Source organism: Oceanobacter mangrovi, from assembly GCF_019740315.1.
Lineage (GTDB): Bacteria > Pseudomonadota > Gammaproteobacteria > Pseudomonadales > Oceanobacteraceae > Oceanobacter > Oceanobacter mangrovi.
Genome location: NZ_JAHXZR010000002.1, coordinates 57,672 through 115,342, shown reverse-complemented (window position 1 = coordinate 115,342; position 57,671 = coordinate 57,672). Strand labels below are relative to the sequence as shown.

The window sequence follows — 57,671 nt, the reverse complement described above, 5'->3', positions numbered from 1 at the left end:
TGCTGTTGTAGCCCAGCGGACATTCACCGTTAACCACAGCGACGGCGTCGAAGATGTCGGCAAATTGCAGCGCGTCGTCTCCTTCGATCAGAGCGGCGATTTCAGCGTCTGTGGCATGACCCAGGTTGATCCATTCGATGTCAGCCGCGCCAATATTGGCGTTGGCATCGGAGCCGGCGTCGGTCTGGTTCCACTTCATCGCATACAGGGTACCGGCGGACAAGTCTTCAGCAGTGTCAGCCACGTACATGTACAAGCCGCCGCCAGTTGACTGGTCGTCGGTCAGGTACATGGTTTTGCGGTCTGGCATCACGTAAGGCACTTCGATAGACACACGGGCCACCGAGTAGTGTTTGACGATGTCGGTGGTCACGTCAGAACCATCCACATTCACAGTCACTTCAACCGGGTAGCCGTACCAGTACGGGTTCACCTGGCTGAGGCTGAGATCAGCGAAGTAGTCTTCAATCGGATCGTAGTAGCTGTCGATAGCACCGGTCGCTGCGGAGCGAAGACGCGCATTTGGCTCATATTCTTCCGCCGCCAGGTGGGTGTTCCATGGCGTGACCACAGCAGCACAGTGGTTGTAGCCACCATGAACGGCAGCGAAGTCCAGAGCCTGGGTTGAGATTGGGCTCAGTTCACCGGTAGTGCTGTCTTGCTGCAGTTCCAGCAGGTGCATACCGCCTGGAATGTTTTCAAACTGGCTGACAGCAAAGATGCGGTCGCCAATCGGCAGGATCGACATGAACTCGTTGTAGTTGGAAACAAACAGGTCGGTGCCCTGGTTGTCCTTGACCTGGGCGTAGGTGTTACCGTCGATCAGGTCGCCCGACTTCAGCAGCGTCTTGTAGCCAGAGTTTTCGATGGCCACACCATCAATGCTCAGGCCAGAGGAACCGATGGCCATAAAGGCTTCGGCTGAGGTTGACTCAGGTACTGCCACTGCTTCAAACGCCAGCGTGCCTTCGGTACGCAGGTTGACGTTGTTCAGTGTCGTGGTGGCTGGAGCGCTGTCGGCCAGTTCCGTGGTGCCAGTGCCCAGGCTTGGTTCTTCAACCGCCGTCACTTTTTCCTGAACCAGGAAGTTGGCGATTTCCCAGGTGCCAGAGTTGGCAGGGTCACTGGTGTATCGGAACGCCACAGAGATCACGCTTCCCTTGTAGCCAGACAGATCAATCTCACCGGAAGCCACCGCATCGGTGTAACCGGAAGAAGGCTGAGCAGCCCAGTTGGCCAGATCACTCAGGTCATCCCAGCTGGCGGCATCAACATCACCGCTGAAGTTGCTGGAAACCAGCAGCGACATTTCTGATGAATCTGACGGGCCATAGGCGTTACGCAGGCTGTCAAAAGTCAGCACCGGGTTGACCGCACTGCTCAGATCGACAGTCTTCACCAGCCAGTCATCACAGCTCTCAACGCCGTTATAACAAGAGATCTTGGCATACTGCAGATCGCCATAAGCGCTGGCGTACCAGTCCTTGCTGCTTTCGCCTGAGCTGACGACGGTGAAGCCGCTCAAATCGGAGAAGTCTTCTTCAGCGTATGGCGCAACCTGGCCGCTAACCAGCAGGTTGGCAATTTCCCAGGTACCAGAGTTGGCCGGGTCGCTGTTGTAGACGATGGCGATATAAACGCTTTCACCTTCAAAGGAGGACAGATCAATGTTGCCGGAAGCAATCGCATCGGTATAACCGGAAGACGGTTGTGGTGCCCAGTTGACCTGATCAGACAAGTCGGTCCAGGTTGCAGCGTTAACGTCGGAACCGTTGAAATCCGTGGAAACCAGCAGCGACATTTCAGAAGAATCCGCTGGGCCATAGGCGTTACGCAGGCTGTCGAACGACAGCACGGGGGCAACCGCATTGGTCAGATCAACGGCCTTGATCAGCCAGTCGGAGCAGTTTTCAGTACCGTTGTAGCAAGAGATCTTGGCGTACTTCAAATCACCATAAGAGCTGGCGTACCAGTCTTTGCTGCTTTCACCGTCGCTGATAACGATAAAGCCGTCCAGCGTGCTGAAGTCGTCCGCCGCCAGCTCAACAGCGGAGGCATCCGCCGTCTCGCCATCCGTGACTGTGGTGGTGGTTAGCGCCAGGTCCATCCACACCATGCGGTGGTCAGAGCTTTCGATATCGTCGCTGTCGACCGCTTCGATGAGATAGTGCAGGTCGTCAGAATGACGTGGCCAGAAAATACCGCTCTGGGCGATTTCCAGACCATAGGCAGATGGCAGTACGTAGTCAGCACGCATTGCCCAGCCAGCGGTGTGAGTAGACGCATAAATGCTGTCGTCGGTGTTTTCAGTACCAGCAGCAGACGTTGGCACCTGGAAGGTACTGCTGTCTTCGTGCAGGTTCGGGTTCACCAGCGGGTTCAGGGTCAGCTGCTCAATGGCGCGAACACCATCCACTTCGTAGGCATCACCTTCTTTGGCGGAGGCATTTTCGTCACCCAGAATTACGAAGCGGGTATTGGCTGCCAGTGAAACGTCGGCGTTGCCCTGGTCGTCGTAAAGGTAGTTGCTGTCCGGGTCGATGTAGTCTGCCCACAGGCGGATTTCATCGTAGTTACGAATACCGTTGCGATCCTCATCACCATCGAAGCTTGGTGGTGTTGGGTGCGAGGCCAATACGTGAACGGTGGTGCCATTCACGTTAACCGGCAGGTCGATGTGGGTTTTGGAAGACAGACGGAATACCGACATTTCTTCATCGGTGTACCAGTTTTCACCATCCAGTGTTGGCACCAGATAGTCTGGCATGTCTTCCCACTTGAACTTGGCGAAGGTGCGGGTCACGGCACTGTCGTCAATCGGGTATTTGGAGAAGATCACCATGCAGTACTGACCGTTGTAGTTACCAAAACCGTAACGGTCTTCCGGGTCATCGCTGTCGCCATCCTTGTTGAAGTCGACAGCAACACTTTCTTCAATTGGCGCGCCGGTGTTGCAGTAGTTGTCGTCGCCGTTGTCGCCGTAATAAACGTAGTCGTAGCTGACGGCTTCAACGTCGTCGGCCTGAGCGACTTCCAGGTAATCCTGTTTGAAGGTGGCTACAGTGGCGCCAGCATCGTTGCCGTCGATTTCGTTCAGCAGCAGGATATCCGGGTTGGCACGCTGAATCACTTCAGCGACTTTCTGGGCTTTACGATATTCACCACCGGCGAAGGCAGCTTGTTGCTCACCGACGGCGCTCTGCAGGTCGAAACCCGCGTTGAAGGTCGCAATACGGAAGTTGCCATCGGCCTTGGCCGGAATCGTAAAGGTGGTTTGCGGGTCGACGTTGACCGTGGTGCTGGCACTGGCCTCGTTGGACTCGGAGTCAGTCACTGTCAGGCTGACTGCGTAGGCGCCAGATGCGGTATAGGTATGGGAAGGCTTGGCTTCAGTAGAGGTACTGCCATCACCAAAGTCCCACGCATAGCTGTACGGCGCACCGGCACCGTTATTGGCAGCACCGTTAAAGGTGATGGCGCGATTGGCATAGAAGGTTTCGTCGCCGATGTTGATTTCCGCTGCCAGCGGGAAATCACCCGTGCCGTAACCGTCGATCAGAATGTCGTCCACTTCCCACTTGGTGGCATCGGTCACCGGGTAAGCGTAGTGGAAAGCCACATAGATCGGCTGACCAGCAAAGTCGGACAGATCAACGTCGCCGGAATCGGTAAACGCGAATGAACCCGCTGACCAGGTCGCGCGGTCGGAAATATCGGTCCAGGTTGCAGTCGCCGGGTCACCGGCATAATCGGTAGACACCTTCAGGGCGATCTGGTCAGTACCAGTACCGTAGTTCCAGGCGGTGTTGAACTCCATGCGAACGCTTTCAAAGTTGGTCACATCCAGCGCTGGAGTGATCATCCAGGTATCGCACGCACCAGAGCTGCCGTAACAGTTGGCCACCGCAAACTGATCGCCACTGTAGGTTTCCACGTGCCAGTCGTTGCTGCCTGCCACCTGATTGAACACGGTCCATTTGGCCATCGCACCCGATTCAAAGTCGTCTTCAAACAGCTTGATCAGGCGTGCTTCTTCAACCGGCGTATCGTCGATACGGCTAACGGTGATGGTCAGGCTTTGTGAATCGGTCGCCTGGGTATCCGTCGCCACCAGAGTCACGGTCAGTGACGTCAGGTTCAAGGCATCGTCGTTAACAGCAGTGACACCCGCCGCTGTCAGCACAACATTGCTGCCGCTGATGTCGAAATAATTGTTGTCGTTGTTTTCCAGGCGATAGGACAGCTCGTCGCCATCCGCATCAGTAGCGCTGAAAGTCGCGACCACAGTGCCTTCAACAACATCGTCTTCGCTCACGCCATTGGCAGTGGCAGTCAGTACCGGTGCTGTGTTATCCAGAGCTGAGTCATCAATACGGGTAATGGTCACAGCCACACTGTCACTGACAGACTCGCTACCATCACTGACGCTGACCGTCACAGTCAGACTGGTGAGGTTCAAGCTGTCATCATTGACCGCCGCGACACCCTGGCTGGACAACACAACGTTGTTATTGCTGATGTTGAAGTAGGTAGCGTTGGTGCCGCCCAGGCTGTAGCTGAGGCTGTCGCCATCAGCATCAGTGGCCGCAATCGTAGCGACCTGCGAGCTGGTCGAGACACTGTCTTCGGTCAGCGCAGTGCCTGCAGTCAGGGTCAGTTCTGGTGCGGTGTTGGTAGTGTCGGTATCTTTGTTGCCATTACCGTTGCTACTCGAACCACAGCCTGCCATGGTCAGCGATGCTGCAATTACCGAAACAGTCAGCAACTGTTTGGCAGCAGGCATCACTGACACAGGCAATCCGGTCAGGGTTGCTTTCGTCATGAGGTAGTCCTCGATCCTTTTGAGTGTATTGGAATTCCACGGCCCACATGCCATACGCAGCATGCGGGTTTGCGACTTACGCCCGGCGAGCGCACCTCGCCACAGCCATCAGTACCCACAGGGCCAACAACCCAAGGGCACCTCCTGATGAGGTGTTGTTCTCTGCTTCGGCGCTGGCCGATACCGACTGGCTATTCTGTTGTGGGTCTGCTGCTGTCACTGACGAGCCCGCGTTGCCGGTATCGACCTGCCGCACAGCGGTTGGCCACTGCAATCTGAGGTCGTAATGGAACTGGCGACTGGCAGGTAACAGCGGTACGGCATCCTGATCAACGTGTTGATAAACGTTGACGGCTTCGCCCAGTACCGCATCGCGGCCCAAATAAAAGGATTGTTCGCGAACGATCAGCTGATAGGCCTTGTTAAGCGCTAACGCGCGTTCGCGGGAGGGAGTAATCAGCTGATAGACATCAGCCTGGGCGACCGCAGCCTTGTTGAGGCTGCCATCGCGGTTAAACCATTTTTCGATCATTTCGCGGTTCTGGCGGAATTCGTCCCCACCGCCCACGCGTTCCAGATATTGCTGGTATTCGCCGGTTGACTGCGTAACGTCTGTGGAATAGTTCGGCACGTCCGCCATGCCTCTGAGGTTGATATAACCCCAGCCGGCAGCACCGGTAACCTTGCGCGGGAATGCAAAACTGTTGTCAATGGTGGTGCCGGTGGTGGTATGGCAGCCCATGCAAAAGAAGTTTTCTTCGTAATTCTGCAACCGCAGCTGGCCGTTCTGGTCTTCGATCCAGCCCTGGATGACCCAGCCGAGCTTGTTGTTCATACCCGCTTGTGGCGCTGGTTGCTGCCAGGAATAGGTTGGCAGTTTGCCCGCCAGTTTTTCGCGGTGTTCCTGGTTATACGCATAACGTAGCGCAACATCGGACAACGGCTTGTATTTTCGGCTGTAGCGTAGTTCCTTCATCCGCCTGGCAGGCTGGATCGAACCGTCTGCGTCGACATCCAGATAACGCAGCGAGTGCAGGAATTCCGTGCCGATTGGATATTGCTGAGGCTGTACCGCAACGTTGGCCGCCTGCCCCAGATACTGATCACGCGCCCACATTTGGCTGACCGTTTGCAGCACGCCGTCGCCGTCCAGATCGACACCGATAGCCGCTTCGTCCGTGGCGGGAATGGAGATGCTGTCGAGTTGCTTGATGGCCATTTCCACCAGCGACAGGTTCAGCAGATACAGGCGGTTATCCGTCTCACCAGTGTTGTTGAGCCGAAAGGCTTCCGGCAGCCGGATAATCACATCATCGAAGTTGCCGTTGGTGGGCCAGAAAGTACTTGGCAAAGGCTTGTAGTTAAACGCTACCCAGCCGCTGCCATCCCGGGCGAACCCCATGTCATCAAAAGCCTCGGCCAGATTGCCGTAATCGAGCAGATCTGCAACGTAACCGCCGCTGTCTGCTTGCAACAAGGCGCTGTAATTGTCTTCGCGTACATAGCTGAGAATCTGATCGTGGCTGATGCTATCGATTTCGGCCTGGCGGGAATGAAACAGGTTGGCCCAGTGGTTGGTTTCACCAACCTCGGAAAAGGAATACTCCCCCTGCAGCTCACCATCGTTCATTACATTACGACGGCTGCCCTTGGGGTGTGTCTGATGGCAGATATAGCAAGGGTTAAACTTGCCTTCCGTTTTGGTGTAGCACTGAGGTGGAATCACGGCTTCAGCATTGTGCATATCGGCAACGCCGGAGTCGGCTGCCGAAAACAGCAAAATACCCAACGACCAGGCCAGCAGGTCGTTCTTTTCCGTGCCTTTTTTTGATTCCATCAAGTCAACAACGCCAGAGTACTGTCAGCCGACAAGCTGCTTCAGCCTGACTTAAAGGCTGATATTTGCTGACCTATCGGTTGAGTTTGTGTTCAAAAGTGGTGCAACTCTGGACACTTGATGTGAAAAACCCGTGTTATTTACATTTCACTACAGTTAAGGATATTTGACACAGGCACAAGTATCGCCATTCATTGATCAATTATTGAAATTCAGGAATTTATAAGAATATAGGAGACTTACATCGGATCGTCGTCACGACAGGTCGTGACCCTATGAAGAATGGTGGGATTGCGCCGGAGTAAGACTCGGTTTTTATCCGCAAGAGTTCTGGAGAGAAACGGTGGGTTTGCGTCGGGGCAAGGCATGCCTTGCCAGCAGAAACAGCGGTCAGTGAGGCAGTTCGGTAGTAGCGTCGACGGATGCAGGCCCAGGAATGTCTTCTTCCGCGAACTGGTATTTGATCTCCAGAATCGTCTCCAGTGCATCACAGAATGCGGTTACCAGCGTGGGATCAAAATGGCTGCCAGATTCACTCTGGATCAGTTCAATCGCCCGTTCGACCGACCAGGCTTTTTTGTACGGCCGTTCGGTTGTCAGCGCATCAAAGACATCAGCAATGGCAACGATGCGCCCTTCCAATGGAATATTACGGCCTTTCAAACCAGCGGGATAACCACTGCCGTTCCACTTTTCATGATGAGTGGCGGCAATTATCCGCGCCATTTGCAGTAGCTCGGAACCGTCTTCACCAATAATGTCGGCACCAAACTGGGCATGCTTTTTCATCAGTTCCCACTCTTCCGCATCCAGTTTACCCGGCTTCAACAAGATACGGTCGGGGATGCCGATTTTACCGACGTCGTGCATCGGCGCCGCTTCGAACAGCAGCCGGGTCCAGTTTTCCGGCATGCCAATGCCTTCGGCAATGATTCTGGAATAGTGACTCATACGAATCACGTGCATGCCGGTTTCGTTGTCCTTGAATTCGGCTGCCCGACCGAGCCGGCGAATGATCTGCAAGCGGGTGGCGTTCAGCTCCTCGGTACGCTGGATCACCTTTTGTTCCAGCACCCGATTCTGGTCATGCAGGGCCAGGTGCGTGCGCACCCGCGCCAACACAATCGGTGGACTGAGAGGCTTGGTAATGTAGTCAACAGCGCCCAGTGCAAAGCCCCGTTCCTCATCACCGACTTCACTTTTGGCAGTCACAAAAATAACCGGAATATGGCTGGTTCTGGGGTCGCTTTTCAGCAGTTCGATGGTTTCGTAGCCATCCAGGCCCGGCATCATGATGTCCAGCAGGATCAGATCAGGATGTGGTGAGATGGCGGCAATCTTGAGTGCCTGTTCGCCACTGAGCGCGGCTTTGACCCGGAACTCCGGTCGCAGAATGCCAACCAACATGTCAATATTTTCTGGTCGATCATCGACAACCAGCAGGGTTGGTGCGTTATTCAATGGCTGTATCATCAATGTTCCGTTGGCTCCTGCACTACTCACAGCAAAACCGGCGCCGCCGGTAAATTACTGCCGATGACGGCATGTATCGATCAACCAGTTAACGGCCGGAGCAACCACCATAAAAGGATTGTTTCGGGAAAATAGCTGCATCAGCTATTTTCCCTGATTCAATCAGTATATCCAAACCGTTCGAAGTTGCTGCGGACAGTCTGCAATTGGCATATCTGTACACACTGTATAACAGAGTGTATTCAGTCACCGCGTTATAAATAAACCCATCAGCATCCTGTTTTAACCGTATGCCAGCGGTGATTGATGGCTTATTCCATTAACGATTGCGGCTGTGTCAACTGCAGCTGTGTCAACTGTTCACTGGCAGTTTCAAATTGATAGTTTTCCAGACTGTGGGCAATGGCCTCAAGCTGTGGCTGATAAATGGCCATTGCAGGCGACGCCTGTACCCGTTTCAACAGCTCGGCAGCCTGGGTATCGTACTCTTGCAGCAGCTGCTGCAGGTTTTGCAGTAACTCATTGAGGTCCTCGTCTGGCTGTTCGAGTGGCTCAGGCGGCAATTTCTCTGGGGCGCTGTCCAGCTGTTGCAGGCCCGCCAACGCTGGCTGCAGCTGCTCGCAGGTCAGGCTCAGTTGCTGACGGGCATCCGCCATCAGCTGCTGCCGACAGGCCATATCCAGTTCGGTTGCGGCCAGTTGTACAGCACGAGCACCAAGGCTGCCAGCCAGCCCTTTGAGGGTGTGAGCCAGCCGGTGGGCCAGTTCCCAGTCAGCGCTGTCGAGAGCCGCTGTCACCTGTTCGGCAAAATTCTCATACTCATGGGCAAACCGTTGCAGCAGGCGTCGATATAGCTGCAGATCGCCCTGGGTACTGTGCAGGCCAATGGCCGTATCAAAGCCCGGCAGTTGTGGCAACTCGGGGGCACTGCTGTGGCGAGTATCGGAACCAGCCACAGGCTGTTCCGCCAGGTTTGTACCTTCGACCGGCGCAATCCATTTGGCCATGATTTCAAACATGTTCCTGACATTGATCGGCTTGCTGATATGGTCGTTCATACCCACCGCCAGTACCTTGTCGCGGTCGCCGACCATGGCATTGGCGGTCATTGCCAGTATCGGCAAATCGGCCCACTGCGGCTGATTGCGAATCTGGCGAGTAGCTTCATAGCCGTCCATCACCGGCATCTGGCAATCCATCAAGACGCCATCAAAGTTCTGTTGTTGCAGCCGCTCCAGCGCCTGTTGGCCGTTGTTGGCGACTTCCACCAGCAAGCCATGCCGCAGCAACAATTCCAGCGCCAACTCCTGATTAATCGGGTTGTCTTCTACCAGCAAGATTCTGGCTCCTGCGAGGCTGGCAGTAATGGTTTTGAGGTCATCGGTTTCATGGCGGCTCTGCAGAGACAAACGTTGTTTGCCCATGCACACCAGAATGCTGTCGAGCAGCCCGGAGGGTGTCACCGGTTTATTGAGGAAGCCATTAATCGCCACATCTTCGGCGGCCTGGCGGGCTTCATCCTTGCCGTAGGCCGTCACCATAATCAGCGTTGGCAGCGGCCCACTGCCCCGCCGCGAGAACAGTTGCCGAGCGGTTTCAACACCATCCAGACCGGGCATTTTCCAGTCCAGCAACACCAGCTGATACGGCGATGCTTGCTGTTGCTGTTCGACCATCGCCAACGCATCTTCGCCATTGGCAACCTGATCGACCCGCATACCGAATGAATTCAACATGGCACAGAGAATCATCCGCGAGGACGCGTTATCGTCCGCCACCAGGACCCGCATGCCAGACAGCAAGGATTTGTCTTCGTCCTTGTCGGGGCGCCGTGCTTCCGGCTGTTTGCCCAGCGCCACGGTGAAGTGGAACTGGCTGCCGACACCCGGCGTACTATCCACCCAGATGCGGCCGTCCATTTTTTCGACCAGGCTTTTACTGATCGCCAGCCCCAATCCGGTACCACCGTATTTACGGGTCGTTGAGGAATCCGCCTGCGAGAACGAATGGAACAGCGTCGCCAGTTGTTCGGCGTTAAGCCCCACACCGGAGTCTTCGACGTCGAACTGCAGCTGGACGGTTTGCGGATCTTCTGACAGCACCCTGGCCCGGAAAATAATTTCACCTTCTTCGGTAAACTTGGCGGCGTTGCCGCCCAGATTCACCAGTACCTGCCCCAGCCGCAGCGGATCGCCGATCAGTGCCGAGGGCAGGTTGTCAGCGAGATCAAACAATAATTCCAGACCTTTTTCTTCGGCCTTCAGGCCAATCAGGCTGGCCAGTGTATCGAACACCTGTTCGAGCTGAAACTGGGTGCTTTCCAGCTGCAATTTACCAGCTTCGATTTTGGAGAAGTCGAGAATGTCGTTGATGATGCCCAATAACAACTCGGCCGAACTGTGTATTTTCTGTAAATAGTTACGCTGCTGCAGTGTCAGCTCGGTATCCAGCGCCAGATACGACATGCCAATAATGGCGTTCATTGGCGTACGGATTTCGTGGGACATATTGGCGAGAAATTCGGACTTGGCCCGAGTACCTTCTTCCGCTGCTTCCTTGGCCTTGGCCAGTTCCAGCTCGGCCTGTTTGCGATCAGTAATGTCGCGTGACAATCCCAGCACACCAATGCCCTGCCCGACACCGATCATGTTGACCACAAACGGCGCCTTGATGGTATCCAGCAAGACCCGGGTGCCATCAGGGTAAACCACCCACTCCTCATTGCGCCGCAATTCGCCAGCAGCCATCATCGCGGCATCGTGGTGGCGGAACTCGGTAGCAGTATCTTCCGGAAACAGCTGATAATCATTTTTGCCGAGAATATCGCCCCGCTCACGACCAAGAAAAGCTTCCATCGCCCTGTTGACTTCGATATAGACGCCGTCGCCGTCCTTGGCAAAGATCAGGTCGGGAATATTGTCGAATACCATCCGCATCATGTTGCGGCTTTTGCTGAGTTCTTCGGTGCGCTCAGCAACCTTGTCTTCCAGCTCGTTGCGTGATCGCACCAGTGCCCGGTTAGCCCGATCGCCGAGCCAGAAGCTGAACCCCAATAACAACAGAGTGAGCAGCAAAGTGATGCCTAGCACCAGGTAGAGCGTATTGCGCGAGACGTAGTAGCCAGCCAGAGCTTCGGATACATCCATTTCACTGACAACACCCAGCCCCAGTGTCGGCTCCCATACCCAGGCACTGATCACCGGCTCGCCACGATAGTTATTCTGGCCGAGCAAGCTGATACCGGATTTACCTTGTTGAATGGATTTGGCGAGATCTGTTAACGGCCAGTCTGCCTGACTCTGGCTCGTTGCAGCACCTGCGGCCAGGTCGCCGCCCGGATCGGTCAAACGCACGTTGAGAATGTTGCTCTGGCCCGGCTGCAAGCGGCCAATCTGTACCAGCTGGTCGATGAAACGGCTGTTGGAGACCATATAGCCATCGCGGTTAATCGCGTAGGATTCGCCCGTTTCACCAATCTGGCCATTGAGAATCGTCGATAGTGTGCCCAGCGGATCAACCGCAGCAATCACCACCCCAATGACCTTGCCACGATAGTCTTGCACCGGCGCAGCAAAATACATACGGATATCCTCGCTGCCCGGTACCCGTTGCGGTGGGATAAATATTGCTTCACCGTCAAATGCTGGCTGCAATTCGTCGAACAGCAAATGATCGACCGGAAAGGCCTTGTCAAAAACCGGCGTGCCATCAGCCAGAATCATGCTGAATTGCCAGTCTTCAATTTCCCCCGCCTGATGACCTTTTCCCGATAGCGATAATGGCATGACATTCGCCAGTTGCTGCTGTGACAAGCCAGCGGTGGCGTTAAACAGGGTCGCCAGATCCGACTCACGGGCAATCAGCGATACCATTCGCAATTGTCCCTGCACCCAATACAGCAGGGTTTCATGGGCCGATTGCAACACGGTTTGCAGGGCATCACCGGTACGCTTGCGGGTGATCTGTTCTTCCCGAGCCAGTGAATACCAGGCCACCGCCCAGACCAGCACCAGTACCGAACAAATCGAAAGCACGGTGATAGTGCGCAATTTGCCAGACTGGTATAGCTCAATAGCATCCGCTGAACGGCGGCTAACCATCCAGGCCAGCAACATAACGACACTTGCCAGCCCCAACGTCATCAGTACCAATAGTAACAGTGGCAGACTGTCGGTTGGCTGCGGCGGCACAATCCTTGGAGTGTTGCTGGCAACCGCCATTTGTTGCAGGTCTACATCGATCCAGCGATTGCGAATCCTGTCACGTTCGGCTGGTGTAATCGACGCCAGTGCCTGGTTCAAAATCGGTATCAATTCTGGCCAGTCTGTGCGGATACCAAAAGCCAGTCGGTATTCAATATCCGTTACGAAGTTAACCTTGAGGTTGTCCAGACCAAGGGTTTTAACCTGATCCAGTGCGACAATCTGATTGGCCAGGATGCCATCCAGGAAGCCTGCTGATACCTGCTGCATGCCTTCCGATACCGTTTTTACATAGACTACCGCCAAATCTGGATATTTTTCCTGCAACCACAGACCCGCCGCATACCCCTCGACCACCCCGATTTTCAGATCAGCCATTTCCTGTATTTCAAGTGAAGGCGTTGAGCGGCGACTAATAACAACCGTCGGGACGTCAAGATATGAATTGGTGAATAAATACTGCCCGACCCGTTCAGGTGCCACAGCGATATCTGGAATAAGGTCAATCAGACCATTTTTATATCCAGCCAGAACCTCATTCCAGGAATTTACCGGCTGATAGACAAGTTCAACATCCAGCAGCTCGGCAACCAGATCAACATAGTCCGGCACTATGCCCTGGTATTCACCATATTTGTCGGCATATTCAAACGGCTTCCAGTCAGGGTCCCCCCCAAGCCGGATATAGGGATGCTCTTTCAGCCACTGCCGCTGCTCGGCAGTCAGGCTTGCCCGAAACACAGTGCCGCGGTCGAACCTTCGTACCTGCGAATTTGTCGTGTTATTTACCGTGTTGTCCGCTGCGGCCACCAGCATCGGGCCCGAATAATCCGAGCCAACCGTCGCATCGATTGCAGCAGCCTTGCAGGCCAGCAGCAACCCCCACAATAGCAGTACCAATACCCCTGCAGGCCTTGCTAACAAGTATGATGAAGGTCGTTTCATAGATGCCCGTCAGCCTCCGTCAGCCAGACCAGAATCAACCGAAAAACCGTAGCGCTGGAGAATCTCCTGATAGCCAGCTTCCTGGCGGAACTGCTGAATCGCGGCTTCCAGTGCGTTACGCAATTGTTCCGCGCGCGGATAACGCCGCGATACCGCCATGGTCACCGGCAATTCAAACACCGCCGGTTCTATCACCCGGATGGATTTTGAAATGCCCAGCTGATGCGCCAGATACAACATGAACTGGGGGTTGTTGACTGCCAGATCAAAGCGTCCGGCAATCAGGCTTTTCAACTGCTCCACCGAACTGCTGGCATAGGACTTGTCGAGATAAGCGGCATTGTCGAGCGCTGCGCCATAAGTCCAGCCCAAAATCAGCCCAAGGCGGTAACGGCTCAAACTGCCAATCTGACCGTCAAATTCCAGCCGGTTATCAGCCCGGGCAATCAAATGATGCGACTCGATAAGATGCGGCGTCTGGGTAAACAGCGCCAGCTGCTGACGCTCTGGTGTAGCCGTCAGGTTGACCGCCAGATCCTGGCGGCCAGATTCCAGTTCGGCCAACATCAACCGCATAGTGGCAAACTGGCTGACCCGCATGTCATAGCCCAGCCGCCCGGCCAGTTCGAGTGCAATTTCATAGGAAGCTCCGCGCAAGCTGCCGTCTTCATCGCGATAATAAAACGGTGGAAAATCATCACAGATCGCAACATTCAACACCGGCCGCGCCTGCACCGGCAGCGCCACCATCACAACCATTACCAGGGCGACAAGCAGTTGCCAGGCTCTTCCACGTTCAGCCACACAGGCTCCAGATCCCTTAGCGGGAGATTAAATAATTCAGGATCAAAAAAGTCGGGAAAATAATAGAGCTGTAGTAATGCTAGCACGCCCTCAGACAAATTCAGCGCCCTGCCAAGGCCGTCAGACGAACGGCCACATGCAAATTCATACAAGCGTTTGACAACGGCTGACATCCACAGGAAGATCGACTCAGCCAATAATAAAAAAGACCGCCATGAATCATTCCCAGCCTTCGAAGCATGTCAGAAGCCGGGCGCTGATGGGCTTTTCGCCACTCTGCCACAAACTCGGCATTAACCCGTTGCAGTTGCTGGCCAGCCAGGGCATTCCGGCCGCCGTATTAAGATCCGTCGATCTGCCGCTGCCACACGACAGTCTGCCACGATTGCTCAATCATGCCGCGACGCTCAGTCACCATCCGCTGTTTGGCTTTGAGCTCGCCAGCCACCAGGGACTGATCACTTTTGGTCCATTAGGCCTGTTGGCCGCCCAACAAGGTACGGTTGGCGACAGTGTCGGCGTGATCCAGAAATATTTGCACCTGCATTCTGATGGCGCCCAGCTACGGCTTGAATCCCAGGGCCAGAGCAGTTTGCTGTATTTTGATCTGACCCCAAACCCAACGCTCGAGCTGGTGCAGCTAACCGAGCTGAGCCTGATGCTGGGATACCGGGTATTGAGCGAATTGGCACCAGCCTGGGCCGATCAAATCGAGCTGCTGTTCCAGCACGACCTCCGCGCCCCCATCGCCAGCTATCGCGAGTTCAGTCGCGCCAGTCTGCATTTCAAACAGCCCGGCAATGCCTTGCGTCTGCCAACGGCAATGCTGACGAGTCCGCCGTACCCTGCCCAGCCGACTTTGAAACAGTATCTGGAAGAATTTCTCAGTCAGGCCAGCCGCGGCCATCAGCAGCCACTAAGCGCCCGGGTATCGCGACTGATTCATGAATTGATTCCACTTGGAGAAGCGACGCTGCCAACCATTGCGCCAATGCTGGGAATGAACGTGCGCGGCCTGCAACGGGCGTTGAAGCAGTCGGGCACGGAATTCCGCAGCCTGATGGACGAAGCCCGTTTTGGCATTGCCCGCAGCGAACTGGAACAGAATCGTTCGATCACGGATGTCGCGCTGAATCTTGGTTACTCTGAGCTGAGCGCCTTTTCGCGTGCCTTCAAGCGCTGGTCCGGAGTTGCGCCGCAACACTGGCGGCAAGTGAGCCAAGTCAGCGAATATTCCCGATGAGGGAACGGAGATACGCCAGCGATGTCAAATTAAAGTGTCATAAAATGTCAAATTTCATGCATCTAATGTCAAGCAGCAACGACCGCCAGTTAGCAGTATCAATGACGAAATAAAACCCGCCGGGTGATTGACCAGGCGAGCAGATGCATCGATAGATGCAGGTTTTATCTGTACCACCAATAATAAAAGAGATATCCAGATGAAAACCCGACTGATTCAGACCACAGATTCCGCCTATCAGTACCCGCTGTTGATCAAGCAATTGCTGCTGTCGAACCAGCGTTATGAAACCAACAACGAAATTATTTCCGGCAAACATCGCTTCAGCTACAGCGAGTTCAATCAGCGCATCCAGCGTCTCGCCAATATGCTCACCGCTGCCGGGGTTGGCCCGGGCGACACCGTGGCCGTGATGGACTGGGACAGCCACCGTTATCTGGAATGTTTTTTTGCGGTGCCAATGATCGGCGCAGTGCTGCACACAGTGAATATCCGGCTGTCGCCAGCACAGATTCTCTACACCATGAACCACGCCAAAGATGATCTGGTACTGGTGCATGACGACTTTGTGCCGATTCTGGACGGCATCAAGGACCAGCTGGAAACCGTTAAAGGCTATGTGCAACTGAGCGATAATGATCAGCCGGCTGCCACCAGTTTCCCGTCGCTGGGCGAGTACGAAAGCCTGCTGGCCACTGCCACTGAGCACTACGACTTCCCGGATTTCGACGAAAACTCGATTGCCACCACTTTCTACACCACCGGCACCACAGGTAATCCGAAAGGCGTATTTTTCTCCCATCGCCAGCTGGTACTACACACCCTCAACATGAACAGCACGCTGCAATCGCGTAACAGCGACCGCGCGCTGTTAAACCCGCAAGGCGTGTACATGCCGATCACGCCGATGTTCCATGTGCATGCCTGGGGCATTCCGTACACCGCTACCATGCTGGGCTGCAAACAGATTTATCCGGGCCGTTACGATCCACAAACCCTGACCCACCTGATTCGCGATGAAGGTGTCACCTTCTCCCACTGCGTACCGACCATTCTGCAAATGGTGATGCAATACGCTGAAACCAGCCAGACCGACGTCAGCGGCTGGCAAGTGGTGATTGGCGGCAGCGCATTAACGCCCGGTCTGGCCAAACATGCGCTGGAGATGGGCATTGAACCCTTCAGCGCTTACGGCATGTCAGAAACCTGTCCACTACTGACGGTTACCCGTATGGACCCATCCGCCTACGCGCTGGAAACCGACGCCCAAGTGCGCCTGCGTACCCGTGCTGGCGTCACCAGCGACCTGGTCGAACTGCAGATCTGGAGCCTTGACGGCGAGCGTATGCCACACGATGGCCAGGCCACCGGAGAGCTGGTGGTACACGCACCCTGGCTGACCCAGAGCTATCTTAATGAACCGCAAAAAGGTGCCGAGCTGTGGGAAGGCGGCTGGCTGCATACTGGCGATATCGCCTCCATTCATTCGGATGGATTTGTTGAAATCAAGGACCGCCTCAAAGACGTTATCAAAACCGGTGGTGAATGGATTTCCTCGCTGGAACTCGAGCGCCTGATCAGCCAACACCCTGAGGTCAACGAAGTGACCGTGGTTGGCATTCCGGATGAACACTGGGGCGAACGCCCTTACGCCATGGTGGTTTCACGCAACCAGGATCTCGACAAACAGGACATCATCCAGCATCTGGTGCAGTACGTTGAAGACGGCACCATTAATAAGTGGGCGATTCCAAAAGAAATCAAAATGGTCAGCGAATTCCCCAAAACCAGTGTTGGCAAGATCGACAAGAAGCGTATCCGCGAGCAAATCGGCTCCTGATTCGATATCAGGAACCGATAAATGAACGTTAGATCAATAAAGAATGGGGAACAATCAAAGGTTATGGTTTGGCATAAATAGCCAAATAAGAACAATTGGCAAGAGACACATCACTCAAAAACTGCTCAAATATAACAGCATCGGATGTCATGGAAGACATCATTAACGGTGTAGCCCACGTCACCCTATACCTCAACCGGGGTGACGTGGTCTTTCTTCAGAGCCCTCCCCCGACAACCAAAGTTCAACGCCACACTACAGCAGATCCAACCAGTGTATAGCTGGCAGACTGTATACACGCCTCGATCCGAGCATTGCGGTATTCACCGCACTAATACCGCTTGCGAACTGATCTGAATCAGCAGCGAAGACCCACTTTCAGGCAGCAGCTCACATTCACTGAGCGTTAGTTAAGGCAAAGTGGTACCAGTATTGACCATGATGCAGCTCAGGCTCGCGTACATTTCGTCTCATATGGTTTCTTTTCGCTTTACGGGAAAGGGGCTAATGTATCGAACAGAATTGGCAATGCACCAGCTAATGCAACGGGAGTGCAAGGCGATGGCAATAGTAAAACTGGTAGCGAAGAACCGACTTTCCGCCGCTCATCTGGCTTACCTGAACAACCGTCTGCAACGCCCTGAACACCAAAATGACTCCGGCCCGCTGAAGGTCTGGAACATTTACTGCCACGATCTTTACGCCGTGATTCTGGTAAAGGAAGACATCCCCATCGGTATCGTTGAAGCCTCCGGTCGCCCAACCTGCACACCCGGCTGGTGGATCGACAGCCAATACCGCGGCCAAGGCTACGGCAATTACCTGGTCGACGAACTGGCTGAATTTCTGCTGGTCGATGATGTTGAAAACATCGGCTCAATCCCGGTAACCGGCCAATGTGCCAGCCAATCAGGCAAACTCGCCGAACGTCTGAAACATTCGTTCGAAGAACTTAAACACCTGCGGCTGGCTGGAGTGTGATCTGGCACTCAACTTGTTGGACGTCTGGAAACTAATTAATGAGCTGAAACCGGCTAAAAGAATGCAACAAAAAATCTAATAAGATCCGGCAAGGTACGCAACAGTAAATGATGAAAGGACTAAAACCGGCAAAGAGCGATTTTATAACTTACTGAAAAATAAGGAGAAAATTGGTCGGGACGGCGGGATTTGAACTCGCGACCCCTTGCACCCCATGCATTTAGAAGATTCCTTCTGAATCAAAGACTTAGCCTTATATGCCTAATATAAGGCGTCAAAAAACTCTTTAAGTATCAGTCACTTACGAATACCCCAAACACTGTATATTACCCCTTCCCCTCTGCCCTGGGCTGTCACCTGGCATTTGTCTCCCTTGTTCAATAAGTCCCAGACATACAAGGTCAAATAGTTTTACCAAAATCCCAAATAAGGTAAAATTATTTTACCTTGTTCGTAACTTTGGAATCCCCTTATGACCCCATCAGAGCAATGCAAGGCAGCAGGTCTGACTGGCCTGGCTGAGCTGGTAAGAACTACCGGCGAATCCAAACAAACCCTTATCAACTGGCACCGCAACAAGCCCCAGCTGTTCAAGATTGTTGTATCTGGAGCACTCATGCACCGGATACGCGAAGCAACTCAATCCATTATCGAAGCCAACGGCGGCTAATGCCGGCGTAGCGGCATTAGCGGCGTTCGGATCTGCACCTGGTCAATGCGGCAACGCCGATATGGTGGGGATTGGCATGGTTAACCCCCACCTGCTAAGAGGCTGCTGTCAAGGGTCTACCCGGCGCAGCCGGGGCGCCGCAGGCGCCCTTGACGGCTAAGTCTCGCAGCAGGTTAGGTGACTGCCAGCCAAACCCCACTAGCGCCCTCTCCTGCGGCTTTGCGGGACTCTCCGGCGTTACCGGCGAAGCCGCTGCTGTTCGCGTCAGGGATGCGAAGGATTCAAAACCCGGAAACACTGCCTTCCTGTTGTATGAACGTAGTGAGCTGGTAACGCGGTGGTGAGGATTTCGAGCGAAGCGAGTCCGGGAGCAAGCCCGACGACAGCAAGGCCAGCCCCGGTGCAGGGAGAAGCGAACAGCGCAGCATCTGCACCGGGGCGGGCCGCAGCTGGCGGGACGCCCTGGGGATACGTCCCTGTAACACGTATTTTAAAAGGGGAATTCTATTGCCTGACTTTTGATCTGCTGTTAGCGTATGGTTGAAAGCAGAGGCTTTGTGTGAAGGGTTTACAGGTTATCGCGCAAAGGGAAATAGATATACGCGCATGTTCGTTTTTCTAGTGATCGGGTGTTTCTTATATAGGGAATTTTCATGAAAATCAATAAGATGACCCCCACTTGCAACAATATAAGCCGCCAGAAAAACGCGTATGCGCACTAACAAACTGTTATGTGTCAGCTTACATAATTTAAGTGGCCTCGGCCAAATTGGAATAAGGAAATGAAATGAAATGAAAAATGAAGAACTAAGTGATTTGATTCTTTCTATAAAAATTGAAGCAAAAGATGATTATTATGCTGGCGTTAAAACCACTAAGTACAAGTTGCCGGAAGCAGCTTTAGCTGATGAGATTATCGAGGTGCTGTATGCCAATTTTGAACATTACGATAGTGTATCTCTAAAGGGAAATACTCTGATCTTGGTGCATCCTGAGCAAGATGACGAATAAAAACACATAACAAATCAATGCAGCCGACCGCTGAAGCGGCGGCTGATTGAAGCGGCGGCTGATTGAAGCGTTATTTTTAAAAGGAGTTCGTAGATAGAAATGAGTGAAGACAAGAATATACTTTCTATAGACCAGTGGTTAATGATTATTCTAATTATTGTAACGGCAGGCTTCGGATGTCTAAGCTGGGTTAACTCCTCTGAATTATTGGACCTAGAAAAAGAAAAGTTTAAGCCAGATTACATGTATAAAAGTTATGAGCCTCCACTAGAAATAGCCGGGGAGTCGGAAACATTTTTTACTATAGAGAACGTTGGCTCTAAAAGGGGATACTTCAAATACTACATATCATCACAGGATTTTTGGCTTTCCTCGAATGGGAAAAAAGAGAGAACTATTGAAAATAGTTCTGGAATACAGCCTCAAAGGCCAGCAAGAATATCTTTCTCACTATTTCCTCCAGAGGCTAATCCGAAGCCAGAAAAAACGAAGTTAAAAATATCTATAGAAACATCGGAAGGCCTCTTATTTGAAAATGAATATACATATCAATTGGTGAATAATGAAAAGTATGTACTTCTTCGTTAGGCTGGCTAATAAAGCTAACAAGCCGTTCAAATTCGTTCCGGCCAGCTAATGCTCGCCGCTGTGCCGGGCGTTACCCATGACATTCCCTTTCATCCCCTGTGCTGACACCTCCCTGACAATCCTGTAACTTGGCCCTGTTAACAGCTCACGGATGTAGCAACATGGCCAAGTTCCTCAACACCACCTCTCTGAATTTCTTCCTGGAACAACTCGTACAGAAGTCCAGCAAAAGCCTGGTACTGATCAGCCCTTACCTGAAGATCAATCACCGCCTGCGGGAACTGATCGAAGAAAAGGTTGAATCAGGGCTTCCGGTCACCGTCGTTTACGGCAAGACCGACATATCCCAATCAGAAAAGGACTGGTTTGCCAGTCAGCCCAAAATCGAAGTGCGGTTCTGCAAAGACCTGCACGCCAAGTGCTACATGAATGAAGGCAACGTCATCATTAGCAGCCTGAACCTCTACGAGTTCAGCCAGATCAACAACAAGGAAATGGGTGTATTGCTCACCAAGAGCAAAGACACCGAAGCCTTTGAAGATGCTCTGGAAGAAGCCCAGCGCCTGGTACGCACCAGTCAGGTAGTCAGCTTTGAAGTGAAGCCCGATCCGGGCGAACCAGAAGCAGAAACCGACCTGCTGGAAGAACTCGACGAACAAGAAGACGATTCCGACGTGACAACAGGAACCGGCCTTATCACCACCTCCAAACTCGCCAAGAAGCATAAAACGACCGCAGCCAAGCTGCAGGAAGTGTTCGTTGAAATTGGTCACCTGGAAATCAAGAACGGTAACCCTTACCTGACTGATCAAGGTAAAGCAGCCGGTGGCCAGTTCAAGAAAGGCCAGTATGGAATTTTTTTCCTATGGCCAGAAGACCTAGAAGCGCCAGTCGCTTGAGTACTAACATGACTTTCCATCCCCCTTACCCTGTATTGACGCTAGCGTCAATAATTGTTAACGTTGACTAAAATTATTTCTATACGGTGTGAGTTATGCCCCAAGTAGATGCAGTCAAATCCAAAAAATCATTGTTTGAAAGTGTTATGTCTTTTTTGGGTTTTATTCCAACAGCTGAAGAAGCGGAAATTCTTACTCAGTTGAGGAGTCAGGAGTCTTCTTCAATGAAGGTTTTGGGACGGGGAACTCTTGTTATGGATGTAACTCAAGCTCGTTCTACTAAAAAATCAAAAGAGTTTATTGCAAAAGTTGAAAGGATAGTACATCAGGGCTAACAGACAGGGATATGTTCTTACTTCTAGTATTACCTGTCTTGGTTTCCGGGTATGTCTATTTCACTAACCACCCCTACCGTTATTATCGCCTTCACCGGTATGAAGGCCAACTCTTGTATCTTGAAACTGCAAAATATGGATTATACTGCACTCTTTTTAGTGCCATTTTAGTTTTATTGCTAAACTACTTCATACCGCCAGAAATAAATTTATTTTCATACAGCATACCTATTGATGCTTACACGTATACATACAAGTTACTCTATAAAGTTACCGATTCCGGCATTGAAGCTGAAAAACTAACTTGGATATTACTCATATCTATAGGATCTTTATTAACAGCCAAATTTTATGCATATGCTGTCAAGATTCGCCTGATGATAAAACTGTCAAGCCCCACCATACCATTTTCAAAAGCCAGCGAAGAAATCAAATTCTTGGCAATGTCCGAAATACTCAAAGATAGTCCTCTTGATCAGTTGCTATTCAAGTCGTACATAACGGATGGATTTTATTTAATGTTAAGCATGGAAGACAGGAAAGTTTATATTGGTCGTATTGTCGGTCTTGGCGAGCCCAATGAAAAAGAGGGAATGGATCAAGAAATAATGATTACACCATATGCAAGTGGCTACAGAGACAAAGATAATCTAAGCATAGATCTAACCACAACCTACAATGATATTTCAAATGATATAGTATTAATCTTAAAACAAGAAAACATCATAAGTGCGACACATTTTTCTGATGAGACATTTGAAAAATTCAAGAAAAACTCCAAATTCAAAAAAAAGAAAATATTACTTCGAAACCATCCCCCCTTGTATCAGATAAGCACAGACTCTAACTCCTAATTCAATTACTAGTCTTTTATTGCATTATTGACATCAATCCATTTATATAAAATCCCCCAGATGGTTTTGTCACAACCACTGCATAAACCCATCCATTTTCGCACAGATTGCACTTATGCATACTAAGTCGTAAATCATAGAAACCAGCTTCGTCTATAAGCGCATAAGTATCAAAAGTCTTTTCTTTTTTTAACCCCATATAATCGGAGTTGCAGACAAGTATATTCAGTTTATTTTTGGGAGTAGTTTTCTTGAATTCATTCGGCAACAAACTGAATGCTTCAACTTTAGTTCTTTCTGGGTTTTCTATAGAACACCGAACATTAGATTCTGTATTGTTTACTATTGTTATTTCTTTAGGCTGAGCACTTGCTGTGAAGCTTGCTAGTAATGCGGATATAAAAAAGATTTTCTGATACATTTCACTTCTCCTTGTGAATCGGTCGCTGTAGCTTCCATCTATCCGCGACCTTCTTCGCTATCAGCCAGCCTTGGGGGCTGTCTTTGAGGCTTCATGAGCCTTTTTAGTCATTGGGCTAATTTGCCCGGCATCTGGGATTTCATCCCCTGTTGTTAGCCAGTATGCATATTCTGGCCAAACCGCCCCGATCGCTGTTAGTTCTTCAGCATAAGGCTTTGCCTGCCTGTTCAACACGTTAGCCCATCTTTTGACCTTGATGCCCGTCCTTGCCTCAAGGGCCGGCCTGGTTATGCCTTCGTGCTTCAGAATTTCATTAATTCTATCAACAACATCCATCTAATTCATCTTTTCAATTTCTAAATCTTAGAACAATAGTTCTAATATTTAGCAATGAGTGTTGCAGCACTCATTAATTGTTAAACCCAACCAGCAGCCTACCACGAACTGCCGCTAACCCGGCAGCGTGGAAAGGCAAGGGGCCACCAAAATGCCATACGCCACCGTTCACCCGCCCATTCCAGTTCAAGCCGAACTGGTACCACCACTCCCCTGTGATGCCCTTAACGAGTATCGCGCCTGCTTCCGGGACGACTCCGTCCTGTTGCCAGAACTGGCCGTCCGATACCTGATCTGGCAGATCACTGCCGAAGTCGACCGAGAGGAAATGAAAGCCTTCGCTTTCATGATCCGCACCGAACTGAACGAACAGCGCATGCAGCGTTTCATGGTGGCCTCATGAACACACTAGACCAAAACCAACTGATTGCCCTGGCTGCCGACTATCGCCAAGCCAACGCCAATAACCCGGCCATCGACTTCAGCACTGGCTTCGTCATCGTTTACGACAACGAAGTCTGCGGCTGGAGTCTCGAACCAGACCCATCCTCCTGGATGCCCGGAACGTTCGCCATCAGCCCAACCCGCAAGATCCTGATCGCCGTTGATGGCAACGACTACGACGGTGCTGAAATCTGGGAAGTTGCCCAGCCTGAACAGCCTCAGTCTTCAGAGAGTGGCTGGAGTCACTATGACCCCAATCCCTTTTCCTGGATGACCGGAACCGCCGTCGATCTAGTCCGCAAGGAAAGTGACAACCCAACCCCACAAGCTGACGCTGAGCCCGAAGCCAAAGCCCTGATCTACATCCCCGACTTTGCCAAGCATACGGTCAACCACCATAGCGAACGCATTGATGGCAGCGTCGTTGTGATTGGTTCGGAAGTACTGCGCAATTTACTGACATTGGTAGCTCTGGAAAGCACAACCAGCAACTTGCGTAACTACATCGAGTTTCTGGCAAGAGATCTCCAAACCCAGATAGATCGGCACGATCTTGAGCTATTTCTAGTCCTGAATTAACCCAAACCCGCCCGGCTCCACACCCCGCGCCGGGCTTAAAAAACCACCCTAGGGGTCACAAGAGGAACACCACCATGCAATTCATCATGCCTGCCCTGGTACTGGGGGCTAACCACTACCACATTGACGGCGTAGACCACGTATCCCTCTCCGTCATGGAAGCCGATCCGTCAGACAACAGCCTCAAGGGCTACCGTCCGGCCAAGCTGAAAGCCAACCTCACCGTCTTTCAGGAACTCACCGACCAACTGAGTGACTTCCCCAAAAAAGTGAACCTGGTTGTTCAAAACCGGGTATCCAAAAACACCATTCAACAGAGCTGCATCGCCATTGCCAAGGATGACAACGGCAGCAGCACTGGCAGTAAAACCGCCACCGCACCCGCCAAGGCTGGCTAACAGCCATGGCAATGGTTCTGGTCTGTGATTCACCGGTCGTCACGGCTGACAACACTGTCCAGTGTGCAGCCTGGCAAACCGTGGAATTCGACCAGATCGCTTTGACGTCTGACCTCACCGATTGGGACACCTATCTGGGGTTAGACGTTGAAGTGTTTGGGCAAGTCGTTGTCGGCCTGCTCGTCACGTTCGTAACCGGTCATGTCACTGGCGTCGTCGTCAGGCTCATGAACCGGGCTTAACCCTCAAACTGAAAGGTAAACCACTATGAAAAAACTGATTCAAAACGGCCGTGCCGTTGCTAAAAAATCCGCAGCTGTTGCCCTGGGCACCGTGACCATGGCCGCGTCTTCTGGCGCGTTCGCTATCGACACCGCTGACATTGCAACTTCCTTTACGGAAGGCAACACAGCAGTGACAACCGTTGTGGCTGGTCTGATCGGTCTGGTCGGCGTCATGCTGGGTGTCGGCATTGTTATGTCTTTGATGAAACGCGCCTAAGGGCTGCCGGTATGTTGCTCGGTGTAGGTCTCGGCATCGCAGTTGTCTTCAGCTTCGTGCTGGGGTTCTACACCGGGCGCATATCATGAAAGCCCTGTCTTTTCTTTCCCTGCTCTGCCTGCTGGTACTGGGGCTGTGGGCTCCAGTGGCCAGTGCGACATCCCTCGGTGAACAGTGTCCGTTTGGTTATCGCAACACGTTGACAAACACCTCCAAGCTGACAACCGCTGAAAATTGCCCCAGCTATTCCGGCGTTCAATATATTATTTCCAGCCTGCAAGACAGTGGTTACAAAGTTGGTGATCCCTATTGGTCCAGCGGCAGTGGTGGTACGGTCGGGACGTGTGCCATCCCTTATGTCTCCAATGCCAACTGTGCCACCAATGCCAGTGACGACAGCGGCGAAGATGGTTGTTATCCCGCAGACGCTGATGATGCCGGTTACTGTGGTGATGCCCTCCAGCAATGCGAAACCGCCGACGGTTTCAGCTTCACATTAAAAGCCACCAAATCCTGTTCCGATTACTGCGCCAACGCAGGATCAGGGCTAACGTCCAATAGCGGCGTGGGCACTGTCCACCAGTGCACCGAAGCCGATAACGACGGCAGTCAAGGCCAGTCTGATTTTGATGACTGGACGTATGACGACTCTAATCACCCTTTTGATGAATCTACCGGCTGTTATGTGGGCTATCTGCCCAACAGTTACAACGGTTGTTCACGCGACCAAACGTGTGACCCTGGCTATTACAACACTGGCACCAGTTGCCAACCGATCCCCTGTGGTGACGGCTCCTATGCCTCCACCACGTCCGGTATGTGTGGTTCCCTGGTTGAAAGTGACGACACTGACACCGAAGACAGTACAGACGATTCCAGTGATAGCAGTGATTCGTCAGATAGCTCGGACACCTCCGACTCTGACAGCACTGACACCACCGATCCCGATGACAGTTCGGATACTTCCGACACTGACACCGGCGACACCTCAGACAGTGGCACCGATACCGATGACGGTAGCGACGGCACTAACGAGAGTGACGACAGCACCGATTCTGGTGACAGCAGTGAGACCGATCCGGGCGACACAACCGACACCGGCGACAGTTCCGACAGTGAAGACACCGGGGACACCTCAACCGGTGGTTCCACTGAATCCGGTTCCGGCGATTCCAGTACCGGCACCAGTGACGGGTCTGAAACCGGTACAGGAACCGGCACCGAAGACAACGACAGCACCGGCAGCGGTGAAGACGGTGATGGCACAGGATCAGGTGACAGTGGCACCGGAACCGGTGACGAAGACAGCGACGGTGGTTGTGATCCGACCGAATCCGATTACCTGGACTGCCTCAGCGTCGATTACGACGGTGACGAATACGACCTGCAAGGCTACGCCGACGGCAAAGCCGCGGAGTACGCCGAAGCCAAGGCCGAATTCGCCCAAAAGTGGCAAGACGCCATCAACAGCGTTAAAGACAAACTCACCATCAGCGACCCCGGTGGTGATCCCTTCTATTCCGATGTCCGTTCCGTTAAGGGCGTAGACATTGATTTTGGTCTGGATCGTCTAAAAGACGTTTTCCAATACCTGCCCGCGTTAATTCTGTTTATGGCCTCTGTGGCCTCCGCCTTCATCATCCTTGGGGGTAGACGATGATCAAAACCCTGTGCCTGTTATTTGCCCTGGTACTGCCGCTGGCTGGCTACGCCGAAGACACCAGCAGCAGTGACACCACCACCGAAACCACCACGGAAAGCAGCAGCGAATCTGAATCAAGTAGTGATTCAGGCAGCGCCAGCAGCTCAAGCAGCAGCGGAGACCTGTCCGTAACCGGCTTTCTCAAGGAAGTGCTGGGGTTCTTCGACTTCGGGATCTACGAGATCCTGGGGGACTTCTTCAAATATTACGTTTCGGCCGTCGCCCTGTTCCAGCTGGAACTGAAGATGGCCGCGATTGATCTGGCAGCAGAGACAGCAACCGCCCTGGTCGAGTACCTCGACATCAGCGGCACGATCAACGATTTGCTGGCCAAAGTGGATCTGAAGATGGCTGCGTTTATCAGTTACCTGAAGATTCCAGAAGCCATCACCATGCTGCTTTCTGCCCATCTCACCCGTTTCATTATGGATCTGGTATGACTGCGGTAATCCACCACGGGCCGCCTGGCTCCTATAAAACCTTTGCCCTGATTCAGCGTGTGATCATCCCTGCCCTGCAACAGGGCCGGGTGGTCTGTCACAACATCCGTGGCCTGGACTCGATTCCCCGTATTACCGAAGCCATGGACATTGAAGTCCCTGAAAGTGCCCAGCTTATTTGCATCAAACACGACTCTCAGGAGGGCTTTGAGTACATGGCGAAGTTCTTCCAGTGGGCACCGGTGGGCGCACTGATCGTGATGGACGAAGGCCAGCGCGTATACCCCACGCGGTTACGATCGCTGGCAGAGTTCGACACGCCAGAAGACCAGCGCGAAACCCTCGAAAGCGGTGTGCAACGGCCGTCCAACGTTGAAAACGCCTTCGACCAACACCGGCACATGAACTGGGATATTTATATCTCAACGACCAACGTCGCGAAGATCCACAAAGAGGTTCGCGCTGTGGTCGAATATGCCTTCCGGCACCGGGACATGACCGGGGTTTTACCCTGGTACAAAAACAAGTGGCGAGAGTTCAAGCATGATGCAGAAGCCAGCGGCAAATCCGTTAGTCACTATATCGGAACCCCACAACTCTATAAGTCAGACGCCCGAGTCTTCCAGTGCTACCAAAGTACCGCCACCGGCAAGGCTAAAGGGTCTAACGAAAATAAAAGTGTTTTTAACGATCCAAAGCTTCGAGTATTTATTGGCATTGTGGTCCTGGCTATCTGTTACCTGGTCTACAACGTCCCGAAAGTTGCTGACCGTTTTCTGGTACCTCCTGAAGCAACTGGGCCAAATCCTGTTGCGGCTGGTGCTGTTCCTGGTCAGCTTCCTGATCATCGGGCTGGTGATCAGGTCGGGTCTGAAAGTTCTCTTGATGTTCCACTGAGCCAACCAGAAGCGACCAGCCCGAAAGGCCCCGATTCACGTTTTTACCCATCCAACCTGGCTGACTTCTTCGCCCTCACCAATCCCGATTTTCGCGGTGCTTCGCTGTACGAATACCGTCGTTCGAAAGACTGGCGGCTGTCCGGCGTGATCGCGGGCGGCCGATCCGTCGCCCTGATCACTGACGGCCAGCACACCCTGAAGTTATCGCTCAAGCATTACTGCGCCTATCTCAATGACATCGACGAATGGATCTGCCTGTTTGACGGTGCCATGGTCGGCCGTTTCACCGGCCGTATTGAGCAAGACGATGAACAGCCGCTGGAGCAGTCACAGGAGCTGGCGACCAATAGCCAGTCCGACGCTCAAAGCGGTAACAGCACCAAGCCCCAACCTATCGAAACCACTCCGCTGACCAACATCAGCAAAGCCGTGATGTAAGGAGACCTCATGCCCCGATATGAATCCAAAGCCATGGAACGCATCAAAGACCTGGACGCAGGAACCGACATATTCAGATCCGAACGGATTGAATATGACCTCTCCGGCATGCGGTTCCTGTGGGCCGGTATTGATAGCATCCGCCAGCTGTATATCTGTAACCTGCGCGCCGATCTGCTGCCAGCCATTGCCCGTCATTACGAAGTCAGCGACAGCGATGTGATCGACATCGGCGGCTATGAATGGAAGCTGACCAGCTCCGGTAAGAAGTCCGGCTATAAATTCATCTTCAAGAATTTAGAGCTGGGGTTCGTGGTGCTGGTCAAATCCATGTACAAGGAAGCCGATCAGCGCGGCCCCCACATCAAAATCGAAGCCACCCCGCAAATCATCGACCACCTGGGACCGCAACGCCTGACCAAACGGCTGAGAGAGATCGCCAACCTCTTTGGCGAGACCATCGAAGCCAATGGACTGGCCGTGCACCTGGCCGTCGATATGAAGGGGCTGGAGCTGCCGGAAGACTTCGAACGCAAGTTAGTCACCCATTCAAGAAGATCCTACAAAGCCCACGGCATTGCCGATATCAGCAACCACACCATCTCAGAAATGGCCGTTACCTACGGCAAGAATGAGACCTTCATGTTTGGGTCGCCCACGTCGATCCAAATGTGTCTGTATGACAAAACCCTCGAAGCCCTGAAAAGTGACAAGCTCGCGTTCTGCGAAGGGCTGTGGATGCGAACGCCCTCCATTGAAGACGTCCTCACCACCGAATACCGCGACGGCTCCGACGGCAACGAAGCCGATCAGGTCAAGCGGTTAGAGTTTCGGATTCACCATTCCATCATCCGTGAGTTTGAAAACGGCAGCGTCAACGGCAGTGGCAAACAGCTGTCGATCCGGGAGCCTGCCGACCTGATCAAGCACTTGCAGGCCCTGTGGGACTACTGCCTCAACGCCTACCGGTTGCAACACTCCGCCACCTACCTGCACCCCATCTGGCAGAAGATTGCCGAAGACGTCCGCTTTGCCTTCCTCGATGGCAGCGACGGCTGGATCTACAAACGATCTCAAAAAAAAAGCGCTGACGGTCCCAGCCGACGCAACGTCGCCATGTGGCTCGGCAACGTCATGAAGTTGAGTGCAAGGAAAGGCCTCAAGCCCGATTACGTCGTTAATCAACTCATGAAAAGCGGCCTGGACTCTGACCTGGCCGATTACTTCGGAATCTTCACCTACGGCTATCATGAAGAACTCGTTCACACCCTGCTGGAGTTCGTCACCGACAGGATGCGAGACCACCGGTTAGAGGGGGTCGCTGCATGAGTGAATTCCTCACCGACGAAGATCTGATACAGCTGACCGGGTGCGTACAACGCGCAAAACAGATAGAAGTACTGAAACATAACCGTATTCGGTACTTTGAGCGTTTTGACGGCAAGCCCGTAGTGGCCAAAGAGGCGATAGCCTACGCAGTCAGAGGCGAGGCCCCCGGCACCGACTTTGATGACGGATTCAACCTGGACGCGTTGCAGCAGCACTGATGGTAAGAAAAAGAAGCAACCCGGAAGACCTCTGGCTTCCCCCTCGGGTGTATCGGGGCCGCAAGTCCTACGAATACCACCCGAAGCAAGGCGGATCAGTACGGCTCTACCCCATAAAAAAGGACTCTCAGGGTAACCTGGTTGAAACTGACGCCATCAAGCGGTCAGTGATACAGGCGAAGCTATCAGCAGACGCCAACCTGGTTAAACGAGAGGACATGAACTGGCTGTTCGACAACTACAGTAAGAGCATCCAGTTCGCCCGCCTGTCCTTCCAGACCAAACAAGGGGATGAAATCCGCCTGCGGAGAATCAGACTCGTGTTTGGCGCCATGCTCCCCAGCAAAGTCACCAGCGGCCATGTGCGGCAGTACATGGACAAGATCGGCGAAACCGCCCCGGTATCCGCCAACAGGGATCATGGATTCCTGTCCCGCGTATTCAGCTGGGCCAAAGAACGCAACATAGTCAAAGACAACCCGGTCAGGGACGTGAAGAAGTTTCCGGAATCGCCAAGAGACAGGTATGTCGAAGATTGGGAATATGACCTGGTATATCGGGTGGCCCTGACAACCGCCTATCCCTGGATAGCCCCAATGATGGAAATCGCCTATCTCTGCCGCATGAGATCTCAGGAAATCCGGCACCTGGCCACTGACCGTCACCTGCTGCCTGAAGGTATCTTCGTTGAACGGGGCAAAGGCTCGTCCAATGAGATAACGCTCTGGTCTGAACGGCTTGAGAAAGCCGTAAAACTCGCTGAGGAATTGCTTGGCAAAGCCAAACAAACCGAAAACGCCCCACTATTCCCCGCCCGATCCGGCGGGTTCATATCCAAGACTGCTTTCAGTTCAGCCTGGCGTCGGGTACGAGAGAAGGCCACAACCGAAGGCATCATGATTGATGGTGTGCAAACCGTCCTCACCCACAGGTTCAACTTCCACGATCTGAAGGCCAAGGGAGTGACCGATCACGAAACCAAAGCCAGCGGCCACAAGACCAAAAAAATGCAAGCTATCTATGATCGCAAGCCAGCACAAACGAAGGCCACACGTTAGAAAACTGTACGGACGTACAACTGTATATTAGGCGAGATATTAGGTTTAAATTAGGCGAGGACTAAAACCGGCAAAGACCGATTTTATAACTTATTGAAAAGTAAGGAGAAAATTGGTCGGGACGGCGGGATTTGAACTCGCGACCCCTTGCACCCCATGCAAGTGCGCTACCAGGCTGCGCTACGCCCCGACACAGCTTGAATCAGACGATTCAAGTGTCACGCATTATACTCAAGTCTTTGATAGATGGAAGTTTTTTATGGCGTTTCCAGCAGGGCAGCCAGCTCTTTAAGGTCGGCCAGCATGGATTTGATCAGCGCCTGATCCATCACCGCAGCGTTGGGGCTGTCTTCGCCTTGCAGCCGCTGCCTGGCGCCTTGAATGGTGTAGCCTTCACCGTACAGCAGTTCGCGGATTTCGCGTACCAGCAGGACATCCTGACGTTGGTAATAGCGGCGATTGCCTCGGCGTTTAACCGGGCTGAGTTGGGGAAATTCCTGCTCCCAGTAACGTAATACATGAGGTTTTACGTCACACAAGTCGCTAACTTCACCAATGGTGAAGTAGCGCTTGGCAGGAATTGGTGGGAGTTCGTTATTGTGACTGGGTTCCAGCATACGCCTCTACCCGCACTTTCAGCTTTTGGCCGGGTTTGAACGTCACGACCCGGCGAGCTGAAATCGGAATTTCTTCGCCGGTTTTCGGATTACGACCGGGACGCTGGCGCTTGTCACGCAAGTCGAAGTTGCCAAATCCTGACAACTTCACCTGCTCGTTGCGACGGAGACTGTCGCGGATCTCATCAAAGAAGAGATCCACCATTTCCTTCGCTTCGCGCTTGTTAAGACCAAGTTCCTCGAACAGTTTTTCTGCCAGTTCGGCTTTGGTCAAGGCAGTCATGCTAACCCCTTAGCGTTGCTCCAAGTTGCTGCTCGAGCTGTTGCAACACAGCCTCGACAGAATCGTTCACTTCCTGATCAGTAAGAGTGCGTGAAGGATGCTGCCAGGTCAAGCCCAGTGCGAGACTTTTCTTATCAGGATCAATGCCTTTGCCGGTATAGACGTCAAACAGGTTGAGCTTTGTGAGGTACTCCCCTGCCTGCAAACGAATTTGCTCCAGTACGTCGTCTACCTGAACATTCTGGTCAACTACCAGAGCCAGGTCGCGGCGCATTTCAGGGAATTTCGACAGTTCGGCAAAAGATGGCACGGAGGTCTTCAGCAGCAGTTCCAGATCCAGCTGTACCACGTAAATAGTTTGCTTGATGTCGACGGCTTTCTGGGTTGCCGGATGCAGCGCACCCATCCAGCCCAGCTCAACCCACTCGCCATCCAGCCACTTGTCGATACGAGCGCTCTGGCCCGGGTGCAGGGCGGAATGCTTGTCGGCGACGAAACGGAAGTAATCCAGCGATGCGGTACGTGCAAGCAGGGCTTCAACGTCGCCTTTGACATCGAAGAAATCAACGGCCGTTGGCGTTTCAGTCCAGCCTTGTGGCAAACGGCTACCGGTTGCCAGCATTGCCAGTGTTGGTTTCTGTTCCAGACCTTCTTCGCTGGAAACGAAACGCAGACCGGTTTCGAACAGGCGTACACGGCTCTGCTGACGCTTGAGGTTGTAACCTGCTGCCGGTACCAGGCCTGCCCATAAGTTGGTACGCATTACCGACATTTCCGAGGAAATCGGGTTCAGCAGCTTCAGCCCTGGCAGATCCGGGTCCAGCGCCTTTTGCATGGCAGGATCAACAAAGCTGTAGGTAATGGCTTCGTGGTAACCACGGGCAACCATCATACGACGCACGTCAAAAACGGTGATCTTGTCTTCTGGTGCTTGCGCCAGTGGCACAGCCGCGATTGGTGTACGTACTGGCAGACGGTTGTAACCGTAAATACGTGCCAGTTCTTCGATCAGGTCAGATTCGATTGCCATGTCGAAACGGTAGCTGGGCGCAACGGCCTTCCAACCGCCTTCGACAGTCTCAACCTGCATGCCCAGACGGGTCAGGATGTCTTCAACTTCACTGTCTTCAAAGCTCAGTCCCAGCACCAGCTCGATACGGGATTTGCGCAGGGTGATTTCGGCAGCTTTTGGCAAATGCTCTTCCGAAGCCACTTCCACCACAGGGCCTGGCTGGCCGCCGCAGATCTCTACAATCAGCTGGGTCGCACGCTCAATGGCACTACGGGCCAGTTGATAATCGACACCGCGCTCAAAGCGGTGGGATGAATCAGTATGCAGACCGTGGGCACGCGCCTTGCCAGCAATCACAATCGGATTGAAGAAAGCCGCTTCCAGCATCAGGTCGCTGGTATCTTCAGCAACACCGGAGAACTCTCCGCCCATCACACCAGCCAACGCCAGTGGTTTGGCATGGTCAGCAATGACCAGGGTGTCGCTCGACAATTCGATTTCCTGACCGTCCAGCAGGGTCAGCTTTTCACCCTGCTCGGCCATACGGGCACGAATGCCTCCATCAATACGCGCCAGGTCAAAGGCGTGCATTGGCTGGCCCAATTCCAGCAGAATGAAGTTGGTGATATCGACCACGGGGTCGATGGAGCGCACGCCACCGCGACGCAACTTTTCAACCATCCAAAGCGGAGTTTCAGCCTTGATGTTAACACCGCGAACGATACGGCCACAGTAACGAGGACAGGCATCCGGGGCGCTAACTTCAATGTTCGGAACGTCGTCGATCACAGCGGCTACAGCGTCAATCGCCGGACCTTGTACGTCGGCCTTGAACAGCAAACCGGTTTCACGGGCCAGCCCAGCAATACTCAGACAGTCAGCGCGGTTTGGTGTCAGGTCAACGTCGATGATGTTGTCGTCCAGACCCAGGTATTCACGGAAATCGGTGCCAACCGGTGCGGAGTCTGGCAGTTCCATCAGGCCATCATTGGCGTCAGAAATACCCAGTTCTTTTTCAGCACACAACATGCCGAATGACTCTACGCCACGCAGTTTGGCTTTCTTGATCTTGAAGTCGCCCGGTAAAACCGCACCGATTTTGGCGAACGGAATCTTCAGACCGGCACGAACGTTCGGTGCACCACAGACGATCTGGAAGGTTTCAGTGCCGTCAGTCACCTGACACAGGCTCAATTTGTCGGCATCCGGGTGCTGTTCACGAGTCACCACCTGACCCACCACAACACCGGAGAATTCACCGGCAACGGCTTCTACACCATCAACCTCAAGGCCAGCCAGAGTGATCTGGTCAACCAGTTCTTGTGTACTTGCATTGGGCTGCACCCATTCGCGCAACCACTGTTCACTGAATTTCATTGTCTTACCTTCTATGGTTGCCGGTATTAACGGAATTGCTGCAGGAAACGCAGGTCATTTTCGAAGAACAGGCGGAGGTCGTTTACGCCATAACGCAACATGGCCAAACGCTCGACGCCCATACCAAACGCGAAACCTGTGTATTCTTCAGGGTCAATACCAACGTGTTTGAAGACGTTTGGATGCACCATGCCGCAACCGCCAACTTCCAGCCAGCGACGCTTGGTACCTTCCGGCGTTTCAATCACCCACTCGATGTCAATTTCAGCAGACGGCTCAGTGAACGGAAAATAGGACGGACGCAAACGCACCACCACGTCACGTTCGAAGAACACGCTCATCAGCTGCTGCAGGGTGCCTTTCAGATCCGCAAAGCTTACGCCCTTGTCGACCAGCAAGCCTTCAACCTGGTGGAACATTGGCGAGTGGGTCTGATCGTAGTCGCAACGGTAAACGCGACCCGGACAAATCAGACGAATTGGCGGCTGCTGCACTTCCATGGTACGCACCTGCACCGGCGAGGTATGGGTACGCAGCAGAGTGCTGGCATTAAAGTAGAAGGTGTCGTGCATGGCACGAGCCGGATGGTGCGACGGAATGTTGAGCGCTTCGAAGTTGTGGAAGTCGTCTTCGATTTCCGGGCCTTCGGCAACATCATAACCAGCGTTGCGGAAGAAGGTTTCGATGCGTTCCAGCGTGCGGGTAACCGGGTGCAGGCTGCCTTCCTGAACCGCACGACCTGGCAAGGTCACATCAACCGATTCAGCTGCCAGACGGGCTTCCAGTGCTGCTGTTTCCAGAGCATCCTTACGCACATTGATGGCATCCTGAACCTGATCTTTGGCTTCGTTGATCACAGCACCGATTTTCGGTCGATCTTCCGCAGCCACGTTACCCAGATTCTTCATCAGGGCAGAGATTTCGCCTTTTTTACCCAGATACTGAACTCGAACCTGATCCAGTGCAGCCACATCCTGAGCAGCGGATACGGCGGCGAGGGCTTGTTGGGTCAGGGCCTCAAGGTTTTCCATCGCTGATTCCATCGTTTACTTGAATTTGGACAAAAAAATAGGGGAATCGCCGCAGCTCATCCCCTATTTCGTTTGCCTTGTCAGAGCTCAAAGAGCTGATGAGAAGGCTGAATTCGGCGTTGCTTCAATCGGCAGTCAGAGACTGCCGATGTGGCAGGCCTGAGAAATTACAGGCTAGCCTTGGCTTTTTCAACCAGAGCTGCAAACGCTGCTTTCTCGTTTACTGCCAGGTCAGCCAGAACCTTACGGTCGATTTCAACAGCGGCTTTTTTCAGACCGTTGATGAACTTGCTGTAAGACAGACCGTTCTGACGAGCACCCGCGTTGATACGAGCGATCCACAGTTGACGGAATTGACGCTTGCGCTGACGACGGTCACGGTAAGCGTACTGACCTGCTTTGATGACAGCTTGCTTGGCAACACGGAATACACGTGAACGTGCACCGTAGTAACCTTTAGCCAGCTTCATGATTTTCTTGTGACGACGACGAGCGATTACACCACGTTTTACGCGAGCCATATTCTATCTCCTGGACTTAAAGGTTAGGCAACATGCGGATTACAAGCTTCTTGTCTGACGCATGCAGTTGTGACATGCCGCGCAGATGACGCTTACGCTTGGTGCTCTTCTTGGTCAGGATGTGGCTGCGGAAAGCATTACGGTGTTTGAAGCCGTTAGCAGTCTTTTTGAAGCGCTTGGCTGCGCCGCTCTTAGTTTTGATCTTAGGCATTTTGGTACTCCAATAATAATGACGCGCACAGAAACTAAGACCCTGTACTACGTCTGCCGCTACACCCGCTCTGGCCCCAGGTCATACGATCCGGGGTTGGTCGGGATCTGTTCTGTAGTCGGTAGAAAAACAGAAACCCCGGCATACACCGAGGTTTCTGTCGTTCGTTTGAATTAACCGAACTACTTCTTCTTCGCTGGGGCAATCACCATAACCATCTGGCGACCTTCCAGTTTTGGACGCTGTTCGACAGTGCCGATATCGGTTAAATCCGATTCAACACGGTTCAACAGGTCCATACCAATGTCCTGGTGGGCCATTTCACGGCCGCGGAAGCGCAACGAAACTTTTGCTTTGTTGCCGTCTTCCAGGAATCGTTTGAGGTTACGCAGTTTGATCTGGTAATCCCCTTCGTCAGTGCCAGGGCGGAATTTCATTTCCTTGATCTGAACCTGATGCTGACGTTTTTTGGCTTCGGCTTTCTGCTTTTTCTCTTCGTAAAGCTTCTTACCAAAGTCCATAACCTTGCAGACAATCGGGTCACCGTCCGAAATTTGCACCAGATCCAGCTCAGCCTCTTCGGCTGCTGCCAGTGCATCACGGATGCTAACGATACCTACCTGATTGCCATCGGCACCAATCAATCGGACCTCTGTAGCCCGAATCTGATCATTGATGGCGGCGCGGTTATCGTTACGGCCGCCTCTTCTGTTGTCGCGTCTGATACTCAGCTCTCCATTCCAAACCGTCCGCGCTGGGAGATAGCACTATCCAGGAGGTCTTGGAATGCTTCAACGGACATTACGCCGAGGTCTTCTCCCTTACGAGTGCGCACAGCTACGGTGTTGGCTTCAACTTCTTTATCCCCTACCACAAGCAGGTAAGGTACCTTGTGCAAAGTGTGCTCGCGGATTTTAAAGCCGATCTTCTCGTTTCTCAAGTCCGCAGCTGCACGATATCCCTTTTCTTTCAGAGATTTTGCAAGATTTTGGCAATATTCTGCCTGGTTGTCGGTAATATTCAGTACCGCAACCTGCTGAGGAGCCAGCCAGGGTGGCATTGCACCAGCATAGTGCTCAATCAGAATGCCGATAAAACGTTCAAATGAACCCAGAATCGCACGGTGCAACATCACCGGTGTCTTGCGCTCACCGTCTTCATCGACGAACTGGGCACCCAGACGTTCTGGCAGCATGAAGTCGAGCTGGATAGTACCGCACTGCCATACCCGATCGAGACAGTCACGCAGCGAGAATTCGATCTTCGGACCGTAGAAAGCACCTTCGCCCGGTTGCAGATCCCAATCCAGACCCGCAGCATTCAGGGCATCTTCAAGCGCTGCCTCAGCACGATCCCACAACTCTTCAGCCCCAATACGACCTTCCGGACGAGTAGACAGCTTCATTTCAACATTGTCGAAACCGAAGTCCTTGTACACGCCCAGCGTCAGTTTGATGAAGTCCGCAGCTTCCTGGCGAATCTGGCTTTCCGAAACGAAGATGTGCGCATCATCCTGGGTAAAACCACGTACACGCATAATGCCGTGCAGTGCACCGGATGGTTCGTTACGGTGACAGGAACCGAATTCAGCCAGACGCAGCGGCAGATCGCGGTAGCTCTTCAGGCCCTGGTTAAACACCTGAATGTGACATGGGCAGTTCATCGGCTTGACCGCGTAGCTGCGCTTTTCAGATTCAGTAGTGAACATGGCATCCTGGTAGTGTTCCCAGTGGCCGGATTTTTCCCACAGGGTACGATCGACCACCTGAGGGGTCTTGATTTCCTGGTAACCTGCGTCGATTTGCACCTTACGCATGTACTGTTCCAGCACCTGCCAGACAGTCCAGCCGTTTGGATGCCAGAACACCATACCTGGCGCTTCTTCCTGCAAGTGGAACAGATCCAGCTGCTTGGCCAGTTTACGGTGGTCACGCTTTTCCGCTTCTTCGATGCGAGTCAGGTACGCCTTCAGATCTTTCTTGTCGTTCCAGGCAGTACCGTAAATACGTTGCAGCTGCTTGTTGTTGCTGTCACCGCGCCAGTAGGCACCGGAAACACGCTGCAGTTTGAACACCCGCATCACACGGGTATTCGGCACGTGCGGGCCAATACACATGTCGGTGTATTCTTCGTGGTGGTACAGACCCACTTCGGTCTCACCTTTTTCGATCAGGCCGTCAACCAGCTCAACCTTGTAATCTTCCTGGCGATCAACAAATACCCGACGCGCTTCTTTAATAGGCGTCATTTTCTTGATAACCGGATAATCCTTCTTGATCAGTTCCTGAATGCGCTTCTCAATGGTCGCGACGTCTTCAGGAGTAAAAGGACGCTCGTAGTCGATGTCGTAATAGAAACCGTTGTCGATCACCGGACCAATGGCCATTTTGGCGGTTGGGAACAGCTGCTTCACAGCGTGACCCACCAGGTGAGCAAAGGAGTGACGAATAACTTCCAGACCTTCCTGGTCACGTCCCGTGATCAGGCTTACCTCGGCGTCCTTGGTGATCAGTTCACAAGCGTCAACCAGCTTGCCATCAATACGACCACACACGGTTGCCTTGGCCAGACCAGGGCCAATGTCTTCAGCAACTTGCATGAGGGTAACCGGCTGCTCGAAAGTGCGTTGAGAGCCATCAGGAAGGGTAATAACAGGCATATCAAATCCTTGTCAGTGGTGGCCCCTACGACAGGCCACTTGCGTTTGCAAAAAATAAGGCCGTGTACTCTACCTATCCCCCAAAAGTCTGTAAACCAGCCATTGCCCTGTGGAAGGGCATGATCACAAATCGGTAACAAAACCGGGGCACAGCCCGACGAACCGTTGATCAACATTCAGTCGATAAAAGCACTATAACGCCTGCACTACACCTGTAGCAGCGTCGGATGGGCCGTGCCCATCACGCCGTTGGGCATGACCCAACCGGCACAGGCCGGGATTTGGAACCCAGGCAACCGGCTGGCTTGGGTATTGCTTCCTCCTTGTTATCTTTCAGTTACCGATCCCGGAATATGCAGCTGTCATCACCTCGTATCGAAAATGTCTGTTACCAGGAAGTGAATTCGTTTGCCGATTCGCTGTGCGCCTGGCCACAAGAATACGACCAGGTCAGCTGCGGTCGTTTTGAAGGGCATTTGCAGGATGTCGAACTGGCCGAGGTACGGCTGTTTCGTGAAACCATGAATTTATCAGTAGCTCAGCACACCCATACTCCAGCCGGTCGCATCAGCGTGCTGATTCCATTGCGCATCGAAAACAATGGTACCTCAGATCAGGCCCGCTGCATCTCGGGAAAAGGCGTCACCTTACTGCCCTACAACAGCGACTTCTTTTTTGTCGGGCCCGACAACACCGATTACATCGTCGTATCGGTTGAACAGCAACAACTGCAAGCCCTGCTCTCCGACGACGACCTGACGGATTTGTTGCAGGCACAACGCAGCTTTGAAGTGCGGGTAAAACCGGATGATCTGCGCCAATTGCAGCGCCATTGCCGCCTGCTGCTCGACAATCTGTTACGGCTGCAACAACAGCCAACCCGGCATGGCGAAACCAGCGAACAGGCATTGATCAGACAAACCGCCGAACGCCAGATGAGCCACCAGCTGATTGGCCTGGTGGTTGAGTTATTCGCCCGCTCACTCAAACGCGACAGTCGCCCACTCGGCAACCAGCATCATTTTCTGGTACGCCAAAGCCATGAATTTGTGTTGTCGGAAGCTGGCAGTAACGCCAGCGTGCTGGAGGTCTGCAAACACCTGAACGTGCCGCAACGCACGCTCAGCTACAGCTTTGAAAAAGTGGCTGGTTGCTCACCAGCGCAATATTTGCGTGCCGCCAGACTCAACGGCGTTCGCCGCGAACTGATCAGCAGCGACTTGCCAATCGGTGCCGTAGCGGCCAATTACGGCTTTTTCCATCCCGGCTATTTTGGTCAGGAGTACCGCCGCCTGTTTGGCGAAACGCCCAGCCAAACCCGCCAGTCATGCCTTCGCCAGGCTTTTTGAAGCTTGTGAGCCTGCGCTAACCACAGGAAACATGATGGCATCCGCCAGCCAATAAACCGCCGCTCCGCTAACCAACAGCAAGCCTGCCAGCCATTGATCGACCGTCAGCGGCAAGCTGAACCAGGCCGCTTCCACATAGGACGTCATTACCTGTGCGGGCATGACCATTTCAATCTGCCCCGTCCCATGCCCAGTTCCATTCACAGCCCTATTCCTATCCCCATTCACACCATCCATAGCCATCTGCATAGCCGCGGAGTAGTCCAACAGCCCAGCCATCATCAAGGCCCCACAAACCAGTAAAGGCAACACCATAAGGGCCGTCATACCCTTGATCACCACAGCGTTACGGCACACTGCCGATTGCCAGCATAACCAGAAACCCGACAGCGCCATCATCCATTTACCAACAGCGTACAACAGTGGGCTGGTCATCATCAGTCCATGCATATCCGGCAACATCCAGATCACCGACAGCAAGGCGATTACACCCGTAGCCAGCAGGCTGCCCCAACCGTCAGCAAACTGCGATGGCTGTGCTGGCGTAGAATCATCAACCGCGCCGAAATCCAGCTGCCGAACCTGGTAGTTAGCGGCCAACCACAACAGCGGCACCCAGAAATGCACCACCACGCTCTGCCAGCTATGCAACCACAGGGAATGGCGTGCCAACGGATCCAGCCAGGGATTCATCGCTACCACAAACAGGCTTGCCGCCAGCAGAAATAACAGTGGTGACTGGTGTAATCGGCCACGCCAGAGCGACCCGGCCAGCACCATCAGAATCAGCATCATTTCCAGCCATTGCATGGGCTTTCCTCCCCTGCCATTCCCCTGACCCGCCATCCCGGAGCTCGCAAGTGCGTCCGGGATGACCTTATTGTCGACGTGAGCAGCCTGACAACCCGGCTTCAGCCTTCGCCACAACAGGACGAGGAGCCGGCTTCATCAGCGACACCCACGCTGCGATGGTCTTTGCCACCCGGCAAATCCATGGCGGGATTCTGGTCGAAGAAGTTATTGGGCTTGAGATGAAAACCAACGTATTCCACCGGCATTACCGGGAAGTCTTCCGGTTTGCAGATATGGGTATGGCCGTAGGTGTGCCACAGCACAATGTCGGTATTTTCGACATTACGATCCTGCTGAATGTAATACGGCAGACCATCACCCTTGTTCTGGTTCGGGTACATGCCGGTGCCATAACGCTCGTTCGGGTCATATGGCGTGACCCAGACATGATTACTGGCGAATCCCGCGCGCTTGGCGATATAACTGCCCGGCCGCGCCAACATCACCGGATTATGCTCAGCCACCAGCTTGTAGCCCGTCGGGTTGCCAACCGAATTTTTGACGTTGGGGTTGATCACCTTCCAGAAACGGCCCGTCTGACCATTGGCCTGGCGAGCAGCCTGCTGTTCAGTTTGCAATGGTGTAATGGAGGTATTGAAGACGTTCCCCCAGGGATTCTGTTCGGCGTCTTCGCAAGGGCTGAAGTTGGTTTCCATAACCGTGTTCTGTTCGCCGTCGAGCATCATATGCAAGCGAGCACTGAAGAAATGCTGATGCGACGGCCCATAGATTTCCGGCGTCACCTTGCCAGCCGCATAACCCGGCGTAGTACCTGGCACCATGCCAGCCGTCTGGATAATCCCGGTGAGTTTGGTTTCCATCTGAATGGTGCCATCCTGGTACAGGTACCAGTAGAAGCCGTAGTCATAATTGCCCACGGTGCAGAAGAAGCTGATCACCAGCCGGCGCGAGCGACGCACTTCAAAGACATCGGTGCGGAATTCGTAATGCTTCCACAAGGTGCCGTAGTCTTCCTCATGCATACAAACGGCGTTTTTCATCACAAAGGCTTCGCCCTTGTCGTCCACCGCCGGAATATCAAAATAGTGAATCGCCCCCAGACAGTCACAGCCCAGTTCCAGCTGATTCGCCAAGCGGCCAAGACCGTATTCGCCACCATCAAAGGCGCATTTCCAATAATGATTCAGCGCGGTATCCGAATACGGCACCGCCATATCGGTGACACTGGCACGGTAGATAATCGGCCGTTTTTTACCCTTGTCGTGATAGCTCAGCTGATTCAGCGTCAGACCTTCACGAGGCGTAAAACCGACCCTGAATTCCCAGTTCTGCCAGCTGACCTTCCAGCCATCCACCTGAAAGCTGACCCCTTCCGGCTGAACGATATGCAGCGGTTTGACGGTATCCCGCGGCTCGCCTAACGACGGTGAGTCATAGTTCCGCTTGGTGGTTGGTATTGGCGTGTTTTTACCGTCGTCGAGCAGCTCAATCACCTTGCCTTCATTGAGGTCGATGATCGCCACCAGACCCTCAATCGGATGGGCATAACCGTTATCGGTGAATTTGTCGCGATGGAATGCCACCCCGCGCATCAGGCGCTTGCCCTTGTATTTGGGATCGTCGCCAAAATAACCGAATGACCAGGGATCAATCTGAATGTTTTCGATATCCGCATCGGTCAGACCGCGACGTTTGACCGCCGCACGCCAGTCCGGGTCGTTCTGCACAATCTCAACACAGGTGAAAAACTCTTCCACCATGATCGGGGCCTGACCCACCACTTCCGGGTCCAGCTGCCGCCAGTCGGTAACTTGCTTGCTGTTGAGATCGACCAGCGCCTCAAACATCTCGCCACTGGCTTTATCCAACACCGTCGCGAAGGCCACCCGCGAAAACGGCTGGCCCGGCTCAAAGGCCAGTACTTCCTCTTTCGGTGGTTCCTGCAGCTGCAAATACGGGAAACGGCAGGAGTCACCCAGCCCCTGGGATTCTTTCAGAATGGCGGCCGCCAACGACAACTCAGACAACGTCAGCGGGTCCAGTGGATGCTCGGCTACCGCAGCTTTGAGAATGGATTCCTTGGCAGAGGAACAACAGCTATCACTCATGGGGCTTCTCCTGATACACGAAAGACAATGCCTTCATGCTAGGGAGAGCGCATCTGAGCCTTTATCGCAAAGTGGCAAGATTTTATTGATCAAAGACAATCAAACTGGCGGGATACAGCTCTGCCAGTGACAAAGCCAACAAATGGATTTCAACAGCAGCCCGACCGAGACACCGCTATCCCAACAACTTGCGCACCATCTCCGCAGTACTGCCGACCCCGAATTTCTGCCGAATCACAGTCGCGCGATTGGCAACCGTTTTGGGGCTGATACCCAACTCATCAGCAATCACCTGATTGGTTTTGCCTTCCAGCAAACGATCAGCAATCTCACGCTCACGAGCGGGTAAGGCGGCCAACACGCCCGTTGCTTCCAATGGCATCTGACTGACCCGCCCACCCAGATTCAGCCGCGAAGCCATATCCGGGTCGATAAACTGCTCACCGGCATAAACCTGCTGAACGGCCGTGACCATCAATTGCGGCGAACTGGATTTCGACAGATAACCACTGGCTCCGGCCGCCAAAGCCTCACGCACCATGGCCGGTTCCTGATACATGCTGAACATCAGAATGCGCGCCTGCGGGTCCAGCCCGCAAATCTGTTTGCAGGCTTCAATGCCAGACATATCCGGCATATTGATGTCGAGCACCACCACATCCGGCCGCTGCTGAATAAACAGCAACACAGCATCGGTGCCGGAAGCGGCTTCGACCAGCTCAACGTCGGCGATCAACGCCTGCAATAACGCCTGATAGCCTTGCCGTACCACCGCATGATCATCCGCCAATAAAATTTTCATTCCCTGCCTTCTACTCCGGAATATCCGCTTTGCCACGCCTGCTTTATCACACCCGCTTAACCACCCCACTTGGCCACAGCACTTGGAAGAGTAGTCAGACTATTGTTGGTGAAAGTCTGTCAGGACGCCAGTCTGACCTCGACCCGGGTGCCCTTGCCGGGTTGTGAATGAATCTGACAGTCGCCACCTAACAGGGCCGCACGCTCCTGCATCGAACGAATCCCAAATCCGGCCGCAATAGCCTCTGATCCGATGCCATTGTCGACAACACAAAACTGCCAGCCAGCATCTGCCAGCCGTTCGGCACTGACAATCAGTTCCGAGGCCTGACCATGGCGAATGGCGTTATGAACGGCTTCCTGAATCAGCCGATACAACTGCGACGCCGCTTCGTTATCGAGGTGCGGCCAGTCGCCCAGCAACTGGCATTGCACCGGCCCGGCGTCTTCGAGGCCATCAAGCAATTCCTGAATCGCAGCCTGCAAACCAAGTTGCTCCAGCAGCACCGGGTAAAGGTTATGAATAATGCGCCGAAAGCCGCTCTGGATGGCATCGCAGCCCTGCAACAAGCGGCTGGAAGTTTGCTGTAAATCGCTGCTCTGGCCCGCCTGATACGGCACCAGAAAGGCCTGAGCCCGCATCGCGGTGACCTGCTGGCCAAGATCATCGTGCAGCTCACGCGCCAGCGCCGCCCGTTCATGTTCCTGCACGTTCATAATGGTACGGGTCAGCTGGCGGTTTTCTTCCCGCACCTGTTGCAGTGCCTGCGCCATATGATTGAAGTGCTCAGCCACCTGGCGGGCTTCCGGCAAGGCATAGTTCCCCAATCGGGTTTGTAACTCGCCGCGCTGAATCTGCTCCAGCGCTTTCAGCACGTCGGCCACCGGCTTGAGGCCGGTTTTCAACCCCAGATAAATGGCCAGATTCGACAGCAACGCCGCCAGCAGAAACAGCCAGAATACCCCGCTGGCTGACTCCCACACTTCCTGAATCTCATCACTGTCGTCCGGCACCAGAATCCGCTTTTCACCGTTACTGCCGGTAAACGCCAGCTGATAACCCCGGCCGGGATGATCGAACAGCTGTTCGAACCAGTTCGGTACAGCCAGCTCGGTCCTAGAGGCATCTTCCAGCAAGCGCACATGGCGCAAGCTGGTGCCAACCAGAGCCAGTATTTCCTGCGGCTTGCCCGACTGGATCAGAGCTTCGACCACAGGTTTCATGGCTTGCTGCTCACGAATCACATCGCTGCGGCCCTGTTCCAGCAGGGAAAACAGACTGAAAGCCAACGCCAGCAAAAACGCGCCGTTGACCATCAGCAGGATGCGGGCAATCACATTCATATCAGAACGCCACTTTTATGCCTGCCTTAAAGGTGCGCGGTGCGCCCGGGCCAACAAAACGGTCTTCATCAAAGCCCGGGTAAGCCGTCTCCAGCACTTCGTCAGCCTCGCCATAAACCCCGAAGGTTTCGTATTCCCGGTCGAAGACGTTAACCACCCGACCGTACACTTCCAGCCGCTCAGATGGTTCCCAGCCAGCCCGGAGGTTGACGATGGCGTAACCAGCCAGCTGGGCGTTTTCGTTGGCTTCATCGCCACGGAAGTACTGACTGCTGCGGTACTGCAAGTCGGCCCCAACAGACAACTCATCTAACGCCTGCCAGTCTGCCGCCAGCTTGACGACGTGATCCGGCAAGCCTGGAATATTGTCTCCGGCTTCAACCTGACGGTTCGTGCCTTGCGGATTATTCGGGCTGAATGACACAAACGGGGTTTCAAAGGTTGCTTTCATCCAGGTGTAGGCAGCGGCCAGTCGGACGGCTTCGAGTTCAGCCACCAGCCCCAGCTCAATGCCCTGCCGACGGGTTTTGCCAACGTTGGAGAAATAGCCTTCTGACGGCAAACCACCGGCTTGCTGGAACAGGATGTCATCATGGTTGGTACTGCGGAAAACCCCGGCACTCCAGCGCAGCGGTTGACCAGCATTGGAACGCACACCGGCTTCCCAGGACCTGGTCACCACCTGCTTCAGCGGCGGATCAGAAACAAAACCGTTGGGCAGCTTGCAAGGATCATTTTCGTCAGCGCAGCTCAGCTCAGCCGGTGTTGGTGCCCGCGAAGCCTCGCTGTAACTGGCGTACAGATTCATCGCATCCAGCTCGTAGGCAGCTCCCAACATGGGGTTAATCCGGCGGAAGCTGTGATTGCCATTCAGCGAACCCTCGCCGTCTTCCAGCTGGTCGTCCATACGGATATGGGTGTGGTTATAACGGGCACCGGCGGTCAGGCTCAGCTGCTCCGTGACAGACAGGGTGTCCGTCACAAACAGCCCCAGATTGCGGCTGCGGGTTTTCAGATGCACTTCGGATTCCGCATCGTACAAACCAATGCCGCTGACACCCCGGTCGTCGCTGGCCGAGTCATTGCGCAGCACCGCGAATTCCGTGCGCGAGCGGAAATCAATCTCCGCCTGATCGTAGCTGAAGCCCACCGCCAGCAGGTTTTCCAGATCATCCGAGCCGATGGTCAAAGGTGCGGACGAGCTGAGCTGCAATGACAAACCCAGACTGTCTTGCTCGGTACGGGAAGTGTTGAGGGTACCGTCGAGTTCGTCGGCATCAACATCCAGCCCCAGCTCGGCGGCAATGGCTTCCAGTGAAGCGTCGTCATAACCAACAAATTCAACCGCCTCACCCACCTGGTCATCATCGCCTTCACAGAGGGTTTCTTCGCTGCCGCTCAAACATTCTTCGTAGTCGGAATCGTCGCCGTTAAGGGTGTTGGTCAGATTAGAGCGCAGGTAGAGGTTACCGGCCAGCTGCAAATCATCCGACAACCAGTGTTCCCCATCGAGGGCAAAGAAGTGCAGCCGGTTTTCCGTCTGGTCTGGCTGGGTATAAATAGCCTCACGACCTTCCAGTTCCATCAAGGCCGCTGGCACTGCACCGTTGCCGGTCATACGGTTGTTAGCCACCAGCGCGGTGAAATCCAGCTCGGAATCATCATTGCGCCAGCTCAACACCGTCATGGCCTGTCGAATATTGCTGCCGGAATGATCCCGCCAACCATCTTCTTTCTCGCCATTCAGCAGCAGGAAATAACCGACTTCGCCGCCGACACCCGCTGTCTTATCCAGCCAGCGCGAACCACCCGACTGGAATTGGGCCTGACGATAACCATACTGACCAGCGCCCAACTCCAGCTCATTACCGGCATGGTCAAAGCCATCCTTGGTTGCCATCGATAGCGAGCCACCGAGGGTATTCTGACCAAACAAGGGGTTGGAACCGGAATGCAGCGCCATGCTGCTGACGGCGTCGGTCGGAATCAGGTCCCAGTTAACCGCGTCACCGAACGGCTCATTCACCCGAATACCGTTCATATAAACCGACACGCCCTGAGGCAGCCCCAGCAGTGGCGACGCAGTAAAACCACGATATTGCACGTCCGGCTGGTAGTTATTATTAATGGCTTCGTTGATGGTCACTGAACCCAGCTGGTACCTCAGGTGCTCGGCAATACTCTGGGCCTGGGTACGCTCAAGATCATCAGCGCTCAACTGCTGTACCGGCGCCACCAGCTTGTTGGCACTGATGCCAACGCTTTCGATTGGCGTCGCCGTGACCACGATTTCTTCCATCGGGTCGTCGCGATCTTCCGCCAGGGCAAAAGGACTAACCGTCGCCAGCAGGATGGAACAACCCAGCGAAGTTCTGGCAAACGCTGCCCGCCCCTGGCCAGAACCTGCGTTAGATAAGGAAATTTTTGAGCTGGAAAAATCCGCCGCACTCTTCATGAAATTGCCTTGTTGTTATTATTTCAGTCAGGCCATTGTGATTAAGTGTGGTCCAGAAATAACTGCCACCAGAGACAGGGTTTGACTGGCTGTTACGGCTAGCCGGGGGGGATGGGGAATAGTTCCCGAAAATTCCCGCCACCAGATTCAAACAGGTGAAAAACGGCTCTATTTGCACTATTTTTACTACTTTAGGACAATATCGAGTCATCCAAGGTAGGATACCTGATGTCACCCCTGCGGGTTGTAATGATCCATGCTTACAACAACTATTATAAAACTATGGGAGTTGCCGCAATGCAGACACTCCAGGCCAGCCAGAGCACCCAATCCCCTATGACTGATGCAATGCAAGACACCAAGCCATCATCAAGCGGCGCCATCGCTGAAACCGAAGGAACCACCTACAAACTGCTGATTGCCGACGATCACCCGTTGTTTCGTGAAGCCATTGCTGATGTCGTCCGCAACCGTTATCCCAACGCCGATATTATCGAAGCCGAAAACCTCGAAGATGCTGCCGCGCTGGCGGAACAGCAGGACGACCTCGACCTGATTCTGCTCGACCTCAACATGCCCGGCATGAACGGCCTCAATGGCCTGATTCAGTTGCGTAATGAGTCGCCAACCATTCCGGTGGTGATCATTTCTGCGGAAGAGGAAAAAAGCGTAGTCCTGCAAGCCATGACCTATGGCGCCGTGGGTTTTATCATCAAATCACTGCCCCGGGAAAAAATGACCCAGGCACTGGAACAGGTGTTAGCTGGTCAGGTTTACCTGCCGTCTGACGTTATCCGCGCCAGTGACGACGGTCGCTCACGGCAGAAACGTGTGCAGGAAGAAAACCAGATTCCACCAGAAATGCTCAACAGCCTGACCCGCCGTCAACTATTGGTACTGGAACGTATGGCCAACGGTGAATCCAACAAGCAAATCGCCTATAACCTGTCGATTGCCGAAACCACCGTAAAAGCCCACGTTTCCGCAATCCTGCGCAAGCTCAGTGTTCACAACCGTATCCAGGCCGTACTGGCCGCCAGCAACGTCGACTTCAACCAGTATTTACGTCGCTGATTGATAACCGCACTGCGCTCTTGAAAATCCGCCTTTATGGCGGATTTTTTGTTTCCGGTTTACTGGAACTGTCAATCAAACAAGCCATCTGCCTGCACTGCTTCACAGCCTTAAAAGCGACTTCACCTGACCGGTTTCCAAAATTAACAAAACGTAATATATCTTACGGTTGTAAGAGAGGCTGAAGCGGTTAATCTTCCAACACCTGCCGCACAGGTGACGACCGGATATGTCTGACACCTGTCTGATCATTTTTAAGGAATTTCTCATGGCATACGATTACGGGTCCATCGATCTGGGACTCAGAAATCCATTCAAGAAAGAAGGACTGGTCACCACCCTGCGGGGCCTGCTGGAAACCCTGATGGGGGTTTTTCTGCTGATCAAGGCGGCGTCGCTGGTGAAGACCAATGCCGGTGTCGGCTGGATTCTGGTCTCTTTTGGCTTACTGTTACTGGGCACCGGCATCCGCAGTTGCTCCGCCGGTATTATTGCCATGCTGCGCTATTTTGTTGGCCGTAATCACCCGACTTCGCTGGCTCACAACTATTCCCGCTCCGAAAGCAGTACTGCCAGCGAAGAAGCACGCTACGTTGCCTACAACCGTCAGCAGCTGACAGAAATGCTGATGGGCCGCAAGAATTCCACCTTTGTCGAGCCGCAAGGCATGCTGGCACGGCTGATTCACAGTCTGCTGCCACGTCTGACACTGATGCCCTACCCGATTCGCAACCTCAGCCAACGGCTGTTCGGCGCCTGGATCAAAACCCTGCTGGCATTAATCGCCTACGGTTTTGCCGCCTTTGTGTCGCTGGCGGGTTTTGCCGGTGAGATTGGTGAGTTCGTCTTCCCGGTCTACTCTGTAGCACTGACGCTTTACCTGCTGCTGGTATGGCGCTCTGTTGGTACTTCGATCAAACGCACCGCTGACCGTAATATCAAGGGCATGGGCAGTGCCGAGCTGGTACGTGTGATTGGTGGCTCAATTCTACTGCCAGTGGTCGCTGCATTGGCCACGGGTGCGCTGCTGCGAATGACCAACATCGATCTCGAATCCGTTAAGGAACTGACCGCTTTCCTTCCTGATCCGCATACCGTGTTGTACCTCGGCGGCATTCTGATCGGCGCTCTGGTTTGCAGCGTTCTGGTCGGCGTCATGTTGTCCCGCCGTCTGAGTTATAGCGACCCTAAGGTCGAAGTCTCTGAACTGCGGGAAAACTGGCAGGAATCGGTGCACCCCAATGAAATATTTATCAACCTCGACAACCTGGTCATGGCCAACCGCCGTTACAAGGAAGTGCCGAACCGGGTTTATCAGGAGCTGGAGCCAGACCTGAAAGAGCAGGTGCAAGGCAAAGGCAGCTTCTTCGGCGAAATGATTCAGGAAATCCAGCCACGCGTGACTGCCATGAAGCTCGGCAGCCTGTTTGAACGCTGTCGTATGGTCAGCCTGTTGATAGGCAACCTGATGTACATTGGTGCTGCCGCGCTGCTGATGCTGGTTGCCTTCAAGGCGGCAGGCCTGTTCGCCTTCCTGCGCAGCGTCGCGCCAGACAGCTTCGCCCACGCCATGCGCCTCACCAGTAGCGCAGACTTTTCCGACATTGCCAGCCCGGCTGTTCACCTGCTGCTGGCCAGCATTCTGGTGCGCGCTTTCGCCCGTATCCTGACCAATGTCGCGCACGTGTTTTTTGCCGAAATGCAGTTCGAGAGCCACCTGATCTACGTAAAAATGGAAGGTACCTTCAGCGAATCCCGCATGACTACCGGCAAGGGCATCCACGACTCCACCCAGTCCGACAACGTGCTGGTACGTTCCAGCGTGACACCATGGATTATCGTCAGCCGAATCATTTCCAGCACCTACGCCGCCACAGGCATGCGTAACCTGGAACACCCGCGCTACATCATGGAAATGCACAAGAACGATGAAGAACTGGAAGCCATTCGCGCCGACGTCATCAGCTTCCTCAAGGATCGTGAGTCCATCGCTGCGATCACCAGCGAACGCGACCTGCGTAACGCTTCGCAGATTCATGAGATCAACCAGCAGTCACGGGCGATTCCGACGGAAACCACCCAGAAACTGGAAAATGACCAGGCCGCGGGTTATTTGCAGCAGGAAGCTGCCGAAGCCAGCGAAGAAGTGGGTAAGGCCTGATTTCTGATCAGCGGCCAATTCATAACGGCCTAATCCACAGCCAATCCATGCGGCGTAACAAACATCAGCGCCGTATGGATTCGCCGCCTTGTCCCGCCCATATTGCTTGAGACGGTTGTGTCGTTGGTCATCTATTTGGCCAGCGACTTCCGATATTCCCCTGGCGTCATGCCAAGATAACGCTGAAACATGCTGATAAAGGTCGACGCCGATTCGTACCCCAGATCCGTGGCAATCACAGTAACAGCATCGCGACTGGCGACCAGTCGCTCCAGTGCCACCTGTAAGCGCAGCTGTTGCCGCCACTGTTGAAAGGTCATACGGGCTTCTTTCTGAAACAGTCGTTGCAAGGTTCGTTCAGACGCCCCTACTCGTTCCCCCCATTGCGCCAGTGTTAAATCCAGTCCTGGGTCTTGCTCCAGCTGATAGGCAATATTACGCAGCCTTGAATCGACCGGTAACGGCAGGTGTAACGGTGCTTCTGGAGCCGCTGCGATCTGGTCACGCAGGGTTCTGAACAGCCGTCCAACCGGGCTGTGCCAGTCATAGTCGACCGGTTGTTTGAGCGCTTCGAGAATCAAAGCCCGCAGCAACTGCGAGACTTCCAGCACCTTGCAGTGTGCAGGCAAATCAACTGCCGCTTCCGGAGTTATATAAATACTGGAAATTTCAGCGCCATAAAGCGTCGAGATTTCGTGAGGTTCATTGGGCGGAACCCAGACAGCACGGTCCGGCGGAATCAAAAAACGTCCCTCCGGGGTAATCACGTCCTGCACGCCCTGGCGACAATAAACCAGCTGCCCCCAATTATGAGCATGGGCAGCAACAACCGTCTGTGGCTGCAAATTGCGATACAGCACGCTCACGGGTCGAGATGGCTTGCCTTCAGGCAGCGTAATCAGGGGCACTCGTTGCCAATCGTGTCGGGTTTTCTGCATAGAATGACTGGATTCTGAAAGTTCGCCAGCCAGTTTATGGCCAAAATGCGCTGCATTCCAGATAACAACAGTAGCAGGAACTCCATGAAAGCCGCACTTGTAACCGACCTCAATAACCCGCCTGTTTTTGGCATCACCGATGCTCCTACCCCACAAGCTGACGATCTGCTGGTGTATCCAACAGCAAGCACGATCAGTCAGCTGGTCAGGGCCAAAGCATCTGGCCGTCATTACAGTGCCAACCTATCGTTGCCGTTTGTACCAGGTGTTGATGGCGTTGGCAGACTGGCATCGGGCGAACGGGTGTTTTTTGCGTTTCCGCCAATGGGGTCAATGGCAGAACAAACGTTGGTCAAACGCAGCCAATGTGTCGCGGTACCCGATGATCTGGACGACGTCACTGCTGCGGCACTGGGAAACCCGGGGATGTCGTCTGTGGCAGCGTTGCAATATCGGGCTGGTTTCAAGTCTGGTGACAATGTGCTGATCAATGGTGCCGCCGGTGCTTCCGGCCGGCTGGCGATCCAGATTGCCCGCTATCTGGGGGCTGGCAAAATTATTGCCAGCGCTCGTAACGCTGCCGAAGAAAGCAGCCTGCTGGCGCTTGGAGCCGATGAGTTTATCTGCTTGGCACAACCGCACGAGCAGCTGATTGCCCGACTTAAAGAGAGCATGATCCAGTCTGGCATCGACATCGTGCTGGACTATTTATGGGGAACGCCAGCCGCTGCTATTTTGACCGCGGCGGCCAATACAGCGATGACCAATGCCCTGAAGTTCGTCAATATCGGCTCGTTGGCGGGTGCAGATATTCCTCTAAACGCCAGTATTTTACGCAGCAAGAACCTGCAACTGATGGGCAGCGGCCTGGGCAGCGTCAGTAACGCCGCCTTGCTTTACTGTATCGGACAGGTGCTGCAGATGGCTCGCCCGGCCGGATTGCAAATTGCCACCCACACCATGCCGCTGGAACAGGTCAGCGAGGCCTGGCAGTACACCGGGCCGGAGCGACTGGTGTTGACGATTGGCAGCTAGTCAGGCCACCACGGCCTGCTGCAGCATATGATGGATCATAGCCTTGAGTTTGGCCGGGCGTACCGGTTTGTTCATCAGCCGGTAGCCTTGCTCGCGCACTTCCTGCTTGAGGCTGTTGGTGTAGTTGGCGGTAATCATCAGCACCGGAGCTTCCAGCCCCAGATCGCTGCGCATCAATGCCACCGCGTCGATGCCGGTTTCGCCGTCGTCAAGGTGATAGTCCGCCAGAATCAGATCGATACCCGCCTCAAGCTCATCCCGACATAACAAGAGTTCTTCGTAGCTCTGCACTGCCAGCACCTCAAAACCCCAGCTGCTGAGCAGCACCTCCATGGCATGACAAATAGACGCTTCGTTATCCAGCACCAATGCCCGGCGCCCACAGAATTGCTGGTTACCCGGTAACAGGAAGCCAGGCGTTGCGGCACGCCGTACCTGTTGCTTGCGACCATAAGGCACCAGCACCGAGAAACAGGAACCAAAACCGAGCCGCGAACGCACCTTGATGGGTGTTTTCAGAATGCCGGACATCTTGTCGACGATCGCCAGCCCCAGACCAAGTCCCTTGTCGCGCCCGCTGTCTTTCTGGCTGCCGCGATTAAACTCAAGAAAGATTTCTTCCAGCTTGTCTTCGGCGATGCCCATACCGGTATCCCACACCTGGATTTCGAGGCCATCCTTGCGACGACGACAGCCAAGGGTGATCTTGCCCCTCGGGGTGTAACGCACTGAGTTGGTGAGGAAGTTTCGCAGAATCCGCGCCAGCAACTGGGAGTCGGACATAATCACTGAACTGGTGGCGATGTACTCAAAATCGAGACCCGAATCTGCTGCCAGCGTGCGGTATTCATTGGCCAGGTTACCAAGCAGATCACCGGCGCCAAAAGCCGTGATATCCGGTTTCACTACACCGGCGTCCAGCTTGGAAATATCAACCAGGGCAGCCAGCAGGGTTTCGACGTCTTCCAGCGAATAGCTCAGTGAGTTGACCAGCTGACGGGTGCGATCATCAAGCGGGTGTTCCATCAGCGAGGCACAGAACAGCCGTGCTGCATTCATGGGTTGCAGCAGGTCATGACTGGCCGCCGCGAGGAATTTGGTCTTGCTGTGGTTGGCCTGCTCGGCATCCAGTTTGGCTTCGCGCAAGCGGTTTTCAATTTGCCGACGTTCATCGATTTCCTGCCGTAACTGACCGTTCAGCTCGGTCAGCGCGCGGGTACGATCCTCAACTCGCTGTTCCAGATGCTGATAGGCCTGCGCCAGTGCCTCGGAAGTCCGGCGGATTTCGGTGATGTCCTGGATCAGCACGTACAACCCCTGCACCGCGCCGTATTCATCAAATTCCGGCACATAGTTTTTCACCACATGGCGGACTTCGCCATCGGGTGCAGGATCCGTAATTTCAAACGACACACTGCGGCCACTTAACGCCCGTTCGATATAAGGTCTGAGACGTTTGAACTGCTCGGCGCCAACCGTTTCATCAAGTTTTTTACCCAGGATCGCCTTGCGGTCGTAGCCATACCATTGCTCATAGGCACGGTTGGAAAAGGTCAGCTGCATGTCCTTGTCGACATAACCAATCAGGGCCGGAACCGTGTCGGTAATCACCCGGATACGCTGCTCACTTTCAGCCAGCGCCTTCACCGCCTGGCTGCGTTCTGTGATGTCGGTGTAAGTGTTTACAAACGCCCCACCCGGCATTGGATGGGTCTTGATTTCTAACACCCGTCCATCCGACAACACCTGTTCCCGTTGTAAGGTGAGCTGGCCGTATTCATCGCGGGACCAGGGGTTAAGGTCACAAACCTCGGTTTGCTCCATCACCTCAAAGAAAGAACCACTGTCGTCGAGCTGGCTCTGGATCAGCCCCGTCAACTCGATAAAACGCCGGTTCCAGGTTTCCGGTTTACGATTGCGGTTAACCAGCACCACCCCTTGCGAGAGGTTATCCAGAGTGTTTTGCAGCAGCTGGGATTTTTTCGCCAGCGCTTCTTCACGCAAGGCCCGTTCGTTTTCGATAAGGGCGCTGATGTCTTTGTACAGAACCACCAAACCACCATCCTGGGTTGGCCGTTCACTAACGTGCACCCAGGCGCCGCTGCGCATATGAAAGACCTTTCCATCCCCCGGCAAAGCCCGCTGGGCGGTCGCCACTGAATCACCGTAATAACGGTCGATCAGCCGGTGACGCTGGGATAATTTGTGGATCTGCTGTTGCTCCATGCCCGGGCAGATTTCAATGCCGGAGTTGACCCAGAACTGATTGAAACGGGAGTTAGCCATCACTAACTTGCGTTCGGCATCGTACAGCACAAAGGCATCGGAAATACTTTCGATGGCCTGCTTCAACAGTTCGTGGGCATGCGTGGCGGCAGCATTGGCCTGTACCAGTTCGGTGTTGGTACTTTTGAGGCTGTGCATGGCTTCATTCAGCGCTTCAGTACGCTCACGTACCTGTTCCGCCAGAAACACCGAGTGCTTGAAGTTATCGTACGCGCCATCGGTACTGTCTGGCCCGGCTTCGACCCGCTGCATCAGAGCCTGGTTGATCTTCTTCAGGCGCTGATTTTCCTGTTGCAGTTCTGCCAGCTGGCGATTGAGATCCTCGACCTCGGGATTCAATAGTCAGGTCCCCCGAGCGCAACGCCGGTGAAGGTTTGATTCAAGTGCATACCGTTAAATTGCTCGCCGTAAGTGTTGAAGCCGATTACCCGGTGACGGGCAAACAGTTCAGACGCCTGCTGGTGCAGTTGTTTATGCTCCAGTTCAATCCGTCTCAAAATACAATCGTAGCCGAGGATAAGCTGCGGCGTACCAATACGGCGTGTAATGTCGCGAAACAGCCCTTCCAGCTGCTCCAGCATGTCGCCTGCATGAGAACAGGTCAGCACAATGCCGGTGTCGACAGCACAATAAAAAGACAGACTGTTATCTTCGTTGACCTTCTGGATCGCGCGCGGGTAATAGCGGTCTCCAATCCGCACGGACAGCGGATTCAGCGCAAAGACTTCCGGGTTGAGCGAATGAACGTCGAGATTCAGTACTCTGGCGTATTCCAGTGCCGCTGGCTCGGCATTGATTTCAAACACCCGCCGTTCCATCGGATCGGCATCCGTGACCACCAGTTTTTCGTCGGTTGGCAACAGGTGATGGATGGTGAAGGCTTCAAAATCGAACCGGGTATTAACCATCAAAACAATGGCCGAATCAGTTAAAAAGCGGCCATCAAAATAGACGTGGGTTTTGCTCAGGCACATATCGTCTGCCGCCGAGCCACCCAATAAGGGAATACTGCCCAAATGGGCATTCAACAAGCGCAGCAAGCGTTCCTCTTCTACCGACAGGCCATCCAGCAGGGTCAGTGCAAAAGTATTGCCCTTGATCGGCGCCACCTGACGGGAAGCGCAGTCGTCGAGCATACTGTGAATCAGCGTCTGGGCATCGGTGAAACTGAATTCGGCGAGATCGGATACCAGCGCCGCCTTGACGGCAAAGGATGAAGCCGGGAAACCAATCGCTGTGATGCTGCCACTGCAATAGCCCAGAGGAGAAATTTCCCCGGCGGTAGTGCAACCAACCAGGTTGATATCGCCAAACCGCTGCCGCAAGGCTTTGGCAAGCGCATCAAAATCAAAATCATTGGAGCAGAAAAAAACCACCTGGCTCATTTCAATATTCGCCAGCGCCTGGTACACCTCATCCGCGGCCAGAACTACATCCGTTTGAGTCGAACTGGCCGTTCTGACGGACTCGTAGCATTGAGTTTCTACCGCGAGCATGGATCCTCCTGGCATAGCTCCTCCGGATGGTTGTGTATCGCAAATCAGGTTACCGGATTACTACCGGAAACACAGTCTAAACAGCTTCAAAACCCCGGCATATGCTACTTCAGCACCGGGTTTTGTTCCCCAATCGGAGACTTCCGGGCTGGTTTGGGGAGTGCTACAGAAACTGATGGAATAGGCGTTCCGCACTGGCTGCCTGGCTAAAGCCCATCTTTTCCAGACACAAACAACAAGGGATGGCACAGGCCATCCCTTGTTTTGCCAATTGGTAGCCTTGTGTCTGTTTGGCTCAGACAGACTGGCACCGGTCAAATGGGTCGATCAGAAGGTCACGACTGCGCCCAGCGCGATGGTTTTGATTTCGGCCGTATCGGTCTCTGCCTTGTTGTATTCACCTACCAAAGTCAGATTACTGTTCAGGGAATGGAAGACCGCAAAGGTTTTGTTGGTCAGGTCCAGATCACTGGCATTGGCTGTCGAACCACCATCGTTTTCACCGCGCGACAGTACCAGACGGGTGCCGTTGATGGTGTATGAAGCCTGCAGCAATTTACCATCGACCTCACCATCACTGGTGGTGAGCAGGTTGCCCAGGCCAGCAGTCCCAACACCATCAGCCTTGAAGCCAGATGCGGTCAGTGCCAAACCAGCGAATTTGACGTTAACACCGTAGGAAACGCCTTTGGCGGTCATGGCGTCACCAGCCAGTTTGGATTCCTGGTTCATATAACCGAGCCAGCCTTTCACCGAACCACCGTCAAAGTCGGTGGCGTAGGAAGCTTCAGCTTCAATACGTGGGCGACTTTCTTCAGAAGCGGCATCGCGCT

Annotated in this window: 48 protein-coding genes and 1 tRNA gene (2 of these 49 cut by a window edge); 24 read left to right on the top strand and 25 right to left on the bottom strand. The window is 53.7% G+C overall.

What is annotated here, in order from left to right; all coding sequences use genetic code 11:
• The 5 genes from K6123_RS04635 to K6123_RS04615 form a co-directional block, all read right to left on the bottom strand.
• Positions 1-4,822 carry the 5' portion of a DUF5017 domain-containing protein gene (locus tag K6123_RS04635; RefSeq protein ID WP_221794648.1) on the bottom strand. It extends 980 nt beyond the left edge of the window, so the window shows 4,822 of its 5,802 coding nt (coding positions 1-4,822); its start codon is at positions 4,820-4,822; its stop codon lies off the left edge, out of view.
• Between the two features lie 76 nt (positions 4,823-4,898).
• Positions 4,899-6,659: a hypothetical protein gene (locus tag K6123_RS04630; protein ID WP_221794646.1), complete on the bottom strand. Its 1,761-nt coding sequence runs from the start codon at positions 6,657-6,659 to the stop codon at positions 4,899-4,901.
• Positions 6,660-7,049: 390 nt separating this feature from the next.
• A complete protein-coding gene (locus tag K6123_RS04625) occupies positions 7,050-8,132 on the bottom strand; it encodes an HD-GYP domain-containing protein (RefSeq protein WP_221794644.1) in 1,083 nt (360 codons plus the stop codon).
• Between the two features lie 311 nt (positions 8,133-8,443).
• Positions 8,444-13,279, bottom strand: a complete 4,836-nt coding sequence (locus K6123_RS04620) for a response regulator (RefSeq protein WP_221794642.1) — start codon at positions 13,277-13,279, stop codon at positions 8,444-8,446.
• A gap of 9 nt (positions 13,280-13,288) precedes the next feature.
• The gene (locus tag K6123_RS04615; protein ID WP_221794640.1) at positions 13,289-14,083 is read right to left on the bottom strand and encodes a substrate-binding periplasmic protein; all 795 of its coding nucleotides are present in this window, start codon (positions 14,081-14,083) and stop codon (positions 13,289-13,291) included.
• Between the two features lie 214 nt (positions 14,084-14,297).
• Here K6123_RS04615 and K6123_RS04610 point away from each other — a divergent pair, with 214 nt between their 5' ends.
• From K6123_RS04610 to K6123_RS04570, 9 genes are all read left to right on the top strand, one after another.
• Positions 14,298-15,326 (top strand): AraC family transcriptional regulator, encoded by a 1,029-nt coding sequence (locus tag K6123_RS04610; protein ID WP_221794638.1) that lies wholly within the window; start codon positions 14,298-14,300, stop codon positions 15,324-15,326.
• A gap of 199 nt (positions 15,327-15,525) precedes the next feature.
• On the top strand, positions 15,526-17,166 hold the full coding sequence (locus K6123_RS04605) for a fatty acid--CoA ligase (protein ID WP_221794636.1): 1,641 nt from the start codon (positions 15,526-15,528) through the stop codon (positions 17,164-17,166).
• 561 nt (positions 17,167-17,727) lie between these two features.
• Positions 17,728-18,147, top strand: coding sequence for a GNAT family N-acetyltransferase (locus K6123_RS04600; RefSeq protein ID WP_221794634.1), 420 nt, complete (start codon positions 17,728-17,730; stop codon positions 18,145-18,147).
• A 472-nt stretch (positions 18,148-18,619) separates the two neighbouring features.
• A complete protein-coding gene (locus K6123_RS04595) occupies positions 18,620-18,817 on the top strand; it encodes a hypothetical protein (protein ID WP_221794631.1) in 198 nt (65 codons plus the stop codon).
• A 792-nt stretch (positions 18,818-19,609) separates the two neighbouring features.
• Entirely contained in the window at positions 19,610-19,828 is a 219-nt protein-coding gene (locus tag K6123_RS04590) for a hypothetical protein (RefSeq protein WP_221794629.1), read from the top strand.
• 99 nt (positions 19,829-19,927) lie between these two features.
• On the top strand, positions 19,928-20,416 hold the full coding sequence (locus K6123_RS04585; protein ID WP_221794627.1) for a hypothetical protein: 489 nt from the start codon (positions 19,928-19,930) through the stop codon (positions 20,414-20,416).
• Positions 20,417-20,577: 161 nt separating this feature from the next.
• On the top strand, positions 20,578-21,315 hold the full coding sequence (locus tag K6123_RS04580) for a phospholipase D family protein (RefSeq protein WP_221794625.1): 738 nt from the start codon (positions 20,578-20,580) through the stop codon (positions 21,313-21,315).
• Positions 21,316-21,410: 95 nt separating this feature from the next.
• Complete coding sequence (locus tag K6123_RS04575; protein ID WP_221794623.1) at positions 21,411-21,650, top strand: hypothetical protein; 240 nt, start codon at positions 21,411-21,413, stop codon at positions 21,648-21,650.
• A gap of 113 nt (positions 21,651-21,763) precedes the next feature.
• Complete coding sequence (locus tag K6123_RS04570; protein WP_221794621.1) at positions 21,764-22,504, top strand: hypothetical protein; 741 nt, start codon at positions 21,764-21,766, stop codon at positions 22,502-22,504.
• Between the two features lie 16 nt (positions 22,505-22,520).
• Here the strand turns inward: K6123_RS04570 and K6123_RS04565 are convergent, their stop codons facing one another.
• Both K6123_RS04565 and K6123_RS04560 read right to left on the bottom strand, forming a co-directional pair.
• Positions 22,521-22,925 carry a hypothetical protein gene (locus tag K6123_RS04565; protein WP_221794619.1) on the bottom strand — a complete coding sequence of 135 codons (405 nt, stop codon included), beginning with the start codon at positions 22,923-22,925 and terminating at the stop codon, positions 22,521-22,523.
• Between the two features lie 60 nt (positions 22,926-22,985).
• Positions 22,986-23,261 carry a hypothetical protein gene (locus K6123_RS04560; protein WP_221794617.1) on the bottom strand — a complete coding sequence of 92 codons (276 nt, stop codon included), beginning with the start codon at positions 23,259-23,261 and terminating at the stop codon, positions 22,986-22,988.
• Positions 23,262-23,412: 151 nt separating this feature from the next.
• Here K6123_RS04560 and K6123_RS04555 point away from each other — a divergent pair, with 151 nt between their 5' ends.
• The 11 genes from K6123_RS04555 to K6123_RS04505 all read left to right on the top strand — a co-directional run bounded on the left by K6123_RS04555 (position 23,413) and on the right by K6123_RS04505 (position 31,267).
• A complete protein-coding gene (locus K6123_RS04555) occupies positions 23,413-23,664 on the top strand; it encodes a death domain-containing protein (RefSeq protein WP_221794616.1) in 252 nt (83 codons plus the stop codon).
• Complete coding sequence (locus K6123_RS04550; protein WP_221794614.1) at positions 23,661-24,284, top strand: hypothetical protein; 624 nt, start codon at positions 23,661-23,663, stop codon at positions 24,282-24,284. The genes K6123_RS04555 and K6123_RS04550 overlap by 4 nt, the downstream gene beginning before the upstream one ends.
• A gap of 74 nt (positions 24,285-24,358) precedes the next feature.
• Positions 24,359-24,682 (top strand): hypothetical protein, encoded by a 324-nt coding sequence (locus K6123_RS04545; RefSeq protein ID WP_221794612.1) that lies wholly within the window; start codon positions 24,359-24,361, stop codon positions 24,680-24,682.
• 5 nt (positions 24,683-24,687) lie between these two features.
• Positions 24,688-24,924: a hypothetical protein gene (locus tag K6123_RS04540; RefSeq protein ID WP_221794610.1), complete on the top strand. Its 237-nt coding sequence runs from the start codon at positions 24,688-24,690 to the stop codon at positions 24,922-24,924.
• Between the two features lie 25 nt (positions 24,925-24,949).
• Positions 24,950-25,183, top strand: coding sequence for a major capsid protein (locus tag K6123_RS04535; RefSeq protein WP_221794608.1), 234 nt, complete (start codon positions 24,950-24,952; stop codon positions 25,181-25,183).
• An 85-nt stretch (positions 25,184-25,268) separates the two neighbouring features.
• Entirely contained in the window at positions 25,269-26,843 is a 1,575-nt protein-coding gene (locus K6123_RS04530) for a hypothetical protein (RefSeq protein WP_221794606.1), read from the top strand.
• Entirely contained in the window at positions 26,840-27,325 is a 486-nt protein-coding gene (locus K6123_RS04525; RefSeq protein ID WP_221794604.1) for a DUF2523 family protein, read from the top strand. The genes K6123_RS04530 and K6123_RS04525 overlap by 4 nt, the downstream gene beginning before the upstream one ends.
• Positions 27,322-28,662 (top strand): zonular occludens toxin family protein, encoded by a 1,341-nt coding sequence (locus tag K6123_RS04520; RefSeq protein WP_221794602.1) that lies wholly within the window; start codon positions 27,322-27,324, stop codon positions 28,660-28,662. The genes K6123_RS04525 and K6123_RS04520 overlap by 4 nt, the downstream gene beginning before the upstream one ends.
• A gap of 9 nt (positions 28,663-28,671) precedes the next feature.
• Positions 28,672-29,991: a hypothetical protein gene (locus K6123_RS04515; RefSeq protein ID WP_221794600.1), complete on the top strand. Its 1,320-nt coding sequence runs from the start codon at positions 28,672-28,674 to the stop codon at positions 29,989-29,991.
• Complete coding sequence (locus K6123_RS04510) at positions 29,988-30,209, top strand: DUF4224 domain-containing protein (RefSeq protein WP_221794598.1); 222 nt, start codon at positions 29,988-29,990, stop codon at positions 30,207-30,209. Before K6123_RS04515 ends, K6123_RS04510 begins: the two co-directional genes overlap by 4 nt.
• Before the next feature lie 218 nt (positions 30,210-30,427).
• A complete protein-coding gene (locus K6123_RS04505; RefSeq protein ID WP_221794596.1) occupies positions 30,428-31,267 on the top strand; it encodes a site-specific integrase in 840 nt (279 codons plus the stop codon).
• Positions 31,268-31,380: 113 nt separating this feature from the next.
• Here the strand turns inward: K6123_RS04505 and K6123_RS04500 are convergent.
• The 9 genes from K6123_RS04500 to thrS form a co-directional block, all read right to left on the bottom strand.
• Positions 31,381-31,457 (bottom strand) — tRNA-Pro (locus K6123_RS04500).
• A 67-nt stretch (positions 31,458-31,524) separates the two neighbouring features.
• Positions 31,525-31,884: a MerR family transcriptional regulator gene (locus tag K6123_RS04495; protein ID WP_221794594.1), complete on the bottom strand. Its 360-nt coding sequence runs from the start codon at positions 31,882-31,884 to the stop codon at positions 31,525-31,527.
• Positions 31,862-32,167, bottom strand: a complete 306-nt coding sequence (ihfA, locus tag K6123_RS04490; RefSeq protein WP_221794593.1) for an integration host factor subunit alpha — start codon at positions 32,165-32,167, stop codon at positions 31,862-31,864. Before ihfA ends, K6123_RS04495 begins: the two co-directional genes overlap by 23 nt.
• 1 nt (position 32,168) lies before the next feature.
• The gene (pheT, locus tag K6123_RS04485) at positions 32,169-34,556 is read right to left on the bottom strand and encodes a phenylalanine--tRNA ligase subunit beta (RefSeq protein ID WP_221794591.1); all 2,388 of its coding nucleotides are present in this window, start codon (positions 34,554-34,556) and stop codon (positions 32,169-32,171) included.
• 26 nt (positions 34,557-34,582) lie between these two features.
• Positions 34,583-35,587 (bottom strand): phenylalanine--tRNA ligase subunit alpha, encoded by a 1,005-nt coding sequence (gene pheS / locus K6123_RS04480; protein WP_221794589.1) that lies wholly within the window; start codon positions 35,585-35,587, stop codon positions 34,583-34,585.
• A gap of 167 nt (positions 35,588-35,754) precedes the next feature.
• A complete protein-coding gene (rplT, locus tag K6123_RS04475) occupies positions 35,755-36,108 on the bottom strand; it encodes a 50S ribosomal protein L20 (protein WP_221794587.1) in 354 nt (117 codons plus the stop codon).
• 16 nt (positions 36,109-36,124) lie between these two features.
• Positions 36,125-36,319, bottom strand: coding sequence for a 50S ribosomal protein L35 (gene rpmI / locus K6123_RS04470; protein WP_221794585.1), 195 nt, complete (start codon positions 36,317-36,319; stop codon positions 36,125-36,127).
• A gap of 182 nt (positions 36,320-36,501) precedes the next feature.
• Positions 36,502-37,044: a translation initiation factor IF-3 gene (gene infC, locus K6123_RS04465; protein WP_221795574.1), complete on the bottom strand. Its 543-nt coding sequence runs from the start codon at positions 37,042-37,044 to the stop codon at positions 36,502-36,504.
• A gap of 2 nt (positions 37,045-37,046) precedes the next feature.
• Positions 37,047-38,978 carry a threonine--tRNA ligase gene (gene thrS, locus K6123_RS04460; protein WP_221794583.1) on the bottom strand — a complete coding sequence of 644 codons (1,932 nt, stop codon included), beginning with the start codon at positions 38,976-38,978 and terminating at the stop codon, positions 37,047-37,049.
• Positions 38,979-39,331: 353 nt separating this feature from the next.
• Between thrS and K6123_RS04455 the strand changes: the two genes are divergently transcribed.
• Positions 39,332-40,327 (top strand): helix-turn-helix domain-containing protein, encoded by a 996-nt coding sequence (locus K6123_RS04455; RefSeq protein WP_221794581.1) that lies wholly within the window; start codon positions 39,332-39,334, stop codon positions 40,325-40,327.
• On the opposite strand, the gene K6123_RS04450 is transcribed toward K6123_RS04455, so the two are convergent.
• From K6123_RS04450 to K6123_RS04430, 5 genes are all read right to left on the bottom strand, one after another.
• On the bottom strand, positions 40,304-41,137 hold the full coding sequence (locus K6123_RS04450; RefSeq protein WP_221794579.1) for a hypothetical protein: 834 nt from the start codon (positions 41,135-41,137) through the stop codon (positions 40,304-40,306). The two genes, K6123_RS04455 and K6123_RS04450, sit on opposite strands and share 24 nt — an antisense overlap.
• Positions 41,138-41,238: 101 nt before the next feature.
• Positions 41,239-43,248: a primary-amine oxidase gene (locus tag K6123_RS04445; RefSeq protein WP_221794577.1), complete on the bottom strand. Its 2,010-nt coding sequence runs from the start codon at positions 43,246-43,248 to the stop codon at positions 41,239-41,241.
• Between the two features lie 175 nt (positions 43,249-43,423).
• Positions 43,424-44,050, bottom strand: coding sequence for a response regulator transcription factor (locus tag K6123_RS04440; protein WP_221794575.1), 627 nt, complete (start codon positions 44,048-44,050; stop codon positions 43,424-43,426).
• A 119-nt stretch (positions 44,051-44,169) separates the two neighbouring features.
• Positions 44,170-45,393, bottom strand: a complete 1,224-nt coding sequence (locus tag K6123_RS04435) for a HAMP domain-containing sensor histidine kinase (protein ID WP_221794573.1) — start codon at positions 45,391-45,393, stop codon at positions 44,170-44,172.
• 1 nt (position 45,394) lies between these two features.
• A complete protein-coding gene (locus K6123_RS04430; protein ID WP_221794572.1) occupies positions 45,395-47,848 on the bottom strand; it encodes a TonB-dependent receptor in 2,454 nt (817 codons plus the stop codon).
• A 348-nt stretch (positions 47,849-48,196) separates the two neighbouring features.
• Between K6123_RS04430 and K6123_RS04425 the strand changes: the two genes are divergently transcribed.
• Positions 48,197-48,922, top strand: coding sequence for a response regulator (locus K6123_RS04425; protein ID WP_221795571.1), 726 nt, complete (start codon positions 48,197-48,199; stop codon positions 48,920-48,922).
• Positions 48,923-49,190: 268 nt separating this feature from the next.
• Positions 49,191-51,083 carry a hypothetical protein gene (locus K6123_RS04420; protein WP_221794570.1) on the top strand — a complete coding sequence of 631 codons (1,893 nt, stop codon included), beginning with the start codon at positions 49,191-49,193 and terminating at the stop codon, positions 51,081-51,083.
• Between the two features lie 131 nt (positions 51,084-51,214).
• Here the strand turns inward: K6123_RS04420 and K6123_RS04415 are convergent, their stop codons facing one another.
• Positions 51,215-52,021, bottom strand: a complete 807-nt coding sequence (locus tag K6123_RS04415) for an AraC family transcriptional regulator (protein ID WP_221794568.1) — start codon at positions 52,019-52,021, stop codon at positions 51,215-51,217.
• 84 nt (positions 52,022-52,105) lie between these two features.
• Between K6123_RS04415 and K6123_RS04410 the strand changes: the two genes are divergently transcribed.
• Positions 52,106-53,056 (top strand): quinone oxidoreductase family protein, encoded by a 951-nt coding sequence (locus tag K6123_RS04410; protein WP_221794566.1) that lies wholly within the window; start codon positions 52,106-52,108, stop codon positions 53,054-53,056.
• On the opposite strand, the gene K6123_RS04405 is transcribed toward K6123_RS04410, so the two are convergent.
• From K6123_RS04405 to K6123_RS04395, 3 genes are all read right to left on the bottom strand, one after another.
• Positions 53,057-55,681, bottom strand: coding sequence for a NahK/ErcS family hybrid sensor histidine kinase/response regulator (locus K6123_RS04405; RefSeq protein ID WP_246624627.1), 2,625 nt, complete (start codon positions 55,679-55,681; stop codon positions 53,057-53,059). It lies immediately after the preceding gene.
• Positions 55,678-56,838 (bottom strand): nitric oxide-sensing protein NosP, encoded by a 1,161-nt coding sequence (gene nosP, locus K6123_RS04400; RefSeq protein ID WP_221794565.1) that lies wholly within the window; start codon positions 56,836-56,838, stop codon positions 55,678-55,680. Before nosP ends, K6123_RS04405 begins: the two co-directional genes overlap by 4 nt.
• Before the next feature lie 327 nt (positions 56,839-57,165).
• Positions 57,166-57,671, bottom strand: partial view of a porin gene (locus K6123_RS04395; protein ID WP_221794563.1) — the 3' end only. It continues 595 nt past the right edge of the window; only the last 506 of its 1,101 coding nucleotides appear in the window; its start codon lies beyond the right edge, outside the window; the stop codon is at positions 57,166-57,168.

What these genes read in the sequence shown, in the direction of transcription:
- K6123_RS04630 (WP_221794646.1), bottom strand. Translation starts at nt 6,659, where the DNA reads ATGGAATCAAAAAAAGGCACGGAAAAGAACGACCTGCTGGCCTGGTCG.
- K6123_RS04625 (WP_221794644.1), bottom strand. Translation starts at nt 8,132, where the DNA reads ATGATACAGCCATTGAATAACGCACCAACCCTGCTGGTTGTCGATGAT.
- K6123_RS04620 (WP_221794642.1), bottom strand. Translation starts at nt 13,279, where the DNA reads ATGAAACGACCTTCATCATACTTGTTAGCAAGGCCTGCAGGGGTATTG.
- K6123_RS04610 (WP_221794638.1), top strand. Translation starts at nt 14,298, where the DNA reads ATGAATCATTCCCAGCCTTCGAAGCATGTCAGAAGCCGGGCGCTGATG.
- K6123_RS04605 (WP_221794636.1), top strand. Translation starts at nt 15,526, where the DNA reads ATGAAAACCCGACTGATTCAGACCACAGATTCCGCCTATCAGTACCCG.
- K6123_RS04600 (WP_221794634.1), top strand. Translation starts at nt 17,728, where the DNA reads ATGGCAATAGTAAAACTGGTAGCGAAGAACCGACTTTCCGCCGCTCAT.
- K6123_RS04595 (WP_221794631.1), top strand. Translation starts at nt 18,620, where the DNA reads ATGACCCCATCAGAGCAATGCAAGGCAGCAGGTCTGACTGGCCTGGCT.
- K6123_RS04590 (WP_221794629.1), top strand. Translation starts at nt 19,610, where the DNA reads ATGAAAAATGAAGAACTAAGTGATTTGATTCTTTCTATAAAAATTGAA.
- K6123_RS04585 (WP_221794627.1), top strand. Translation starts at nt 19,928, where the DNA reads ATGAGTGAAGACAAGAATATACTTTCTATAGACCAGTGGTTAATGATT.
- K6123_RS04580 (WP_221794625.1), top strand. Translation starts at nt 20,578, where the DNA reads ATGGCCAAGTTCCTCAACACCACCTCTCTGAATTTCTTCCTGGAACAA.
- K6123_RS04575 (WP_221794623.1), top strand. Translation starts at nt 21,411, where the DNA reads ATGCCCCAAGTAGATGCAGTCAAATCCAAAAAATCATTGTTTGAAAGT.
- K6123_RS04565 (WP_221794619.1), bottom strand. Translation starts at nt 22,925, where the DNA reads ATGTATCAGAAAATCTTTTTTATATCCGCATTACTAGCAAGCTTCACA.
- K6123_RS04560 (WP_221794617.1), bottom strand. Translation starts at nt 23,261, where the DNA reads ATGGATGTTGTTGATAGAATTAATGAAATTCTGAAGCACGAAGGCATA.
- K6123_RS04555 (WP_221794616.1), top strand. Translation starts at nt 23,413, where the DNA reads ATGCCATACGCCACCGTTCACCCGCCCATTCCAGTTCAAGCCGAACTG.
- K6123_RS04550 (WP_221794614.1), top strand. Translation starts at nt 23,661, where the DNA reads ATGAACACACTAGACCAAAACCAACTGATTGCCCTGGCTGCCGACTAT.
- K6123_RS04545 (WP_221794612.1), top strand. Translation starts at nt 24,359, where the DNA reads ATGCAATTCATCATGCCTGCCCTGGTACTGGGGGCTAACCACTACCAC.
- K6123_RS04540 (WP_221794610.1), top strand. Translation starts at nt 24,688, where the DNA reads ATGGCAATGGTTCTGGTCTGTGATTCACCGGTCGTCACGGCTGACAAC.
- K6123_RS04535 (WP_221794608.1), top strand. Translation starts at nt 24,950, where the DNA reads ATGAAAAAACTGATTCAAAACGGCCGTGCCGTTGCTAAAAAATCCGCA.
- K6123_RS04530 (WP_221794606.1), top strand. Translation starts at nt 25,269, where the DNA reads ATGAAAGCCCTGTCTTTTCTTTCCCTGCTCTGCCTGCTGGTACTGGGG.
- K6123_RS04525 (WP_221794604.1), top strand. Translation starts at nt 26,840, where the DNA reads ATGATCAAAACCCTGTGCCTGTTATTTGCCCTGGTACTGCCGCTGGCT.
- K6123_RS04520 (WP_221794602.1), top strand. Translation starts at nt 27,322, where the DNA reads ATGACTGCGGTAATCCACCACGGGCCGCCTGGCTCCTATAAAACCTTT.
- K6123_RS04515 (WP_221794600.1), top strand. Translation starts at nt 28,672, where the DNA reads ATGCCCCGATATGAATCCAAAGCCATGGAACGCATCAAAGACCTGGAC.
- K6123_RS04510 (WP_221794598.1), top strand. Translation starts at nt 29,988, where the DNA reads ATGAGTGAATTCCTCACCGACGAAGATCTGATACAGCTGACCGGGTGC.
- K6123_RS04505 (WP_221794596.1), top strand. Translation starts at nt 30,428, where the DNA reads ATGAACTGGCTGTTCGACAACTACAGTAAGAGCATCCAGTTCGCCCGC.
- K6123_RS04495 (WP_221794594.1), bottom strand. Translation starts at nt 31,884, where the DNA reads ATGCTGGAACCCAGTCACAATAACGAACTCCCACCAATTCCTGCCAAG.
- ihfA (WP_221794593.1), bottom strand. Translation starts at nt 32,167, where the DNA reads ATGACTGCCTTGACCAAAGCCGAACTGGCAGAAAAACTGTTCGAGGAA.
- pheT (WP_221794591.1), bottom strand. Translation starts at nt 34,556, where the DNA reads ATGAAATTCAGTGAACAGTGGTTGCGCGAATGGGTGCAGCCCAATGCA.
- pheS (WP_221794589.1), bottom strand. Translation starts at nt 35,587, where the DNA reads ATGGAAAACCTTGAGGCCCTGACCCAACAAGCCCTCGCCGCCGTATCC.
- rplT (WP_221794587.1), bottom strand. Translation starts at nt 36,108, where the DNA reads ATGGCTCGCGTAAAACGTGGTGTAATCGCTCGTCGTCGTCACAAGAAA.
- rpmI (WP_221794585.1), bottom strand. Translation starts at nt 36,319, where the DNA reads ATGCCTAAGATCAAAACTAAGAGCGGCGCAGCCAAGCGCTTCAAAAAG.
- thrS (WP_221794583.1), bottom strand. Translation starts at nt 38,978, where the DNA reads ATGCCTGTTATTACCCTTCCTGATGGCTCTCAACGCACTTTCGAGCAG.
- K6123_RS04455 (WP_221794581.1), top strand. Translation starts at nt 39,332, where the DNA reads ATGCAGCTGTCATCACCTCGTATCGAAAATGTCTGTTACCAGGAAGTG.
- K6123_RS04450 (WP_221794579.1), bottom strand. Translation starts at nt 41,137, where the DNA reads ATGCAATGGCTGGAAATGATGCTGATTCTGATGGTGCTGGCCGGGTCG.
- K6123_RS04445 (WP_221794577.1), bottom strand. Translation starts at nt 43,248, where the DNA reads ATGAGTGATAGCTGTTGTTCCTCTGCCAAGGAATCCATTCTCAAAGCT.
- K6123_RS04440 (WP_221794575.1), bottom strand. Translation starts at nt 44,050, where the DNA reads ATGAAAATTTTATTGGCGGATGATCATGCGGTGGTACGGCAAGGCTAT.
- K6123_RS04435 (WP_221794573.1), bottom strand. Translation starts at nt 45,393, where the DNA reads ATGAATGTGATTGCCCGCATCCTGCTGATGGTCAACGGCGCGTTTTTG.
- K6123_RS04430 (WP_221794572.1), bottom strand. Translation starts at nt 47,848, where the DNA reads ATGAAGAGTGCGGCGGATTTTTCCAGCTCAAAAATTTCCTTATCTAAC.
- K6123_RS04425 (WP_221795571.1), top strand. Translation starts at nt 48,197, where the DNA reads ATGCAAGACACCAAGCCATCATCAAGCGGCGCCATCGCTGAAACCGAA.
- K6123_RS04420 (WP_221794570.1), top strand. Translation starts at nt 49,191, where the DNA reads ATGGCATACGATTACGGGTCCATCGATCTGGGACTCAGAAATCCATTC.
- K6123_RS04415 (WP_221794568.1), bottom strand. Translation starts at nt 52,021, where the DNA reads ATGCAGAAAACCCGACACGATTGGCAACGAGTGCCCCTGATTACGCTG.
- K6123_RS04410 (WP_221794566.1), top strand. Translation starts at nt 52,106, where the DNA reads ATGAAAGCCGCACTTGTAACCGACCTCAATAACCCGCCTGTTTTTGGC.
- nosP (WP_221794565.1), bottom strand. Translation starts at nt 56,838, where the DNA reads ATGCTCGCGGTAGAAACTCAATGCTACGAGTCCGTCAGAACGGCCAGT.